Annotated in this window: 52 protein-coding genes (2 of these 52 cut by a window edge); 29 read left to right on the top strand and 23 right to left on the bottom strand. The window is 71.1% G+C overall.

Annotated elements, in window-relative coordinates; genetic code table 11:
- The 3 genes from G537_RS0110725 to G537_RS43605 form a co-directional block, all read right to left on the bottom strand.
- A protein-coding gene (locus G537_RS0110725) for a hypothetical protein (RefSeq protein ID WP_026870130.1) crosses the window boundary here: on the bottom strand, nt 1–318 show its 5' portion. The gene continues 54 nt to the left of window position 1, outside the view; only the first 318 of its 372 coding nucleotides appear in the window; its start codon is at nt 316–318; the stop codon falls past the left edge of the window.
- 27 nt (nt 319–345) lie between these two features.
- Complete coding sequence (locus G537_RS0110720; RefSeq protein ID WP_026870129.1) at nt 346–1326, bottom strand: SctD/MshK family protein; 981 nt, start codon at nt 1324–1326, stop codon at nt 346–348.
- 111 nt (nt 1327–1437) lie between these two features.
- Nucleotides 1438–1605, bottom strand: coding sequence for a hypothetical protein (locus G537_RS43605; protein WP_155888573.1), 168 nt, complete (start codon nt 1603–1605; stop codon nt 1438–1440).
- A gap of 558 nt (nt 1606–2163) precedes the next feature.
- Here G537_RS43605 and G537_RS41995 point away from each other — a divergent pair.
- The 12 genes from G537_RS41995 (at nt 2164) to G537_RS0110655 (ending at nt 11242) form a co-directional block, all read left to right on the top strand.
- Nucleotides 2164–2796: a secretin N-terminal domain-containing protein gene (locus tag G537_RS41995; protein ID WP_155888572.1), complete on the top strand. Its 633-nt coding sequence runs from the start codon at nt 2164–2166 to the stop codon at nt 2794–2796.
- Between the two features lie 57 nt (nt 2797–2853).
- On the top strand, nt 2854–3372 hold the full coding sequence (locus G537_RS0110705) for a hypothetical protein (RefSeq protein ID WP_026870128.1): 519 nt from the start codon (nt 2854–2856) through the stop codon (nt 3370–3372).
- Nucleotides 3373–3428: 56 nt separating this feature from the next.
- Nucleotides 3429–4178, top strand: coding sequence for a type III secretion system inner membrane ring lipoprotein SctJ (gene sctJ / locus G537_RS0110700; RefSeq protein WP_026870127.1), 750 nt, complete (start codon nt 3429–3431; stop codon nt 4176–4178).
- Nucleotides 4175–4804 carry a SctK family type III secretion system sorting platform protein gene (locus G537_RS0110695; protein WP_026870126.1) on the top strand — a complete coding sequence of 210 codons (630 nt, stop codon included), beginning with the start codon at nt 4175–4177 and terminating at the stop codon, nt 4802–4804. Before sctJ ends, G537_RS0110695 begins: the two co-directional genes overlap by 4 nt.
- Nucleotides 4797–5405, top strand: coding sequence for a type III secretion system stator protein SctL (gene sctL, locus G537_RS37335; protein WP_051248277.1), 609 nt, complete (start codon nt 4797–4799; stop codon nt 5403–5405). The genes G537_RS0110695 and sctL overlap by 8 nt, the downstream gene beginning before the upstream one ends.
- Nucleotides 5402–6763 carry a FliI/YscN family ATPase gene (locus G537_RS0110685; RefSeq protein ID WP_281171458.1) on the top strand — a complete coding sequence of 454 codons (1362 nt, stop codon included), beginning with the start codon at nt 5402–5404 and terminating at the stop codon, nt 6761–6763. Before sctL ends, G537_RS0110685 begins: the two co-directional genes overlap by 4 nt.
- The gene (sctO, locus tag G537_RS0110680) at nt 6760–7257 is read left to right on the top strand and encodes a type III secretion system stalk subunit SctO (protein WP_026870124.1); all 498 of its coding nucleotides are present in this window, start codon (nt 6760–6762) and stop codon (nt 7255–7257) included. The genes G537_RS0110685 and sctO overlap by 4 nt, the downstream gene beginning before the upstream one ends.
- Nucleotides 7254–8336: a type III secretion system cytoplasmic ring protein SctQ gene (gene sctQ, locus G537_RS0110675; protein ID WP_026870123.1), complete on the top strand. Its 1083-nt coding sequence runs from the start codon at nt 7254–7256 to the stop codon at nt 8334–8336. Before sctO ends, sctQ begins: the two co-directional genes overlap by 4 nt.
- Nucleotides 8329–8985, top strand: coding sequence for a type III secretion system export apparatus subunit SctR (gene sctR / locus G537_RS0110670; RefSeq protein ID WP_026870122.1), 657 nt, complete (start codon nt 8329–8331; stop codon nt 8983–8985). The genes sctQ and sctR overlap by 8 nt, the downstream gene beginning before the upstream one ends.
- 150 nt (nt 8986–9135) lie before the next feature.
- A complete protein-coding gene (sctS, locus tag G537_RS0110665) occupies nt 9136–9435 on the top strand; it encodes a type III secretion system export apparatus subunit SctS (protein WP_026870121.1) in 300 nt (99 codons plus the stop codon).
- Complete coding sequence (gene sctT / locus G537_RS0110660; protein ID WP_034851254.1) at nt 9435–10238, top strand: type III secretion system export apparatus subunit SctT; 804 nt, start codon at nt 9435–9437, stop codon at nt 10236–10238. The genes sctS and sctT overlap by 1 nt, the downstream gene beginning before the upstream one ends.
- Complete coding sequence (locus G537_RS0110655; protein WP_026870119.1) at nt 10235–11242, top strand: EscU/YscU/HrcU family type III secretion system export apparatus switch protein; 1008 nt, start codon at nt 10235–10237, stop codon at nt 11240–11242. The genes sctT and G537_RS0110655 overlap by 4 nt, the downstream gene beginning before the upstream one ends.
- 13 nt (nt 11243–11255) lie before the next feature.
- Here the strand turns inward: G537_RS0110655 and G537_RS0110650 are convergent, their stop codons facing one another.
- A complete protein-coding gene (locus G537_RS0110650) occupies nt 11256–11882 on the bottom strand; it encodes a TetR/AcrR family transcriptional regulator (protein WP_034851252.1) in 627 nt (208 codons plus the stop codon).
- Nucleotides 11883–12167: 285 nt separating this feature from the next.
- Here G537_RS0110650 and G537_RS37330 point away from each other — a divergent pair, with 285 nt between their 5' ends.
- Nucleotides 12168–15335 (top strand): efflux RND transporter permease subunit, encoded by a 3168-nt coding sequence (locus G537_RS37330; RefSeq protein ID WP_051248298.1) that lies wholly within the window; start codon nt 12168–12170, stop codon nt 15333–15335.
- Nucleotides 15336–15352: 17 nt separating this feature from the next.
- Nucleotides 15353–16510 (top strand): efflux RND transporter periplasmic adaptor subunit, encoded by a 1158-nt coding sequence (locus G537_RS0110640; RefSeq protein WP_026870117.1) that lies wholly within the window; start codon nt 15353–15355, stop codon nt 16508–16510.
- Between the two features lie 141 nt (nt 16511–16651).
- On the opposite strand, the gene G537_RS0110635 is transcribed toward G537_RS0110640, so the two are convergent.
- From G537_RS0110635 to G537_RS0110625, 3 genes are read right to left on the bottom strand one after another with little or no spacing between them, the layout of a single operon-like run.
- A complete protein-coding gene (locus tag G537_RS0110635; protein WP_026870116.1) occupies nt 16652–18148 on the bottom strand; it encodes an FGGY-family carbohydrate kinase in 1497 nt (498 codons plus the stop codon).
- Nucleotides 18145–19272, bottom strand: a complete 1128-nt coding sequence (locus tag G537_RS0110630) for a M42 family metallopeptidase (protein ID WP_034851250.1) — start codon at nt 19270–19272, stop codon at nt 18145–18147. The genes G537_RS0110635 and G537_RS0110630 overlap by 4 nt, the downstream gene beginning before the upstream one ends.
- A gap of 5 nt (nt 19273–19277) precedes the next feature.
- Nucleotides 19278–20096 carry a BtpA/SgcQ family protein gene (locus G537_RS0110625; RefSeq protein WP_026870114.1) on the bottom strand — a complete coding sequence of 273 codons (819 nt, stop codon included), beginning with the start codon at nt 20094–20096 and terminating at the stop codon, nt 19278–19280.
- A gap of 193 nt (nt 20097–20289) precedes the next feature.
- Between G537_RS0110625 and G537_RS0110620 the strand changes: the two genes are divergently transcribed.
- The 7 genes from G537_RS0110620 to G537_RS0110590 all read left to right on the top strand — a co-directional run bounded on the left by G537_RS0110620 (nt 20290) and on the right by G537_RS0110590 (nt 35404).
- Nucleotides 20290–21951 carry a twin-arginine translocation signal domain-containing protein gene (locus tag G537_RS0110620; protein WP_026870113.1) on the top strand — a complete coding sequence of 554 codons (1662 nt, stop codon included), beginning with the start codon at nt 20290–20292 and terminating at the stop codon, nt 21949–21951.
- Between the two features lie 220 nt (nt 21952–22171).
- Nucleotides 22172–23302: a carbohydrate ABC transporter permease gene (locus G537_RS0110615; RefSeq protein WP_081688731.1), complete on the top strand. Its 1131-nt coding sequence runs from the start codon at nt 22172–22174 to the stop codon at nt 23300–23302.
- Nucleotides 23299–24192 (top strand): carbohydrate ABC transporter permease, encoded by an 894-nt coding sequence (locus G537_RS0110610; protein ID WP_026870111.1) that lies wholly within the window; start codon nt 23299–23301, stop codon nt 24190–24192. The genes G537_RS0110615 and G537_RS0110610 overlap by 4 nt, the downstream gene beginning before the upstream one ends.
- 121 nt (nt 24193–24313) lie before the next feature.
- Nucleotides 24314–27526 carry an alpha-1,4-glucan--maltose-1-phosphate maltosyltransferase gene (locus G537_RS37325; RefSeq protein WP_081688730.1) on the top strand — a complete coding sequence of 1071 codons (3213 nt, stop codon included), beginning with the start codon at nt 24314–24316 and terminating at the stop codon, nt 27524–27526.
- 1 nt (nt 27527) lies between these two features.
- A complete protein-coding gene (gene treS, locus G537_RS0110600; protein ID WP_026870110.1) occupies nt 27528–30818 on the top strand; it encodes a maltose alpha-D-glucosyltransferase in 3291 nt (1096 codons plus the stop codon).
- On the top strand, nt 30811–33006 hold the full coding sequence (gene glgB / locus G537_RS0110595; RefSeq protein WP_034851248.1) for a 1,4-alpha-glucan branching protein GlgB: 2196 nt from the start codon (nt 30811–30813) through the stop codon (nt 33004–33006). The genes treS and glgB overlap by 8 nt, the downstream gene beginning before the upstream one ends.
- 181 nt (nt 33007–33187) lie before the next feature.
- Complete coding sequence (locus G537_RS0110590) at nt 33188–35404, top strand: amylo-alpha-1,6-glucosidase (RefSeq protein ID WP_026870108.1); 2217 nt, start codon at nt 33188–33190, stop codon at nt 35402–35404.
- A gap of 15 nt (nt 35405–35419) precedes the next feature.
- Here G537_RS0110590 and G537_RS0110585 read toward each other — a convergent pair whose 3' ends face one another.
- Nucleotides 35420–35644, bottom strand: a complete 225-nt coding sequence (locus G537_RS0110585; RefSeq protein ID WP_026870107.1) for a hypothetical protein — start codon at nt 35642–35644, stop codon at nt 35420–35422.
- 164 nt (nt 35645–35808) lie between these two features.
- Between G537_RS0110585 and G537_RS0110580 the strand changes: the two genes are divergently transcribed.
- The 3 genes from G537_RS0110580 to G537_RS0110570 all read left to right on the top strand — a co-directional run bounded on the left by G537_RS0110580 (nt 35809) and on the right by G537_RS0110570 (nt 37738).
- Nucleotides 35809–36285, top strand: a complete 477-nt coding sequence (locus G537_RS0110580; protein ID WP_026870106.1) for an Hsp20 family protein — start codon at nt 35809–35811, stop codon at nt 36283–36285.
- A gap of 94 nt (nt 36286–36379) precedes the next feature.
- Nucleotides 36380–37105, top strand: coding sequence for an NADH dehydrogenase ubiquinone Fe-S protein 4 (locus G537_RS37320; RefSeq protein ID WP_034851246.1), 726 nt, complete (start codon nt 36380–36382; stop codon nt 37103–37105).
- 264 nt (nt 37106–37369) lie between these two features.
- Nucleotides 37370–37738 (top strand): response regulator, encoded by a 369-nt coding sequence (locus G537_RS0110570; RefSeq protein ID WP_026870105.1) that lies wholly within the window; start codon nt 37370–37372, stop codon nt 37736–37738.
- A 46-nt stretch (nt 37739–37784) separates the two neighbouring features.
- Here the strand turns inward: G537_RS0110570 and G537_RS0110565 are convergent, their stop codons facing one another.
- The 4 genes from G537_RS0110565 to G537_RS0110550 form a co-directional block, all read right to left on the bottom strand.
- Nucleotides 37785–39311, bottom strand: coding sequence for a SulP family inorganic anion transporter (locus G537_RS0110565; protein WP_026870104.1), 1527 nt, complete (start codon nt 39309–39311; stop codon nt 37785–37787).
- A 5-nt stretch (nt 39312–39316) separates the two neighbouring features.
- Complete coding sequence (locus G537_RS0110560; RefSeq protein ID WP_026870103.1) at nt 39317–39991, bottom strand: carbonic anhydrase; 675 nt, start codon at nt 39989–39991, stop codon at nt 39317–39319.
- Nucleotides 39992–40081: 90 nt separating this feature from the next.
- Nucleotides 40082–41404, bottom strand: a complete 1323-nt coding sequence (locus tag G537_RS0110555; RefSeq protein WP_026870102.1) for an ATP-binding protein — start codon at nt 41402–41404, stop codon at nt 40082–40084.
- The gene (locus tag G537_RS0110550) at nt 41401–42153 is read right to left on the bottom strand and encodes a response regulator (RefSeq protein WP_051248275.1); all 753 of its coding nucleotides are present in this window, start codon (nt 42151–42153) and stop codon (nt 41401–41403) included. Before G537_RS0110550 ends, G537_RS0110555 begins: the two co-directional genes overlap by 4 nt.
- 89 nt (nt 42154–42242) lie before the next feature.
- On the opposite strand from G537_RS0110550, the gene G537_RS43600 reads away from it, so the two are divergent.
- Entirely contained in the window at nt 42243–42428 is a 186-nt protein-coding gene (locus G537_RS43600) for a hypothetical protein (RefSeq protein ID WP_155888571.1), read from the top strand.
- 157 nt (nt 42429–42585) lie between these two features.
- Nucleotides 42586–43227 (top strand): hypothetical protein, encoded by a 642-nt coding sequence (locus tag G537_RS0110545; RefSeq protein WP_155888570.1) that lies wholly within the window; start codon nt 42586–42588, stop codon nt 43225–43227.
- Between the two features lie 174 nt (nt 43228–43401).
- Here the strand turns inward: G537_RS0110545 and G537_RS0110540 are convergent, their stop codons facing one another.
- The 5 genes from G537_RS0110540 to G537_RS0110520 are packed head-to-tail and all read right to left on the bottom strand — an operon-like array spanning nt 43402 to nt 48042.
- Nucleotides 43402–44169: a TerC family protein gene (locus tag G537_RS0110540; RefSeq protein ID WP_026870099.1), complete on the bottom strand. Its 768-nt coding sequence runs from the start codon at nt 44167–44169 to the stop codon at nt 43402–43404.
- Between the two features lie 55 nt (nt 44170–44224).
- A complete protein-coding gene (locus G537_RS0110535; RefSeq protein WP_026870098.1) occupies nt 44225–44689 on the bottom strand; it encodes a response regulator in 465 nt (154 codons plus the stop codon).
- A 10-nt stretch (nt 44690–44699) separates the two neighbouring features.
- Nucleotides 44700–46262, bottom strand: a complete 1563-nt coding sequence (locus tag G537_RS0110530; protein ID WP_026870097.1) for a sensor histidine kinase — start codon at nt 46260–46262, stop codon at nt 44700–44702.
- Nucleotides 46259–46918: a response regulator gene (locus G537_RS0110525; RefSeq protein WP_026870096.1), complete on the bottom strand. Its 660-nt coding sequence runs from the start codon at nt 46916–46918 to the stop codon at nt 46259–46261. The genes G537_RS0110530 and G537_RS0110525 overlap by 4 nt, the downstream gene beginning before the upstream one ends.
- A complete protein-coding gene (locus tag G537_RS0110520) occupies nt 46915–48042 on the bottom strand; it encodes a sensor histidine kinase (RefSeq protein WP_026870095.1) in 1128 nt (375 codons plus the stop codon). The genes G537_RS0110525 and G537_RS0110520 overlap by 4 nt, the downstream gene beginning before the upstream one ends.
- Nucleotides 48043–48210: 168 nt before the next feature.
- On the opposite strand from G537_RS0110520, the gene G537_RS0110515 reads away from it, so the two are divergent.
- Entirely contained in the window at nt 48211–48699 is a 489-nt protein-coding gene (locus tag G537_RS0110515) for an SgcJ/EcaC family oxidoreductase (protein WP_026870094.1), read from the top strand.
- Nucleotides 48700–48732: 33 nt separating this feature from the next.
- Here G537_RS0110515 and G537_RS0110510 read toward each other — a convergent pair whose 3' ends face one another.
- Nucleotides 48733–49635, bottom strand: a complete 903-nt coding sequence (locus tag G537_RS0110510) for a LysR family transcriptional regulator (protein WP_026870093.1) — start codon at nt 49633–49635, stop codon at nt 48733–48735.
- 104 nt (nt 49636–49739) lie between these two features.
- Here G537_RS0110510 and G537_RS0110505 point away from each other — a divergent pair, with 104 nt between their 5' ends.
- The gene (locus tag G537_RS0110505) at nt 49740–50609 is read left to right on the top strand and encodes an SDR family NAD(P)-dependent oxidoreductase (RefSeq protein ID WP_051248274.1); all 870 of its coding nucleotides are present in this window, start codon (nt 49740–49742) and stop codon (nt 50607–50609) included.
- A 3-nt stretch (nt 50610–50612) separates the two neighbouring features.
- Here G537_RS0110505 and G537_RS0110500 read toward each other — a convergent pair whose 3' ends face one another.
- Genes G537_RS0110500 through G537_RS0110485 form a run of 4 tightly spaced genes read right to left on the bottom strand, consistent with a single transcriptional unit; the run spans nt 50613 to nt 54700 of the window.
- A complete protein-coding gene (locus G537_RS0110500; protein WP_026870091.1) occupies nt 50613–51377 on the bottom strand; it encodes an SDR family oxidoreductase in 765 nt (254 codons plus the stop codon).
- Nucleotides 51377–52660: an aspartate aminotransferase family protein gene (locus G537_RS0110495; RefSeq protein WP_026870090.1), complete on the bottom strand. Its 1284-nt coding sequence runs from the start codon at nt 52658–52660 to the stop codon at nt 51377–51379. The genes G537_RS0110500 and G537_RS0110495 overlap by 1 nt, the downstream gene beginning before the upstream one ends.
- Nucleotides 52653–53669, bottom strand: coding sequence for a phosphotransferase (locus tag G537_RS37315; protein WP_051248273.1), 1017 nt, complete (start codon nt 53667–53669; stop codon nt 52653–52655). Before G537_RS37315 ends, G537_RS0110495 begins: the two co-directional genes overlap by 8 nt.
- Entirely contained in the window at nt 53669–54700 is a 1032-nt protein-coding gene (locus G537_RS0110485) for a histone deacetylase family protein (RefSeq protein WP_026870089.1), read from the bottom strand. The genes G537_RS37315 and G537_RS0110485 overlap by 1 nt, the downstream gene beginning before the upstream one ends.
- Before the next feature lie 108 nt (nt 54701–54808).
- Here G537_RS0110485 and G537_RS0110480 point away from each other — a divergent pair, with 108 nt between their 5' ends.
- Nucleotides 54809–55525 carry a GntR family transcriptional regulator gene (locus G537_RS0110480; protein ID WP_051248272.1) on the top strand — a complete coding sequence of 239 codons (717 nt, stop codon included), beginning with the start codon at nt 54809–54811 and terminating at the stop codon, nt 55523–55525.
- Here G537_RS0110480 and G537_RS0110475 read toward each other — a convergent pair.
- Nucleotides 55513–55746, bottom strand: partial view of a class II aldolase/adducin family protein gene (locus G537_RS0110475; protein WP_155888569.1) — the final stretch only. It continues 543 nt past the right edge of the window; only the last 234 of its 777 coding nucleotides appear in the window; its start codon lies beyond the right edge, outside the window — the gene reads right to left on this strand; it ends in the stop codon at nt 55513–55515. The two genes, G537_RS0110480 and G537_RS0110475, sit on opposite strands and share 13 nt — an antisense overlap.

Raw genomic sequence — 55746 nt, 5'->3', positions numbered from 1 at the left:
CTCCTGCAGCAGCACGGCGCTGCCCCAGCGGGCCAGCCGGTCCTCCGGCGCCTCCGCCTGCAGCAGGTCCAGGATATCGGCCAGGGTCTCGGCCTGGCCGCCGGGGGTGGCATGGATCCCGCCGGCCGTGGCCGGGCGGATGTAGTCCAGCATCTCCTCGCGCAGCCGCGAGGTCCGGTCGCGCCGGCCGCGCACGGCCCCGGCCCGGCGCGGCGCCGGCGGACCGGCGGCGGTGACCGGGCGCCCCGCGACGCCGTCCGGCTGCTGGCCGGCCCGGACGCCGTCGAGCGGCTCGGTGCGTGGCTGGATCGTCGTCATCTCGGCTCCCCCTTCCCCGACATCGCTTCAAGGCTTGGCGGGGTCGGTCAGGACCATCACGAAGGTCTGCCCAGCCCGGCTGCGCAGGGTGACGGCGTCGGCCCGGATCTTGTCGACCGACCAGCCGCCGCCGAGATCGGCACCCTCGAAGTATTTCGAGCCGGTATGGGTGATCAGATAGGGGTTGTCGCCGGTCCACACCGCCTGGATTACGAGTTCGGGGGCGCCGCTGCCCGCCCCGGTCGCCACCTCGGACGCCAGCAGGGCGGAGGAGGCGAAGGTACGGTCGAACCAGGCCTGGATCTCGCGCCACTGCGCCATGTCGGCCGGCGACAGCCGGCCCGAGGCGACGATGCGGCTGCCCTTCACGGCCAGGGTGACGCCGTCGAGATGGGCGGCGTCGATCCGCGCCTGCAGCGCCTCCTGCGGGGTCTGCTGCCGCGGCACGACCGGCGCCAGCGCGGCGGTCTGCACCGCCGGCTTCCCGGCCTCGGGCGCCTCGGCCTGTCCGGCTGTCGGCCCGTCGGAGCCGCCGCCGGATGACAGCGCGATCCCGGACAGGCCGCCGAGGATCACCAGCAGCGCGATGGTCACGGTGACGGCGCGGAGGCGCGAGCCCCCGATGGTCGCCTCGACGGGGCTGCGCACCACGATGCGCGAGGATCCCAGGGTCAGCTCGGCCGGCAGCGGCAGGGTCAGAGCCCCGCCGGGCTCCGTCACCTCGGCCCGGCCCGGCACGGCGACGGCGCCGGCCAGTGGTTCGATCCGCACGCGATGGCGGCCGATGTCGATCAGGGCATGGACCGGGGCCAGAGTCTCGTCCGCCAGGACGATGTCGGAGTCGAGCCCGCTGCCGACCCGGTAAGCGGCCGGCGCCAGCTTCTGAACGGTGCCGGCGTTCGGTCCCTCGAGCACGAACAGGGTGACCGAGGCCGGCTGAGGGAAAAGTCGCTGGATCGGCCCCTGAAGGGGGCTGTCAGACAGGAACGCCTTGAATTTCGAGAGCATGGCCCACCCCACGAGGCGCCTCGATCAGTGGCGAAAGCGAGCGCGACCGGGGCCGGCCGCGCTCGCGATACTGACAGCGATGAAACTCAGGAGCCGGAACGACGTCCGGCCTCAGCCCTTGCGGGCCGCGTCCTGGAGCGCCTGGGCCCACTTGTCCTGCTGCTGGTTCTTCTGGGTTTCCCAGGCAGTGGCGATCGTGTCCTGCTTGTTCTGCTCGCGGATCTTGGCCATCTCCTGCTGGAGATCGGAGACATTGCCGGAGCCGGAAGTCGAAGCCATAATCCATTCCTCCTTGTGCGATGCTCAAGATGTACAAAGCCGAAAACAGAGAGGGAGGCGCAGGCCCGAAGCCTGACCCGGCACGCCAATTCGCCGACCCGCTCCGGCGCCTGGGGCCAAACAATCCTAAGCTTTGCCTCGCCCCGTAACCTTGGCCAACACGACCCGAATGCCGGTTCGATACCAAGGCTTGCCCCACCACTCGAAACTACTATCCGACTATGCTGCAAACGGCCGTCAGGTCAAGCACTTCAATGTCTCAGTGCATTGAGATTTCGACTACAGGCACGTTCAACAAAACTTTAACAAAAAGCGGGGAACCCCGCCGACAGTCTAAGCGTTTAGGCCTGCCCGATGTCTGGGCGATCCGCAGCCCGTTTCAAGCAGGCCGGGCGTTTGGATTGGCTTTTGCACGTCGGGCTATGCAGCGTTATAATGACGAAGGCGGGTCGACGATCTCGGACATTTCGGCGGGAAGTCTTGATGCGGGCGGGGATGGCGATCAGGACCGGAGGGCTGACAGGAGTATTGTCCGACAAGACTCGGCGGGGCACCGCCGTGCTCGCGCTTGCCGCCCTGATTTCCCTTCCGGCCGGACCGGCGGCGGCACAGGAGCCCGCCCCTCCGGCCGTCGAGACCGCGCCAGCCGCTCCCATTGTTGCCGCGACGCCCGCCCCGGCCGATCTCGCCGCCCAGGGCAGTCGCGCCCTGCCCTGGCCCGACAAGCCCTACCCCTATGTCGTCCTGGACCAGGACGTGCGCGACGTGCTGTTGGCCTTCGGCAGCAACCTCGATATCCCGGTGAAGATCAGCGACAAGGTCTCCGGCCGGGTGCGCGGCCGGCTGCCGGAGCTGACGCCGCAGAAGCTGCTCGACCAGCTCGCCGCCAGCTTCGGCCTGCAATGGTACTATGACGGCCAGGTGCTGTACGTGACCACGGTCGAGGAGGCGGTGTCGGAGATGCTGCCGCTCGGCGCGATCCGATTCGAGGAGCTGCAGGCGTCGCTGGCCAGCCTGAAGCTCGACGACCCCCGTTTCCCGCCGCGGCCGCTGGCCAGCGCCAATGTGGCGCTGGTGTCGGGCCCGCCCCGCTACGTCGCCCTGGTCAAGGAGACCATGCAGGCGCTGCAGCAGGCCTATCAGTTCCAGACCACGATCGTGCGTGGCCGCACCGCGAAGCCCGGATCATGATCCGGCCGCGAGGTTGCCCCGTAGCCTACACCCGTTTCATGAGCCAAGGCTGATCCCATGGTTGTCATCTCGCCCTCCGTTCTCCAGACGCCGGCGCTGATCGAACCGAAGGCTGCGGTCACGCCCGTCGCCCTGCCGCTGGATCAGAAGGCGGCCAACGTCTTCGACTATGCCCTGCCGCTGCAGCCGGCGCACAAGTCGGTCGCCGACTATGCGCCCAGCCTGAAGGCCAAGCTGCTGGCGAACCCGGCGGCGATGGGCGACCAGCTGCTGAACTCGCTGCAACAGTTCCACAAGGACACGATGTCCCTGGGCGCCAAGCTCCGCGAACCGCAGCCCGCTGCGGCGACACTGGCGTCGGCAACGGCCCCGGGCACGACCAAGCCGGGCCTGCAGCCGGGGCCCGCCGCGGCGCAGCCGGGGCAGCGGCCCGCGGCGGAGGTCGACTTCCGGGCGGAGATGCGCGAGATGCGGGCGGCGTCGCGGGAGTTCAGCAACGGCGTGCTGCGGACCACGTTGGTCACCACCGCCTCCAAGCAGCTGGGCAACGTTCCGGAAACCCTGCTGCGAGGCTGATTTGCGGCTGCCGTCCCGGCGGGTGTCGGACAGGATCTCAGAAAGGTCGACCGGAATTGCTGAAGCCCTTCGCGTTCGCCGCGCTGCTGCTGCTGGCCGCCTGCAAGGTCGAACTCTACAGCGGCCTCCAGGAGCGCGAGGCCAACGAAATGGTCGCGATCCTGCTCCATCAGGGCATCCCGGCCGAGCGCGAGGTGACCAAGGACCGCGGCCTCGTCGTCTCGGTCGAGGAGGACCGTTTCGCCGACGCGGTCGACGTGCTGCGCCGCAACGGCTACCCGCGCGAGCGCTACGACACGATCCCCAACGTCTTCAAGGGCGAGGGCCTGGTGTCGTCGCCGGTCGAGGAGCAGGCGCGGCTGATCTACGCGCTGAGCCAGGAGCTGTCGCGCACCATCTCCGAGATCGACGGCGTCTACTCCGCCCGCGTCCATGTGGTGCTGCCCGACAGCGAGGGGCTGAAGGCGGCCAGCCTGCCCTCCTCCGCCTCGGTGGTCATCCGCCACCGCGCCGATGTCGACCTGTCGAAACTGACGCCCGAGATCAAGATGCTGGTGGCGAACGGCATCAAGGGCCTGCTCTACGAGAACGTCTCGGTGGTGTTCCTGCCGACCGCCCCGGAGGCGGCGACGCCGTCGATCACCGATCCCCTGACCAATGTCGCCGGCTTCTGGGTGCACCGCTCCAGCGCGCCCTGGCTCGAGGGGCTGCTGGCCCTGGTCGCCGTGGCCGTGGTCGCCGCCGCCGGCACCGCCGGCTGGAGGATCTGGCGCCGCCGCGGCGCGGCCCCCCAGGCGGCTGAATGACGATGCGTCCCGAGATGGCGGACCGGCTGGCCCTCCGGCGCTTCGACCGGGCGGTGGCGCTGCATGCCCATCCGGCGCAGCTCGGCCGAGCCTTCCCCGGCCTGCCGGAGGCGGCCGCCCGGCGGCTGCTCGACACCAAGCGGATCCAGCCACGCCTGTCGGCCCTGCTGCGCCGGCGGCTCGGCCTCGCCCCCTGCGATGCCGCGGCCTGGCGGGGCGACGTCGCCCGCATCGCCGGCCTGGCACCGGCCGATCTCGACCGCGCCCTCCGCCACGCCGGCGCCGCGGTCCTGGCGGCACGGCTGCGCACCATCGTCCTCGGCGCCGAGATCCGCCGCGTCACCGGCCAGATCGGCGCCGATGCCTACAGCTTCGGCCTCGGCCACAAGGGCCCCGCTCCGGCGATCGGCGGGCTGGACGGGCTGCCGGTCGAGGAGGCGGTCGACCGCGCCGGGCTGCTGTGCCTCGTGGCGTGGTGCGGCGAAGCCGGTCCGGCGATCGGCGAAAGACTGAGGCTGCGGTTGGCGCCGGAGCGATGGCCGGAGGACGGCCCGACGCCGGCCGAGCGGCCCCGTGCGGCAACCTTGTTCGCAGCCGCGGCCCGGGCGGTGGCGGGCCATGGCTGAAACGGCCCCGGCCTTCCGCCGCGGCAGCCCGGTCCTGAAGGCCGAGGCGCTCGGCCAGTGGCAGGACGCGCGGCGGTTCCTGGCGGAAGCCCAGGCGCATGCCGGGCGGCTGCGCGCCGAGGCCGACGCCGCCTTCGCCGCCGAGCGCGAGCGCGGCCACGCCGAAGGGCTGGCCGCCGCGCGGGAAGAAGCCGCGGCCCTCCTGGCCGCGACCTCGCTGCAGATCGACCGTTACCTCGCCGGGCTGGACCAGACCTTGGCCGACCTGGTGCAGGAGACGATCGAGCGCATCCTCGGCCGCTTCGACCGGCGCGAGCTGCTGCTGCAGGCGGTCGACCATGCCCTGCGCCAGGCCCGGCTGGACCATGCGGCGACGCTGCGGGTGGCGCCGGACATGGTCGAGGCGCTGCGCGGCCGGCTGGCCGATCCGGCGCTGGCCGATATCGGCCGCCGGGTGACGGTCGAGTCCGATCCGGGCCTCGCCGCCGACACCTGCGTGATGGTGACCCGATACGGCCATGTCGAGCTGGGCATCGACGCCCAGCTGCGCGCCCTGCGCGACGCGCTGCGCCGCGCCGGCCCGGGCGAGGCCGCGCCGTGAGCCCGGACGCCCTGCCCCGGCCTGTGCCCGGCCTGCAGCTGCGGATCGATCCGCTGCAGGCGCTGCGCCGCCGCCTGGAGGAGGCCGATCCCCGCCCGGTCAAGGGCCGGGTGGTGAAGGCGATCGGCGTCACCGTCCATGCCGAGATCAACGACGCGCGCCTGGGCGAGATCTGCGAGCTGCGCGACCCGCAGACCGGCCACAGCATCCTGGCGGAGGTGGTCGGGCTGGTCGACGGCGCCGCGGTGCTGACCCCGATCGGCAGCCTGCAGGGCCTGTCGACCCGGACGGAGGCGATCCCGACCGGCCGCTCCCTGCGGCTCGGCGTCGGCCCCGCCCTGCTCGGCCGGGTGCTGGACAGCCTGGGCCGGCCGCTCGACACCGCGGAGCGCGGGCCGCTCGACACCGACGGCACCTACCCCCTGCACGCCGAGGCGCCGCCGGCGCTGCTGCGGCCGCTGATCAGCCGGCCCCTGCCGCTCGGCATCCGCGCCATCGACGGTCTGCTGACCTGCGGCGAGGGCCAGCGCATCGGCATCTACGGCTCGCCAGGCACCGGCAAGTCCTCGCTGCTGGCCCAGATCGTCAAGGGCGCCGAGGCCGACGCCATCGTCATCGGCCTGATCGGCGAGCGCGGCCGCGAGGTACGCGAATTCATCGACCGGCATCTGGGGCCGCAGGCGCTGCGCCGGGCGGTGATCGTCACCGCCACCTCCGACCGGCCGGCGATCGAGCGCGTCAAGGCCGCCTTCGTCGCCACCGCCATCGCCGAGTATTTCCGCGACCAGGGGATGCGCGTCGCCCTCCTGATGGACAGCATCACCCGCTTCGCCCGCGCCGTGCGCGAGATCGGCCTAGCCGCCGGCGAGCCGCCGACCCGGCGCGGCTTCCCGCCCTCCTTCTTCGCCATGCTGCCGCGCCTGCTGGAGCGGGCCGGACCGGCGGCGACCGGCTCGATCACCGGCTTCTACACCGTGCTGGTCGAGGGCGACGCCGAGACCGACCCGATCGCCGACGAGACCCGCGGCCTCCTGGACGGGCACATCGTGCTGTCGCAGGCCCTGGCCAGCGCCGGCCATTTCCCGGCGATCGACGTGCTGGCCAGCCGCAGCCGGGTGATGGAGGCGGTGATCGACGGTTCGCATCGCCGCGCCGCGGTGCAGCTTCGCCGGCTGATGGCCAAGCACGCCGATATCGAGCTGCTGCTGCAGGTCGGCGAATACCGGGCCGGCGCCGACGCCCTGGCCGACGAGGCGGTGGCCAAGATCGGCGACATCCGGCGCTTCCTGCAGCAGGATTTCGAGGAGGCGTCGCCCTTCCCCCAGACCCGCGAGCAGCTGGAGCGGCTGAGCCGATGAGCCCACGCTCGAAAAGCGATGCCCTGGACAAGCTGCGGCGCCTGCGGCACGACCGGGAGAAGCTGGCGGCCGAAACGCTGGGCCGCGAGCGTGCGGTCCTCGACGCGGCCGAGGCGCGGGAGCGCCAGGCCGAAGCCGACCGCGCCGCCTATGAGCAGCACCGGGCGTCGCAGGAGGCCCGGCTCTACGCCGCGGCGCTGGAGCGGCCGGCCCACGTCGATGCGCTGGAGCGGCTGGGCGATCGGGTGTCGGAGCTCGCCGCCGGATCCCGGCGCCAGGAGGCCGCGGTGCGGGAGCGCCGGGCCGAGACCGGCCGGGCCGAGGCCGAGACCGATGCGGCGCGCGAGACGTGGCGGCAGCGGCGGCGGGACGCGGACCGGCTGGACCGGCTGGCCGAGCGACGTGGCCTCGCCCGGCGCAAGGCCGCGGAGGTCCGCGACGACCTCGCCGCCGAGGACGAGGCCAGCCTGATGCCGACGAGGGGCCGGTCATGACCGCCGCCGCGCCGCCGGCGCGGATCCGCGCCGATTCCCCGGCTTCCGATCCCGCCGCCGCCCCCTATGACCCGCCGCGCCTGACCCTTGAGCAGGCGGGCGACGCCAACGCCGCCGCCCGGCGCTGCACGCCCGTGCCGATCCGGATCGGCGGGCTGGAGATCGAGGCGCCGCTCGCCGTCACCCCGGCCCTGGCTCCACTCGCCTCCGATGGTGCCGCGATCGCCCTCGGCCTCGGCCCCGGCCGGGTCGTTCTCCAGCTGCCGCCGCTGCTGGTCGAGCAGGCTCTGGCGGAGACGGCCGGGCTGCCGGTGGCGGAGCTGGAGCCCGAGCTGGCGGCGCTGCTGCTCGAAGCCGCCGCGGCCGAGCTGCTGCCGGCGCTGGAAGCCGCGGCCGGAGTGCCGATCGCGATCGAGAGCGTCGGGCCGGCCGAAACGCCGGCGTTCGAGCCGGCCTTCCGCTGCACCGTCGCGATCCGCCACGCCTTCGCCGAGGTGGCGCTGCACCTCGCCGCCGATGCCGCCGCCCGCCCTGCCCTGCGGCGCCTGATCGAGGCCGCGCCGAAGCTGCCCGCACCCTGCGCCGGCCTGCCGGTGCCGCTGGCCGTGCGCATCGGCGCGGTGCGGCTGGCGCTGGCCGAGCTCGCGGGGCTTGCGCCCGGCGACGTCGTCTTCCCCGATGTCGCCTGCCCGGCCGGCGAGGCGCTGGTGGTCTACGGCAATGGCTGGTCGCACACGGCGAAGCGCGGCGGCGCCGCGGTCACGGTCACTGGGCCGCGGCGCCCCCTGGCCCTGTTGGATGGAGGAGGATGGATGGCGGATCCCGACAGCGGCGCCGCGCCGCCGCCGGCGGAGCGGCTGGACGAGCTTCCGGTGACGCTGGTGTTCGAGCTGGGGCGCGGCGAGCTGCCGCTGGCCGCGGTGCAGGGTCTGGCCCCAGGCGCGGTCATCCCGCTCGGCCGCGATCCGGGCGAGGCGGTCGACATCGTCGCCAATGGCCGGCGCATCGGCCGCGGCGAGATCGTGCGGATCGAGGGCGAACTGGGCGTGCGCGTGGTGCGGCTGTTCGGCGATGAATGAGGCGCCGCCGGATGTCCTGCCGCTTCTCGGCATCGTCACGCTGGTCGGGCTGGTCCCGTTCCTGGTCGTCACCCTGACCGCCTTCCTGAAGATCGCGGTCGTCATGCTGCTGCTGCGCAACGCGCTCGGCATCCAGCAGACGCCGCCGAACATGGTGCTGTACGGCATCGCCCTGATGCTGACGATCTACATCACCGGCCCGGTGATCGCAGAGGTCTACGCCCGGGTCAGCGACCCGGCGCTCAGGCTGCGCAGCATCCAGGACTGGCAGGCGGTGATCCAGTCGGCGATCGAGCCGGTGCGCGCCTATCTGATCCGCTTCACCGACCCGGCGGAGCGCGAGTTCCTGCTGTCCGCCACCGCCCGGGTGTGGCCGCAGGAGGCCAGCGCGGCGGCCACGCCGAACGACATGGTGATCCTGATCCCGTCCTTCGTGATCTCGGAGCTGACCCGGGCCTTCGAGATCGGCTTCCTGCTCTACCTGCCCTTCATCGTCATCGACCTGATCGTCTCCGCGATCCTGATGGCGATGGGCATGATGATGGTGTCGCCGCTGGCCATCTCGGTGCCGTTCAAGCTGTTCCTGTTCGTCATGGTCGACGGCTGGTCGCGCCTGCTGCACGGCCTGATCCTGAGCTACAGCAGCTGAGGCGGCGATGGGCTCGGTTCCGCACAGGCTTCCCTACTTGTCATTGCCGGGCTTGACCCGGCAATCCAGAGGGTGTCGAGGCCTTCTGGACGCCCGGGTCAAGCCCGGGCATGACAGATGGGGTTTCCCGCTGCCGGGGAAGAGCCGCCCATGAACCAGGCGGTGATCTCGCATCTGCTGCAGGAGGCGCTGACCCTGACTCTCCTCCTGTCGCTGCCGGCGCTCGCCATCGCCGCGGCGGTCGGCCTGCTGGTCGGCCTGTTCCAGGCGGTGACGCAGATCCAGGACCAGACCCTGCCGATGGCGGTCAAGGTCATCGCCGTGGTGCTGGCGCTGGTGCTGCTCGGCCCGATGCTGGCCAGCCCGCTGGTCCGCTACACCGACCGGATCTTCGCCGACTTCGCCTCGATCACCCGCGGCGCGGTGCCGGCCGACGCCGGGCCGCCCTGATGATCGAATCCTTCCGGCTCCTGGCCGAGCTGATCGGGCCGTATGTCACCGCCATCTCGGTGGCCGTCGCCCGCTCGGTCGCCCTGGCCGCGGTGCTGCCGATCTTCTCCTGGCTCGGTCTCACCGGCATCCTGCGCAGCGCGGTGATGATCGCCATCGCCTTGCCGATGGTGTCGCAGGTCACCTCCGAGCTGGCGGTGCTGACGCCGCTGCAGCCCGGCCAGGTGCTGCTGCTGGTGGCCAAGGAGGCGGTGATCGGCGTCCTGCTCGGCCTGCTGTTCGGCCTGCCCTTCTGGGCGGTCGAGGCGGCCGGTGAGCTGATCGACATGCAGCGCGGCGTCATGGGCGCCTATCTGCTCGACCCCAACGCCTCGGGCCAAGCCTCGCCGGTCGGCACGCTGTTCGTGCTCGTGCTGCTGGCCTTGTTCTTCGCCGGCAACGGCTTCGGGTTGGTGGCCGAGGCCCTCTACACCAGCTACGCCCTGTGGCCGGTGACCGAGCTGCTGCCGCCCTTCACCGGCGAGACGCCGACCCTGCTGCTCGGCCTGCTCGACCACGTGGTCCGGCTCGGCCTCTTGCTCGCCGTGCCGCTGGTGATCGTGATGCTGCTGGCCGACATCGCGCTGGCCGTGATCGGCCGGATGGCGCCCCAGCTCAACGTCTTCGACCTGTCGCTGTCGGTGAAGTCGGCGGCGCTGGTGCTGGTGCTGCCGATCTACGCGATCTTCCTGGTGCCGTATTTCGACGACAGCCTCGGCTCGCTCCGCAGCGTGCTCGACCTCGCCCGGACGGTGCTGCCGTGAGCCAGACCAGTGAGGAGAAGAGCCTTCCCGCCAGCGCCAAGAAGCTGACGGATGCGAGGCGCAAGGGGCAGGTGGCGCACAGCCGCGACCTGGTCACGGTGGTCGGCCTCATCGCCGGCTTCGTCTATCTCGGGGTCGAGGGGCCGGAGATCATGGAGGCGTTCCGCGCCATCCTGACCGAGCCGATCGCCCTGACCGCCAAGCCGTTCCACGAGAGCTACACCATCCTGCCGACGCTCCTGGCGCTGGCGACCCGGATCGTGGCGCCGCTGGTGCTGGTCGTCGTCGTCGCCAGCATCCTCGCCAATGTCGGCTTCCTGCGCGGCATTCCGTTCTCGCTCGACCCGCTGGTGCCGCGCGGCGAGAAGATCAACCCGGTCAGCGGCTTCCAGCGGCTGTTCAGCCTGCGCAACCTGCTGGAGTTCGTGAAGTCGGTGGTGAAGGCCTGCACTCTGCTCGGGGTGATCGGGCTGCTGGCCCTCGGGGCGCTGCGGGCGGTGCTGGTGGCGCCGCAATGCGGCCGCGACTGCATCGGCCTGGTGCTGGTGGCGACGCTGAAGCCGGTGCTGATCGGCATCATCGCGGTGCTGCTGGTCTTCGCGCTCGCCGACATGGCGCTGCAGCGCTGGCTGTTCCTGCGCGACCAGCGGATGACCCGCACCGAGATGAAGCGCGAGCGCAAGGAGCAGGAGGGCGATCCGCAGATCCGCAGCACCCGGCGGCAGCTGCATCGCGGCCTGGCCCGCGGCGAGGGCCGGTCCTCCGCGCCGACGCTGTTCGTCACCGACGGCGAGGTCACCGTCGGCATCCGCTTCGTCGCCGGCGAGACGACAGTGCCGATGCTGGTCGGCAAGTCGTTCAAGGGCGGAATGGCCGGCGTGCCGGTGGAGACGGCGCCCCTGCTGGCGCGGCAGCTGCACGCCGACGGCAAGATCGGCGAGCCGATCCCGACCGAGCATTTCGACGCCCTGGCCCGGATCCTGCTGCGGCTCGGAGTCGTGTAGCGAGAGGCGAGGATCAGGGCGAGGCGGGGCCGCGCGGCAGGAAGGCGGCGATGATCGCCTCGGCCATGCGGATGAAGCGCGCGCTGGGCCCTTCGGCGCCGACGCTCTGCCGGCTCACCCGGGCGCCTTCCAGCAGCAGCCACAGCGTATCGGCCAGAAGCTCCGCCTGAGTGGCGCCGGCAGCGCGGCACAGCCGCACCAGGCGGTCGCGCTGGGCCGTCTTGAATTCCTCGATCACCCGCCGGGCCGGATGGTCCGGCTCGGTCAGCTCGACCGCGGCATTGACCATGTCGCAGCCGCGCGCATCCGCGATGGCGCATTCGGCCCCGGCCCGGACCCATGCGTGCAGCTGGGCCACCGGATCGCCCGGGTGCCTCTCCTCCAGGCCGGCCCAGAGCGCGCCGGCCTCCTCCGCGAATCGCTGCAGGCATTCGACGATCAGGTCGTCCTTCGACCCGAAATGCCGGTACAGCGTCATCTTGTTGGTGCCGGCCGCCTCGGCGATGGTGTCGACGCCGACGCCCTTGTACCCGTATCTGTGGAACAGCTCCCGGGCGGTGCCGAGGATCCGGTCCCGCGGCCGAAGCCCGCAGCAGGATCCCGACAGGCCCTCCGCCCTTGGGGGTGTGATCGTCGTCATAGCTGCTGGTTTGCCCTTGACGCTATGATCGGTCTAGACCAATACTGTTACTTACCGGTAACACCCTAGTGAGGTCAGGTCAAGATCCGACCCAGCCGGGGGGTGTTGCGGGACGAAGCTCCGCTTGACGACGTCCCGCCGGAACGATAATCAACCATAAGGTTAACTAACCAAGAGGTTTACCATGGCCTACGGGTCGGCCTCGGCATTTCCCTGCGGCGCGCGTCACGGCAGCGCGGACCGGCGCCGTCGGCTCGGCCGGACCGCAGAGTGGGCGTCCCGGTCATGGTAGGATTCTTCATCCAGCGCCCGATCTTCGCCTCGGCGATCGCGGTGATCATGGTGCTGGCGGGCGGCATCTGCTACTTCCTGCTGCCGGTCTCGCAGTTCCCCGACATCACCCCGCCACAGGTCGTCGTCACCGCCAACTACCCGGGCGCCAGCGCCCAGGTCGTGGCCGACACGGTGACCACGCCGCTGGAGCAGCAGATCAACGGCGTCGAGGGCATGACCTACATGTCCTCGACCAGCTCCAATGACGGCAGCTCGAACATCACCGTCACCTTCGAGGTCGGCTATCCGCTGGCGATCGGCGCGGTCGACGTCCAGAACCGGGTGTCCCAGGCGGCCTCGTCGCTGCCGGCGATCGTCAACCAGGGCGGCGTCACGATCAAGAAGCAGAACCCGAACTTCGTCCTGATCGTCGACCTGACCTCGCCGGACGGGTCGGTCGACCCGGTGTCGCTCAGCAACTACGCCTATCTGCAGATCGTCGACCCGATCAAGCGCCTGCCCGGCGTCGGCGACGTCCAGATCTTCGGCGAGCGGCGCTATTCGATGCGCATCTGGCTGGATCCGGACAAGCTGGCCAATCTCGGCATCACCGCGGTCGATGTGCAGAACGCGATCGCGGAGCAGAACCTGCAGGTGGCGGCCGGCAAGATCGGCCAGTCGCCGGCGCCGGCCGGCACGCCGTTCGAGATGCAGATCAACGCCACCGGCCGCCTGAGCGATCCGGGCCAGTTCGGCGACATCGTCGTCCGCACCGACACCCAGACCGGATCGGTGGTGCGGCTGCGCGACGTCGCCCGGATCGAGCTCGGCGCCCTGCAATACTCCTCCTCCGGCGATTTCGGCGGCCGGCCGGCGGTGGTGATCGGCGTGTTCCAGGCTCCGGGCTCGAATGCGCTGGCGCTGCAGCAGGCGGTCAAGGACACGATGGAGGGCCTGTCGAAGCGCTTCCCCAAGGGCATCGAATACGGGATGCGCTACGACACCACCCGCTTCGTCTCGGCGGCGATGGAAGACGTGCTGGTCACGCTGATCGAGGCGCTGATCCTGGTCGTGCTGGTGGTGTTCATCTTCCTGCAGAACTGGCGCACCACCATCATTCCGACCATCGCCATCCCGGTATCGCTGGTGGCGACGCTGGCGATCATGGAGATGATGGGCTTCTCGCTGAACATGCTGAGCCTGCTCGGCATGGTGCTGGCGATCGGCCTGGTCGTCGACGACGCCATCGTCGTGGTCGAGAACGTCGAGCGGCAGCTCGAGGCCGGCCTGCCGCCGCTGGCGGCCACACGCAAGGCGATGGGCGAGGTCACCGGGCCGATCATCGCCACCACCGCCGTGCTGATGGCGGTGTTCATCCCGGTCGCCTTCATCCCCGGCGTCTCCGGCCGGCTGTACAACCAATTCGCCCTCACCGTCGCCATCTCGGTCGGGCTCTCGGCGTTCAACTCGCTGACGCTGAGCCCGTCGCTGAGCGCCGCCTTCCTGCGCCACCGGCCGCCCGGCAGCTTCATCCTGTTCCGCTGGTTCAACGCCGGCTTCACCTGGCTGTCGCACGCCTATGCCGCGTCGGTGCGCTGGCTGATCCGCTTCCGCTGGCCGGTGCTGGCCCTGTTCGTGGCCGGGCTGGGCGCGACATACTGGGTCTCCACCCGGCTGGCCTCGACCTTCCTGCCGGTCGAGGACCAGGGCTATTTCTTCGTCGTCATCCAGCTGCCGGACGGCGCGTCGCTGGAGCGCACCGACGCGGTGGCGAAGCAGGTGCGCGAGATCCTGCAGGCGACGCCGGGCGTCGAGACCGTCGGTTCGATCAGCGGCTTCAACTTCCTGACCAGCGCCGCCCAGTCGAACTCCGCCGTCGAATTCGCCATCCTGACGCCCTGGGCCGAGCGCGGCGCGGATCTGAGCGCCACGGCCATCGTCAACCGGGTGCGCGGCCAGCTGCTGCAGATCCCGGAGGCCTTCGCGCTCAGCTTCGACCCGCCCTCGATCCCCGGCATCAGCACCACCGGCGGCTTCGAGTTCCAGGTCGAGGACCTGACCGGCCAGGGCGTCGAGGCCCTGAACGCCGCCACCCAGGCGGTGATGGCCGAGGCGCGCAAGCAGCCGGAGCTCGACCCGCACCAGCTGTTCACCACCTTCAGCACCTCGACGCCGCAGTTCAACTACGACCTCGACCGCAACAAGGCGAAGCTGCTGGGCCTCAGCCTGCCGGACGTGTTCAACACGCTGCAGATCTATCTCGGCTCGCTCTACGTCAACGACTTCAACCTGTTCGGCCGCACCTTCCGCGTCACCCTGCAGGCCGACAAGGACGCCCGCGGCTCGGCCGCCGACATCTCCCGCCTCTATGTCCGCAACGCCTCGGGCGGCATGGTGCCGCTGAGCACGCTCGGCGAGCTGAAGCCGACCGTGGGGCCGGAGACGGTGCCGCGCTACAACAACTACAACTCGGCCAAGATCAACGGCGCCCCGGCGCCGGGCTACAGCTCGGGCCAGGCGATCGCGGCGATGGAGCGGGCGGCGGCCGCGGCCCTGCCGCGCGACTTCGGCTACGAGTGGACCGGCATCACCTTCCAGGAGCTGAAGGCGGGCTCGATCGCTGTGATCGTCTTCGGCCTCGCCATCGTCTTCGTCTTCCTGATCCTGGCGGCGCAGTACGAGAGCTGGTCGATGCCGTTCATGGTGCTGCTGGCGGTGCCGCTGGCGCTGTTCGGCGCCTTCGCGGCGCTGTGGATCCGGGAGATGCAGATCGACGTTTACTCCCAGATCGGCTTCGTCATGCTGATCGGCCTCGCCGCCAAGAACGCCATCCTGATCGTGGAGTTCGCCAAGCGGCTGCGCGAGCAGGGCTACAGCATCGTCGAGGCGGCGGCGGAGGCGGGGCGCCTGCGCCTCCGCCCGATCCTGATGACGGCCTTCGCCTTCATCCTGGGCGTCGTGCCGCTGATGTTCGCGACCGGGGCGGGCGCCGCCAGCCGCCAATCGATCGGCACCACGGTGTTCGGCGGCATGGTCGCCGCCACCCTCCTGACGCTGATCTTCGTCCCGGTGTTCTACGCGGTGATCGAGTCGCTGCGCGAGCGCCGCACCCACACGCAACCCGCCCCCTCCCCTGCCGGCCATCCGATCGGATCGCAGGTCGAGGGTGCTGCTGAATAGGATTGGAGAGCCGCTCCATGCGCGCCTTGGGCATCATTCTCGGAACGGCCGTGGTCACGGGTGCGGTGCTGTCCGCCGGCCTCTATGTGGTCAAGCGCGAGATGCCGTCGCTGGGCGGCGAGACCGCGAACGCGGCCGCGCCCGAAGCCTTCGTCATGCCGGTGCCGGTGGCCCCGGTGGTCAAGAAGACGATCCCGGTCGATCTCGAATATTCGGCGCGCACGGAATCGATCCGCAACGTCGCGCTCCTGGCCAAGGTCTCCGGCTACATCGAGTCGCAACCGGCGGCCGACGGCAGCGACGTGAAGCAGGGCGATCTGCTCTACAAGATCGACTCGCGCGACTATCAGGCCGCGCTGGACCAGGCGAATGCCCAGGTGCAGCGGGACCGGGCCCAGATCGAGTATCTGCGCTCCAACTTCGACCGCGGCAGCGAGCTGAGCAAGAACGGCTGGCTGGACAAGGACGCGTTCGACCAGCGCTCCAGCAATCTGCGCCAGGCCGAGGCGACGCTGGCCAGCGACCAGGCGGCGCTGCGCCAGGCCGAGCTGAACCTGGGCTACACCGAGATCCGGGCGCCCTTCGCCGGTCGGCTCGGCCGCAACCAGGCGCCGGAGGGAACGCTGGTCAGCGTCGGCAACACCGTGCTGAACACGCTGGTCCAGCTCGACCCGATCTACGTCACCTTCAACCCCAGCGAGACCGAGCTGGCGAAGATCCTGGAGGCCAAGGCCGACGGCAAGGTCGAGGCCGACATCCTGCTGTCGGGCGAGACCGAGCCGCGCTACAAGGGCGAGCTGACCTTCCTCGACAACGCGGTCGACCACGCCACCGGCACGATCGTGGCCCGCGCCACCGTGGCCAATCCCGACCGGACGCTGCTGCCCGGCCAGTATGTCCGCATCCGCCTGCACCTGAAGCAGCAGCCGAACGCGCTGATGGTGCCGCAGGTCGCGGTCGGGTCGGGCCAGTTCGGCAAATACGTCTATGTGATCGGCAAGGACAATACCGTCGACCAGCGCCTGGTCTCGCTCGGCCCCACGCTGGGCGAGCTGGTGACGGTCGAGAAGGGTCTGGCCGAGAGCGACCGCGTCATCACCGGCAACCTGCAGAAGATCGGCCCCGGCATGCCGGTGCAGCCGCTGCCGCAGCAGCAGGCCAACGCCGGGTCGTGAGGATCCGGCGCCTCTTCCAAGACCGTCATTGCGAGGAGGCGAAGCCGACGAAGCAATCCAGGGGCCACGCCAAATGGCCCTGGATTGCTTCGCTGCGCTCGCAATGACGGATAGGACAGGCGGGCTTGGTGCCGAACCCCCTTACCCGTCCAGACGCCGCATCAGCTCCCGCGTCGCCGGATACAGGTCCTTGAACACGCCGAACTGCCGCCGGTAGACCTCGGCATGGGCCGGGTCGGGCGTCACCTCCGAGTCGGTCGGGTTCCAGTCGCGGATGTCGCCCGGCCGGGCGTCGCCGACCGCGAGCGCGGCCAGGAAGGCGTCGCCGTAGCTGGCACCGACGGTCTTCTGCCGCAGGATCTGCGGATGGCCCGAGATGTCGGAGGTCGCCTGCGACCACACCCGGTTCTTGGTGCCGCCGCCGACCGCGAACACCGCGCGCGGCACCTGCCCCGCCTCGCGATAGGTCTCGACGATATGGGCGGTGCCGCAGGCGATGCCCTCGAACAGCGCCCGGCAGATGTCGCCGCGGGTGTGGGTCAGGTTGAGGCCGAACAGCACGCCCTTGGCCTGCGGGTCGTGGATCGGCGTGCGCTCGCCGGAGAAATAAGGCAGCAGCACAAGCCCCTTCGCCCCGGGCGGAGACTGCTCCGCCTCCGCCACCAGCGCCGGGATCGCCGAGGCCGGGTCGAGGTCGCGGCCGAACTGGTCGCGGAACCAGTGGCTGAGCGTGCCGCTGGTGGCGAGGCCCGCCAGCGCCGCGTGCTGGCCGGGCATCAGCCAGGGCGCCCACCACAGGCGCGGATCGCGCAGCCGGGTGTCCGCCAGCAGGATGGTGAAGATGGTCGAGCCGTACATCACCATCATGTCGCCGCTGTCGAGCACGCCGACGCTGACCGCCTCCGCCGCCGCGTCGATGGTGCCGGCGATCACCGGCGTGCCCTCGACCAGCCCGGTCTCCTCCGCCGCCTGCCGGGTCACGGTGCCGACGATATCCGTGCTCCAGGCCAGATCCGGCATCCTGTCGAGGTCGACGATGCCGGGGGCCAGCTCATCGCTCCAGGCCAGCGCGTCGGCCAGGTAGAAGGGGCTGGAATTCGCCGCCGTGTAGTGGTCGATGACGAAGCGCCCGGTCAGCTTGTGCAGCAGGAACGAGGTCGAGGTCAGGATCTTCGCCGTGCGGGCGAAGATTTCCGGCCGGTTGCGCTTGAGCCAGAGGATCTTCGGCCCGACCGATTGCGAGGTCAGGGCGTTGCCGCAGCGGTCGACCAGAACGTCCTCGCCGATCTGCGCCGTCAGATCCGCGATTTCCTGGTGGGCGCGGGTGTCGACGCCGTAGAGCACGCCGTTCATCAGCGGCTCGCCGGCGGCGTCGACCGGCAGCATGCACGGCCCGATGGCGCTGGTGCCGACCGCGCGGATCGAGGCGGCGGGCACGCCGCTCTCAGCCAGAAGCTTGCGGCAGAGAAAGGTGACGTCGTCCCACCAATCCTCTTTCGGCCGGTGCTCCGCCCAGCCCGGCTGCGGCACGATCAGCTTGTGCGGCTTCGCCGCCATCGCGACGATCCGGCCGTCCGCGGCGACCAGCACGCCCTTGGACTCGAAGGTTCCGATGTCGATGCCGAGATAATGGGTCATGTCACGTACCGATCGCGGTCGAGGCTGAAGCTGTCGTCGATGCGGCCGATGCCGGCGGCCAGCAGGCGCGCCAGCCCGGCGAGGTCGGAGAGGTCGCAGATCTCGAGCGAGGAATGGGTGCCGCGGGCCGGGAAGCCGAGATCGATCGCGGCGACGCCGGCATGCACCAGCTGCACGTAGGAGGAATCGGTCAGCAGGCCGACATGGGCGCTCTTCTGCAGCGGGATGCCCTCGCCGCGAGCGGTCTCGCCGAACAGGGCGACCAGCGCCGGATGCGGGATGGTGCCGTTCAGCGTGCCACGGCCGTGGAAGCTGTACAGGCTCATCGCCGGCCCGCCGCCGAGGCGGATATCGCCGCGCTGCGCCATGTCCGGCGTGTCGGTGGCGAGGACGATGTCGAGCTGGATGGCGATGTCGGGCGCCAGCACCTGCGCCGCCGTCACCGCGCCGCGCAGGTTGAACTCCTCCTGCACCGAGAACACCAGATGCACGGTCGGCCGCCGCGGCGCCGCCAGCAGGGCGCGGGCGACCTCGATGATCACGGCGCAGCCGGCGCGGTCGTCGACCGCGGTGCCGGCGATGCGGTCGCCGGCCAGCTCCACCACCTTCGGCGCGTAGACCACCGGCGTGCCGATGTCGATGCCGGCGGCCAGCGCCTCGGCGGCGCTGTCGAAACCGGCATCGATATAGATCTCGGGGTAAGGCAGGACCCGGTACTTCTCCTCTTGCGAGGTGGCGTGGTGGCTCTTGTTGGCGATCACGCCCGGCACGTCGCGGCCGCCGGTGCAGAACACCACGGGCTGGGACGGCAGCGCCTTCTCCGGCACCCCGCCCAGCCGCTCCACCCGCACCAAGCCGCCCGGCTCGATCTTGCGGACGATGAGGCCGAGCTGGTCCATATGGGCGAACAGCATCACGCTGGGCCCGGCGACCGTGCCCTCGACCGTCGCGATCAGGTTGCCCAGCCGGTCGGTGCGGGAGGCGATGCCGAGCCCTGACAGCAACCCGGCGAGATGCCGCCGCACCCGCCCTTCATGGCCGCTGAGGCCCGGGATCAGCATCAGCTCCGACACCAGCCCGCGCAGGCGCCGCTTGGCCGGATGGTCCGGCAGCTCCGTCGCCATCGCCGTCAGCCCTGCCGGGCCGCCCGCGCCAGCCGCATGAACTCGGCCGCGCGGTCGGGATCGACCGGGTTCCAGGTGTTGCCGTCGACCTTGAGCGAGGAGCCGACGATGCAGCCATCCGCCACCCGCAGCACGTCGGCCACCGTCTCGTGCCTGACGCCCGTGTTGGCCAGGACCGGGGTGTGCGGCAAGGCCTGCTTGACCGCTTCGAGGTCCGACATCGCCGCGGCCTCGCCGGTGATCGCGCCGGAGACCAGGACCGCGTCGGGGATGCTGGAGAACACGGCGCTGCGCGCCCGGTCGGCCAGGCTGCGCCGGTCCAGCGACCAGGCGAACTCGGCGGAGATGTTGTACAGCATCGCGAGGTCCCGGCGGCCGAGCCGGTCGCGATAGCGCATGGCGGCGCCGGCATCGGGATTCCACGGGCCCATGTCGGAGGCGTAGGTGCCGGTCATGATCTCGCGCACGAATGCGGCGCCGGTGGCGGCCGCCAGCGCGACCGTGCTGGCCGGATCCCACAGCACGTTGACGCCGAACGGCACCGTGATCTCCGGCCGCAGCCGGCCGATGAGATAGGCCATGGTCGCGGTCGAGGCCGGGTCGACCTTGAACTCGTAGGGCCGGTCGTTCTCGTTGCCGAACATCACGGCGTCGAAGCCGGCCGCCTGCAGCGCCAGGAGGTCGCGGCGCGCGCCTTCGAGCAGCCCGTCGAGTCCCGCTGCCGAGTCGTGGAGCGGTGCACCGGGCAAGGCGCCGAAATGCACCATCGCAATGACCGGCTTTCGGTCGCCGAACACCCTCTGAAAATTGCCAACCCTGCCCATCCGGATGTCTCTCCCTAATTCGGGTTGCGGCTTCCGGCCGTTCCCTTGCGCCCCCATCGAGGCCGCATCATACTCAGCTTCGCCTTCGTCACCCGCCGAAATCGCAGCCGGAGGCCGGGCCGCATGAAACGTTTCACAAGAAACGGCTGCCGAGCCCGGACGACACAAGACGAAGAACACAGGGAGGTTCGCGGTGAAGCAACAGGATTATGATCGTTTTGTCGGGATGCAGGCCAGCCGGCGCTCGGTTCTGAAGGGTGCGGCCGGGCTCGGCGCGGCCCTGGGGACGACGGGCCTGCTCGGCCCCTTGTCGTCGACGGCGCTGGCGCAGAGTGACCTGCGCGCCCAGATCCTGCAGATCCCGGGCGTCGGCAAGGGGTCGCCGACCGATGCCGACTGGCAGAAGGTGGGCGAGCTGTGCCTCGGCCCGACCAAGGCGATGATCAAGGAGGGCGAGTTCAACGGCGTCCAGCTCACCTTCATGGGGCTGAACAACCAGAACCTGCACAACCTGCTGTTCCGCGGCTTCCTGAAGCCGTGGGAGGCCTATACCGGCGCCCGGATCACCTGGATCGACCTGGCCCAGGCCGACTACAACCCGCGGCTGCAACAGGCGATCGCCACCGGCACGGTGGATTTCGACATTGTCGAGATGGGCGCCCCGTTCGAAGGCGACGTGTGCGGCAAGGGCCTGGCCTCGGAGATGCCGGATTGGGTCAAGGCCCAGATCGAGATGGACGACTATGTCGGCTACCTGAAGGCCCCGGTCGGCACCTGGGAGGGCAAGACCTACCGGATCTCGATCGACGGCGACTGCCACACCTTCAACTACCGCACCGACGTCTTCTCCGACGCCGATCTGGCGGCGGCCTGGAAGGAATCCGGCGGCCAGGGCGAATGGGGCGTGCCGAAGACCTGGCAGCAGGTCCAGGCGGTGACCAAGTTCCTCAAGGGCAGGCAGGTCGCCGGCCAGGACGCCTACGGCTATCTCGACGCGCCCAAGGCCTGGGGCGGCTTCGGCTTCTATTTCCTGGGCAGCCGGGCCTCGGCCTATGCCAAGCACCCGGACGACAAGGCCTGGCTGTTCGACGTCGACACGATGAAGCCGCGGATCAACAACCCGGCCTGGGTGCGGGCGATCCAGGACGTGATCGACGCCCTGCCCTCCGAGCCGCCGGACCAGCTGGGCGCCGACCCCAACACCACCGCCTTCCAGCAGTTCCTGGCCGGAACCGGATCGATGGTGGCGTGGTGGGGCGATGTCGGCTCGAACGCCAAGACCAGCGACTCTTCGGTGATCGGCGACGTCTGCGGCTTCAGCATCCTGCCGGGGTCGGACGACGTCTACAACGCCAAGACCGGGGCGTGGGACAAGCTGCCGGGCGGCCCGAACCACGCGCCGAACATGGCCTATATCGGCTGGGGCGTCTATGTCATGGCCCGGGTCGACAACGACCCGGCCAAGCACAAGGCGGCCTGGAGCGCCGCGGCCCATCTCGGCGGCAAGGACCTGTCGCTGTGGATGGCGGCCTATCCCTCCGGCTTCCAGCCCTATCGGAACAGCCACTTCCAGATCCCGGAATGGGTGGCGGCCGGCTACGACGAAGCCTTCATCAGCTCCTATCTGAGGGCCAACGCGGACTCCTACAACCACCCGAATGCGGCGATCGAGCCGCGGATTCCCGGCATCTTCCAGTACTACAGCGTGGCGGAGGACGAGCTGGCCAAGGTCTTCGCCGGCCAGAGCACCGCCCAGCAAGGCGCCGACGCCATCGCCGCAGCCTGGGAGAAGATCACCGACCAGATCGGCCGGGACAAGCAGATCGCGCTCTACAAGGCGTCGCTCGGGCTGTGAGGGCCGGAGACAATCGGGTGACAGCGTCCGGGCAGTCGTCCGACCTCTCCCGCGTGGCGGGAGAGGTCGGACGTCCGCCAGGACGTCCGGGTGAGGGCTGGCACAGGCCTCGACGAACGCCCTCACCCGGAACCGCTGACGCGGTTCCGACCTATCCCGCAAGCGGGAGAGGCAACGCGGAGGTCGCCCTCGACAGCACGCAACTGCGGTCCCGACCGGCATGAGCGAAGCGGAGATCAGCGCCGGCGCCCTCGCCGGCGATCACAGCATCAAGCCAGTCTCGTCGCACATTCCCGCCGGCCGCAAGGTCGCGGGCCGATGGCTGATCGGGCTCGCCACCCTCGGCCTCGCGGCGGTGCTGCTGCTGCAGGTGCTGGACTCGGCGGGGGTCGTCGCGATCGGCTTCGAGAGCTGGCGCCCCCTGCTCTACGCCTATCTGGCCTGGGCGGTGGCGCTCGGCGCCGGGCAGGTGATGATCCGGGGCGAGGCCGGGCACCGGGCGCTGTTCCTGCTGCCCGCGGTGCTGTTCACCGTGTCGATGGTGATCTTCCCGACCGTCTTCGGCCTCTACATCGCTTTCACCGACTGGAACCTCAGTTCCTTCGCCGGCCGGCAGCTCAACGGCCTCGACAACCTCCGCACCCTCTGGGCCGATCCCTATTACTGGAACGCGCTCGGCAACATGGTCTGGTACGTGCTGGCGGTGCTGGTGCAATACGCCATCGCCTTCGGCCTGGCCCTGCTGCTGAACGCGGAGATCCGCGCCCGCAAGTTCTTCCGCGTCGCCTTCCTGATGCCGTTCATGCTGAGCCCGGTCGCGGTCAGCTGGATGATCGGCAAGTCGATCATGGAGTACCGCTTCGGCCCGGCGGCGTCGCTGGCCCGGTATCTCGGCTGGGAGAATCCGGCCTTCTTCGCCTCGCCCTGGATGGCGCGGCTCAGTATCATGGCGATGGACGCCTGGGTCTCGATCCCCTTCGTCATGATCTTGCTGCTGGCCGGGCTGCAGGCGCTGCCGAACGACATCCTGGAGGCGGCGCGGATCGACGGCGCCAAGGCCTGGCAGTCCTTCTGGAAGATCACCTTCCCGCTGATGCTGCCGGTCAGCGTCACCGCCGTGATCCTGCGGATCATCTTCGAGCTGAAGCTGGCCGACATCGTCATCAACGTGACCGCGGGCGGCCCCGGCGGCGCCACGGACACGGTGTCGAGCTTCATCTATCGCGAGTACCGGGACCGATCGAATGTCGGCTACGGCACCATGCTGGCGCAGGTCTATTTCGTGATGATCATCGTCTTCGTGACCGCGCTGCTCAGCCTGGTCAGCCGCTGGATGCGGCGGCTGACATGACCGGCGCGGCGCCCCTGCGCCTCCGGCGCCTGTCCGGCCGCACGCTGCTCTACGCCGCGGCGCTGCTGTGGGCCTTCATCTCGCTGTTCCCGATCTACTGGACCGTCACCACCTCGTTCAAGACCGCGGTCGACGTCACCCGGGGGCATCTGATCCCCTGGATCGACTTCCAGCCGGACTGGCGCGGCTGGCGCTCGCTCGGCCTGTCGCCGGATACGATCGGCGCCACCTCGACGGTGCGGGAGGAGTTCCTGCTGCGCTTCGAGAACAGCGTCGTCGCCTCGATCGGCGCCTCGCTGCTGGCGGTCGCCATCGGCTCGCTCGCCGCCTACGGCCTCAGCCGCTTCCGCTACCGGTTCGGGCCGTGGCGCAACAAGGACATCTCCTTCTGGTTCCTGTCGCAGCTGATCCTGCCGCCTGTGGTCCTGGCGATGCCGTTCCTGGTGCTCTACAAGGAGCTGGCGCTGCTGGACACCCGGATCGGGCTGATCCTGGTCTACACGCTGATGGTGCTGCCGATCGTGATCTGGATCATGCGCGACCAGTTCGCCTCGATTCCCATCGAGCTGGAGGAGGCGGCGCGGGTCGACGGCGCGACGGTGTGGCAGGCCTTCCTGCGCATCGTGGTGCCGCTGGCCCTGCCCGGCATGGTGGCGGCCTTCATCCTGTCGGTCGTGCTGTGCTGGAACGAGTATTTCTTCGCCGCGCTGCTGACCAGCACCGACGCCAAGACCCTGCCGGTGATGGTGGCCAGCCAGACCGGCTCGCAAGGCATCAACTGGTGGTCGATGGCGGCCTTGTCGACCGCGGCGATCGCGCCGCTCGCGATCATCGGCGTGTTCCTCGAGCGCTACATCATCCGGGGCCTGACCGCGGGCGCGGTCAAATAGGGCAGGCCGGCCGGCGGCCTCGCTTCGCCTGAATTCCATCGATCGGCGCGGTCAGGAACCGCGGCGATGCGGCTCCCGTTCTCGGAAGAAGAACCTAGCCGCAACTGCCGCGAGACCGGACATGCCCGGACAGACTCTCCAGTTGCGCCGGAAGTCCGGCCGCCCCGCAGCCGCCCCGCTCCGGGATCCCCGAATCCTCTACAGCCTCACCGGCGACCTCGGGTCGCTGTCGGGGGCCTTCCTCGCCGAGCGCGTGCCGCAGGTCGCGCGGATGGGGTTCGACCATCTGGTCGTCGCGGCGCCGCCGGACCCATCCGCGCTGTCGCAATCCCGCGCGGCCATCGACCTGGCGGTCGAAGCCTGCCGCCGGCACGGGCTGGGCCTCGTCCTCCAGCTCGCCCCGGCGGAGGGCGAGGCGGCGGCGGGACCGGCCGCCGACGACGCGCCGCCGGATCCGCGCCGCCTCCCATCCCGGACGCCGAAGGCGGCGCTCGACGAGGCGGCCGCCGCCCGGCTGCCGGCCCCGCTCGTAGCCGCCTGCCAGGCCGGCGTCGACGGCTTCATCTGCCGGGTCGCGAGCCCGGACGAGGCGCGGCGTTGGGCGGAGGTCATCGCCCGGGCGCGGGCCGAGACGGACCGGATCTGGTTCGCTGCCTGGACCGACCGGGAGCCGGACCAGATCCTGCTGCGGGACTGCGGCTTCGATGCCCATGTCTCGGCCGCCGGGCTGCTGGAGGCGTGGCAACGGTCGCCGCTGTGCCCGGCATCGCCGGTGCTGCCGGCGATCACCTATCCCGAGCCGCCGTCGGGACCGCGCCTGGCGGCCCGCATCCGCCGCACCCCACTGCTGCGCCGCGCCTATCTGCGGTCGCTGCGGCTGGCCGCCGCGGCGGGGGACGGGCTGCTGCTGCCGATGGGCTTCGAATTCGCCGCCCGCGAGCCCGCCGCCGGCACCGCCGAGGCCGAGCTTCGCTGGGCGCGGGAGACCTCGGCCTTCGACCTGAGCGAGGAGATCGCGGCCACCATCGCGGCGCTGACCCGGCCGGACGGCAAGGCCGCCAGGCTGCGCAGCCTCAGCGGCCCGGGGGCCACGGTCGTCGCCCTCCTCCGCACCGAGGCCGGCGCGGCGCCCGAAAGGGCCGAGCTGATCCTGGCCAACACCGATCTGCAGCGCCCGGCCGCCGTGCGGCCCGTCGACATGCTGCGCGGCATCGGCGGCGAGTTCGGCCCGTTCTCGCCCAAGCTGGGCGATGCGCCGGCCTGGCTGGACGGCAGCAGCCCGATCACACTCGACGCCGGCGAGACCCGGGTGCTGGAGGCGCCGCGCGCGACACCGGTCGCCGCCGCCCCGTCGCGCACCGCCGAGCTGGATCTGGCCCGCGCGATCCGCGCGCCGCGGGTGGCGATCGAGGCGGTCTCCCCTTCCCCCGGCCATCCCCGCTTCCCGGTCAAGCGCATCGCCGGCGAGAGCCTGCGGGTCGAGGCCGACGTGGTCACCGACGGGCACGAGATCACCGCCGTCGCCCTGCTCTGGCGGCCGGAGGACGAGCGGGGCTGGCGCGAGCGGCGCATGGCGCCGATCGGCAACGACCGCTGGGCCGGGGAGTTCCCGCTGGAGCGGATGGGCCGCTACCTCTTCGCCGTCGAGGCCTGGCGCGACGACTTCGCCACCTTCCTGTCCGACCTGCGCAAGAAGCAGCTGGCAGGGCTGGACCTCACGGTCGAGATCGAGGAGGGCAGGCTGCTGGTCGAACGGGCGCGCGACGCCTGCCGCGGCCGGATCCGGGCCGAGCTGGAGACGTTGCTGGCCGGTTTCGCCGAGGCCGCGCCGGCGGACCGGCTCAAGCGGCTGCAGGCGCCGGAGACGGCGGCGCTGATGACCAGGGCCGACCGCCGGCCCTTCGCCGTCCGCCAGGACCCGCCGCAGGCGGTGGACGCCGAGCGCCGCGCCGCCGGCTTCGCCAGCTGGTACGAACTGTTCCCGCGGTCGGCCAGCGGCGACCCGCACCGGCACGGCACCTTCGACGACGTGATCCGGCGGCTGCCGGTGATCCGCGCCATGGGGTTCGACGTGCTGTACTTCCCGCCGATCCACCCGATCGGCCGGAAGAACCGCAAGGGCCGCAACAACACCCTCACCCCCGGGCCGGACGATCCCGGCAGCCCCTACGCCATCGGCGCGGCCGAGGGCGGCCACGACGCGATCCATCCGCAGCTCGGCACGATCGAGGATTTCCGCCGGCTGCGCGACGCGGCGGCCGAGCACGGGCTGGAGCTGGCCCTCGACTTCGCCATCCAATGCGCCCCCGACCATCCCTGGCTGCGCGAGCACCCCGGCTGGTTCGGCTGGCGGCCGGACGGGTCGATCCGCTACGCCGAGAACCCGCCGAAGAAGTACGAGGACATCGTCAATGTCGAGTTCTACGCCGAGGCGGCGCTGCCGGAGCTGTGGCGGACCCTGCGCGACATCGTCGCCTTCTGGGTCGGCGAGGGCGTGCGGCTGTTCCGGGTCGACAACCCGCACACCAAGCCCTTCCCCTTCTGGGAGTGGCTGATCGCCGACATCCGCAGCCGCGACCCCGGCGTCGTCTTCCTGGCCGAGGCCTTCACCCGGCCCAAGGTGATGTACCGGCTGGCGAAGATCGGCTTCTCGCAGTCCTACACCTACTTCACCTGGCGCAACACCAAGGCGGAGCTGACCGGCTACCTGACCGAGCTGACGACGACCGCGCCGAAGGACTACTTCCGGCCGCACTTCTTCGTCAACACGCCGGACATCAACCCGCAGTTCCTGCAGACCAGCGGCCGCCCGGGCTTCCTGATCCGCGCCGCGCTGGCGACCACGCTGTCCGGCCTGTGGGGCATGTACAACGGCTTCGAGCTGTGCGAGGCGCAGGCGGTCCCGGGCAAGGAGGAGTATCTCGACAGCGAAAAGTACCAGCTGCGCGCCTGGGACTGGGACCGGCCCGGCAACATCATCGCCGAGATCACCCGGCTGAACCGGATCCGCCACGCCAACCCGGCGCTGCAGACCCATCTCGGCCTGACCTTCTACAACGCCTTCAACGACAGCATCCTCTATTACGGCAAGGCGACGCCCGACCGCGGCAACGTCCTGCTGGTCGCGGTCAACCTCGACCCGCACCGGCCGCAGGAGGCGGACATCGAGATCCCGCTGTGGGAATGGGGCCTGCCCGACCACGGCGCCCTGGCGGCCGAGAACCTGATGACCGGCGAAGCGTTCACCTGGCACGGCAAGATCCAGCACATCCGCCTCGACCCCGCCGTGCAGCCCTTCGCGATCTGGCGCATCCGACCGGCGCAGGAGGTGTGACATGGCCCCCCGTTCCCCCGCCCCCGGCTTCGACGACCCGGTCTGGTACAAGGACGCCGTCGTCTACCAGATCCACGTGAAGTCGTTCTTCGACAGCAACGACGACGGGATCGGCGACTTCAAGGGGCTGATCACCAGGCTCGACTACATCGCCAGCCTGGGCGTCGACACACTGTGGCTGCTGCCCTTCTACCCCTCGCCCCGGCGCGACGACGGCTACGACATCGCCGCCTACACCGAGGTGCACCCGGACTACGGCACCCTGGCCGATGTGCGCCGCTTCATCGCCGAGGCGCATCGCCGGGGCCTGCGCGTGATCACCGAGCTGGTGATCAACCACACCTCGGACCAGCACCCTTGGTTCCAGCGGGCGCGGCGGGCCAGGCCCGGCACCGCCGCCCGGAACTTCTACGTCTGGTCCGACACCGACCAGGCTTATGCCGGCACCCGGATCATCTTCTGCGACACCGAGAAGTCGAACTGGACTTGGGACCCGGTGGCCGGCGCCTATTTCTGGCACCGCTTCTACTCGCACCAGCCGGACCTGAACTTCGACAATCCTCGGGTGCTGAAGTCGGTGCTGCGCGTCATGCGGTTCTGGCTCGACCTCGGCGTCGACGGCCTCCGGCTCGACGCCATCCCCTACCTGATCGAGCGCGAGGGCACCTCGAACGAGAACCTGCCCGAGACCCATGCCGTGCTGAAGCAGATCCGGGCCTATCTCGACGAGCACTATCCCGGCCGGATGCTGCTGGCCGAGGCCAATCAGTGGCCGGAGGATACGCAGGAGTATTTCGGCCGCGGCGACGAATGCCACATGGCGTTCCACTTCCCGCTGATGCCACGGATGTACATGGCGATCGCGCGCGAGGACCGGTTTCCGATCACCGACATCATGCGCCAGACGCCGGAGATCCCGGAAACCTGCCAATGGGCGATCTTCCTGCGCAACCATGACGAGCTGACGCTCGAGATGGTGACCGACAGCGAGCGCGACTATCTGTGGGAGGTCTATGCCGCCGACCGGCGCGCCCGGATCAATCTCGGCATCCGCCGCCGCCTGTCGCCGCTGCTGGAGCGCGACCGCCGGCGCATGGAGCTGATGACCAGCCTGCTGCTGTCGATGCCGGGGACGCCCGTCCTCTACTACGGCGACGAGATCGGCATGGGCGACAACATCCATCTCGGCGACCGCGACGGCGTTCGCACGCCGATGCAGTGGTCGCCCGACCGCAACGGCGGCTTCTCCCGCGCCGATCCGGAGAAGCTGGTGCTGCCGGCGATCATGGACGCGCTCTACGGCTTTCCGGCCGTGAACGTCGAATCCCAGGCGCGCGATCCGCATTCGCTGCTGAACTGGACCCGGCGGATGCTGGCGCTGCGCCGCCAGCACCGCGCCTTCGGCCGCGGGGCCTTGCGCTTCCTCTATCCCGGCAACCGCAAGATCCTGGCCTATCTGCGCAGCTATGAGGACGAGACCATCCTCTGCGTCGCCAACCTGTCGCGCGCGCCGCAGGCGGTGGAGCTGGACCTCGCCGATTTCGAGGGCCGGTCACCGGTCGAGCTGACCGGGGACACGGTCTTCCCGCCGATCGGCCAGCTGACCTATCTGCTGACCCTGCCGCCCTACGGCTTCTACTGGTTCCAGCTGCGGGCCGACGCCGCGGCGCCGCGCTGGCACCACGAGCCGCCGGAGCAGATGCCGGAATTCGTCACCCTGGTGCTGCGCAACGGCGTGACCGACGTGCTGTCCCCGGCATCACGGCAGATCCTGGAGACCGAGAGCCTGCCGGCCTACCTGCCGAAGCGCCGCTGGTTCGCGGCCAAGGACCGGCACATCGACGGCATCCGCATCGCCACCGCCGTGCCGCTGCCCGGGACCGAGCTGATGCTGACCCAGGTGGAGGCGACCGCCGGCGGCACCACGGATTGCTACCAGCTGCCGCTCGGCATCGTCTGGGAGGACGGCAGCCTGCCGGCGCTGCAGCAGCAGCTCGCCATCGCCCGCGTCCGGCGCGGCCGCCGCGTCGGCTTCCTGACCGACGGCTTCTCCCTGCGCGACCTGCCGCTGGCCCTCGTCGACGGCCTGCGCACCGGCCGTCCGATCCCGACCGATGACGGCGAGATCCGGTTCCTGCCGACGACGCGGATGCAGGGCTTCGAGCTGCCGCCGGATGCGGAGATCCACTGGCTGGCGGCGGAGCAGTCGAACAGCTCCCTCGTCCTCGGCGATCAGCTGGTGCTGAAGCTGCTGCGCCGCATTCGCCCCGGCGTCCATCCGGAGGCCGAGATGGGGCGGTACCTGACCGAGCACGGCGCGGCCAACATCGCCCCGCTGTTCGGCGAGGCGGTGCGGATCGGTGCCGACGGCCAGCCGCGGACCCTCGCGATCGTCCAGGGCTATGTCCGCAACCAGGGCGACGGCTGGACCTGGAGCCTGGACAATCTGCGCCGGACCGTGGACGAGATGACCCTGACCGACGAGGCCACGGATGGCGAGGGCTTCGCCGACGAGGCCGGCTTCGCCGCGGCGATCGGCCGGCGGCTGGCCGAGATCCACGCCGTGCTGGCGCAGCCGTCCGACGATCCCGCCTTCGCCCCCGAGCCCGCCGATGCCGAGGCGGTCCGCGGCTGGATCGAGGAGACGCTGGTCGAGATCGACGGTGCCATCGCCACGCTCGCGGCGATGCGCGACTGGCCGGACGCCGCGACGGAGGAGGCGGCGAAGCGGCTGATGGCCGGACGCGACGAGCTGGCGCGGCTGGTGGAGCTTCTGGCCGACGCCGGGCGCGGCTCGCTGCAGACCCGGATCCATGGCGACTTCCATCTCGGCCAGGTTCTGGTCGCCCAGGGCGACGCCTATCTGATCGATTTCGAGGGCGAGCCGACCCGGCCGATCGCCGAGCGCCGGCGCAAGTCGAGCCCGCTGCGCGACGTCGCCGGCCTGCTGCGATCGATCGACTACGCCGCGGCCACGGCCGACGACGCCACCCGCGACGCCATCCCCGAGGCGATGCGGGAGCACCGGGCGGCGCTTCTGCAGCGCTATCGCACCGAGGCCACCAAGGCCTTCCTCGGCGCCTATCGCGATGTCGCCCGCGCCGCGCCGCGCCCCTGGGCGGAGCCGGAGGCGGAGGAGGCGCTGATCGCTCTGTTCTCGCTGGAGAAGGCGGCCTACGAGATCCGCTACGAGGCGGCCAACCGCCCCGCCTGGATCGGCCTGCCGATCCGTGGCCTCGCCGCCCTCCTGGACCAACTCTCTGCCGACGCGAAGGTTCTGGCCCATGCCTGATGTCGCGCTGCCGACCGGCCTCGATCCCGCCGCCCTCGACGCGATCGCCGCGGGACGCCATGGCGACCCCTTCGCGGTGCTCGGCCCCCATCCGACCGGGGACGGCATCGCGGTCCGCGCCTGCCTGCCCAATGCCGACCGGGTCGAGGCGGTGGCGCGGTCGGACGGGCGCCGCCTGGCGGTGCTGGAGCCGGTCCATCCGGCCGGGGTGTTCGCCGGCATGCTGAACGAAGACGAGCCCTATCTGCTGCGCATCGCCTGGCCCGGCGGCGCGGTGCAGGAGACCGAGGATCCCTACGCCTTCGGGGTGCTGCTGGACGAGCCGGACCTGCGCGCCCTCGTCGCGGGCGACCCGGAGGCGGTGCGGCGCTGCCTGGGCAGCCGGGTGGTCACGATCGACGGGGTCGAGGGCACACGCTTCGCCGTCTGGGCTCCGAACGCCAGCCGCGTCTCGGTGGTCGGCGAGTTCAACAGCTGGGACGGGCGGCGCCATCCGATGCGGCTGCGCCACCACGGCGGGGTATGGGAGATGTTCATCCCCCGCGTGGCGGACGGCGCGCTCTACAAGTTCGAGCTCTTGGACCGGCACGGCCATCTGCTGCCGCAGCGCGCCGACCCGCTGGCCCGCGAGACCGAGGCGCCGCCCCGCACCGCCTCAGTGGTACCGCTGCCCCTGCCCTTCCGCTGGACCGACGAAGATTGGATGAAGGGCCGCGCCGCCCGGCAGGCCGCCTCCGCCCCGGTCTCGATCTACGAGCTGCACGCCGGCTCCTGGCTGCGCGGCGAGGACGGCCGGCCGCTCGACTGGGACGGGCTGCGGGAGCGGATGGTCCCCTATGTCGCCGGCATGGGCTTCACCCATCTCGAGCTGCTGCCGATCGCCGAGCATCCGTTCACCGGCAGCTGGGGCTACCAGCCGCTCGGCCTGTTCGCGCCGACCGCCCGCTTCGGGCCGCCGGAAGCCTTCGCCCGCTTCGTCGACGCCTGCCACCGCGCCGGCATCGGCGTGCTGGTCGACTGGGTGCCGGCGCATTTCCCCAACGACGCCCACGGCCTGCACCGCTTCGACGGCACTGCGCTCTACGAGCACGAGGACCCGCGCGAGGGCTTCCACCGCGACTGGAACACCTGGATCTACAATCTCGGCCGCGCCGAGGTCGCCGCCTTCCTGCTGGCCAGCGCGCTGGAATGGCTCGACCGCTACCATGTCGACGGGCTGCGCGTGGACGCCGTCGCCTCCCTGCTCTACCGCGACTACAGTCGCGGCCCGGGCGAATGGACCCCCAACATCCATGGCGGGCGCGAGAATCTGGAGGCCATCGCCTTCCTGCGCGCCCTGAACACGCTGGTGGCCGAGCGGCATCCCGGCGCCGTGGTGATCGCCGAGGAATCGACCGCCTGGCCCGGCGTCACCGCCCCGCCGGCGGCGGGCGGCCTGGGCTTTTCCTACAAATGGAACATGGGCTGGATGCACGACACGCTCGGCTACATGGCGCACGACCCGATCCACCGCAAATACCATCACAACGCGATGACCTTCGGGCTGCTCTACGCCTTCACCGAACGCTTCGTGCTGCCGCTGTCGCATGACGAGGTCGTCTACGGCAAGCGATCGCTGCTCGGCCGCATGCCGGGCGACACGGCCCAGCGCTTCGCCAATCTCCGCGCCTATTTCGGCTTCATGTGGAGCTCGCCGGGCAAGAAGTTGCTGTTCATGGGCGGGGAGTTCGGCCAGGAGCGGGAATGGAACCACGACGCCCAGCTCGACTGGCACCTGCTCGACGACCCGCTGCATCGCGGGGTGCAGCGCCTGGTCCGCGACCTCAACCGCATCTACCGCGCCGAGCCGGCCCTGCACCGCCGCGACGCCGAGCCGTCCGGCTTCACCTGGACCGTGGTCGACGATGCCGAGGCCAGCGTCTTCGCCTATCTGCGCCGGGGCGCGGATGGCGACCGGCCGGTCCTGGCGGTGTGCAACTTCACCCCGGTGCCCCGGCCGGAATACCGCATGGTCGTGCCGCATCCGGGGCCGTGGCGCGAGATCCTGAACACCGATGCCCGGGTCTATGGCGGCGGCGGGATCGTCGCCCCCGATCCCGTGGTCCTCGGCGATGCCCGCGATGGCAGCGAGATCATGCTGTCGCTGCCGCCCCTGTCCACCGTGATGCTGCGGGCCGAGGCGGCCTGATTGGCCGCTGTTGCTGGCGGGCGACAATTTGCCCCGGACGAGGATTTCCGTCCCGACGAGCCCTTGACCAAAGGACGAGGCTGCTTAGTTGGCTTTTCGTGGCGCCGGGGCGCGCGCCCCGGCAGGCTGCCGCGACCGACGCTGACCGCCTGATTCTGGAAACGACGGAGAGAGTTCGGCGATGCACAGGGTGAGCGCCGAGACCATCCCCCATACTCCAGCCCCCAGCTCCCACCGCACCCCGATCGCCCAGTTCTTCATCCCGGCCGCCGCCTCCCTGCAGGAACGGCGGCCCCGGACGCTGAAGCACGGCGACACCTTCGCGGTGTTCGACCACAATGGCGATGCGCTGTCCGGCCCGGGCAGCCCCGAAGGGATCTTCCATCGCGACACGCGGCACCTGTCGCATCTCTACCTCACGATCGACGGCGCGCGGCCGATGCTGCTCAGCTCGACGCTGCGCGACGACAACGCCGCCCTCACCTGCGACCTCACCAACCCCGACCTGTTCGACCCGGCCGGCCGGCTGCTGCTCGGCCACGACCTGATCCATCTGCGCCGGTCGCGCTTTCTGTGGAACGCCACCTGCTTCGAGCGGCTGGCGGTCCGGAACTTCGACGACCGACCGCAGCGCGTCTCGATCGAGATCGTCTTCGAGGCCGATTTCGCCGACCTGTTCGAGGTGCGCGGCGCGCAGCGGGAGGTCCGGGGCCGGCTGCACGAGCCGGAGATCGGCGCCGACCGCGTCGTGCTCCGCTACACCGGGCTGGACCGGCGGACCCGGACCACGGCCCTGGCCTTCGACCCGGCGCCGGCCGAGCTCACCGGCGGCAGCGCCCGCTTCACCTTCGAGCTCGGCCCGAAGGAGACGCGGCCGCTGTTCCTCGAGATCCGCTGCGGCGAGGACCAGCCCCGCCGCCATCCGTCGAGCCGGGCGTTCTTCGCCGGCCTGCGCGACGCCCGCCGCGCCCTTCGCGCCTCCTCCTCGCGGGCCGCGTCGATCGCCGGCTCGAACGAGATCTTCAACGAGGCCGTGCGCCGCAGCGTCTCCGACCTCTACATGCTGATCACGGACACGCCGGAAGGGCCGTACCCCTATGCCGGCATTCCCTGGTTCAGCACCGTCTTCGGCCGCGACGCCCTGATCACGGCGCTGGAGACCCTGTGGCTCGACCCCGCCATCGCCCGCGGCGTGCTGGGCCATCTCGCCGCGAACCAGGCGACGGCGCTGGATGACGCCGCGGACGCCGAGCCCGGCAAGATCCTGCACGAGGTCCGGCGCGGCGAGATGGCCGAGCTCGGCGAGGTGCCGTTCCGCCGCTATTACGGCAGCATCGATTCCACCCCGCTCTTCGTCATGCTGGCCGGGGCCTATCTGCGGCGCACCGGCGACGTGGTCACGCTGCGGCGGCTGTGGCCCAGCATCGAGGCGGCGCTCGGCTGGATCGAGACCTATGGCGACCGCGACGGCGACGGCTTCGTCGAATACGGCCGCCGCACCGCCGAAGGCTTGGCCAACCAGGGCTGGAAGGACAGCCACGATTCCGTCTTCCATCGCGACGGCACGCTGGCGCGCGGCCCGATCGCCCTGGCCGAGGTCCAGGCCTATGTCTACGGTGCCTGGCAGGCGGCGGCGGAGGTCGCCCGCCGGCTGGGCCGTCCGGACCGCGCGGCGGATTATGACGGGCGGGCCGTGGCGCTGCGGACGGCGTTCGACGCGCGGTTCTTCGACGATGCCCTCGGCACCTATGTGCTGGCGCTCGACGGCGACAAGCGGCCCTGCCGGGTGCGCAGCTCGAACGCCGGCCATGCCCTCCTGACCGGCATCGCCTATCCCGAGCGGGCGGCCGTCGTGGCCCGGACACTGATGGACGCCTCGTCCTTCTGCGGCTGGGGCGTGCGCACCATCGCCTCGAGCGAGGCCCGCTACAACCCGATGAGCTATCACAACGGCTCGGTCTGGCCGCACGACAACGCGCTGATTGCCGCGGGCTTGGCGCGCTACGGCTTCCGGGCCGAGGCGGCGCGGATCTTCGAGGGGCTGTTCGCCGCCTCGACCTATATCGACCTGCGCCGCCTGCCGGAGCTGTTCTGCGGCTTCCCGCGGCAGCGGACCCGCGGGCCGACCTTCTACCCCGTCGCCTGCATGCCGCAGGCCTGGGCCGCGGCCGCGCCGCTGTTCATGCTGCAGGCCTGCCTCGGTCTCGGCTTCGATCCGGACGAGTTCAGCGTGACCTTCGACCAGCCGGTCCTGCCGGCCTTCCTCGACGAGGTCCTGCTGCGCAACCTGGCGATCGACGGGGCGGCGGTCGACGTCGCCCTGCGCCGGTCCGGCCCGCATGTGGTGGTCGATGCGCTGGACCGCAGCGGGCCGATCCGGGTCCTGTCGCGGAGCTGAGCCGGGAGGCCGCCATCAGGCCTCCGGCTCCTCCTCCTCGGGCGCGAGCAGCTCGACCAGGGCGGCGACCCTGCCGCTCGGCAGCGGCCGGCCGTCGCCGATCATCGCCTCGTCGCTGCTGACCCACGCCCAGGCCTGGACCAACTCCTCCCGGCTCGCGCCGGTGCGGATGATGTCGGCCACCAGCGTCTCTTCGACCGGCCCCAGGACCGTCGCGACATCCTCTGCGGTCAGGCTCATCGCTGTGCTCCCAATGGTCGCCCTCTTGAACTCACAACCCGTTGTTCTACATCAACAATCACCGGTCGCCCATTCGGGGACCGGCGGTCCAGGAGGCGCCGGGCCGCTCCATCGCGATCCTGGCGCCCTCTCGTATCCATGTTGCTCATGCGGAGGATATGGCTATGAGGACAACCCTCGACTTCTCCCCCCTGTTCCGGTCGGGCATCGGCTTCGATCGCATCTTCGACCTGCTCGAATCCGCCGGCCGGGTCGAGCCGATCGACAACTGGCCGTCCTATGACATCGTCAAGACCGGCGACGACGACTACCGCATCGCCATGGCGGTGGCCGGCTTCACCCAGGACGAGCTGACCGTCACGCAGCAGCAGAACGTGCTGGTCGTGCGCGGCGCCAAGTCGGGCGAGGACGGCGCGCAGTATCTGTACCGCGGCATCGCCGGCCGGGCGTTCCAGCGCCGCTTCGAGCTGGCCGATCACGTCAAGGTCGTCGGCGCCAACCTGGTGAACGGCCTGCTGACGATCGACCTCAAGCGCGAGCTGCCGGAGGAGATGCGGCCGCGCCGGATCGAGATCTCGCGCGGCACCGCCCTGCCGAAGGCCGAGACGCCGCAGATCGAAGCCGGCAAGAAGGTGGCCTGACGCCGCCGCACCCGAAAGACACGGCGCCGGGACTGGCCCGGCGCCGCTGCTCCGTCGTTTCCGACATCCGTCACAGACCAGGGGAGAGCCTGCGATGGACACGCTCCAAGCGTATGAGATCCAGCCCGAGCTTCCGGCCGCGGTGACCGATCTCCGGCCGGACAACGACAACCGCCGGGTTCGGCAGGCCGACGGCCGCACGAGATTCCCGCGGGACGCCGTCGCCCACATTGTCCGCCCGGCCCGGTCGGCAACGACCTCGGGCCGCGCCGGCACGCGGGAGTGGCGGCTCGTCTTCGACCGGCGGACGCCCGGCCGGGTCGAGCCGCTGATGGGCTGGACCGCGGGGGACGACCCGCTGCCGCAGATCGAGCTCCGCTTCCCGAGCCTGCAATCCGCCGTCGCCTATGCCGAACGGCAGGGCCTGTCCTATGTCGTCCATGACGAGCGCCGGCCGAAGGCGGCCGCCGACACCCGGCCGGCGGCCGGACCCGGGGCGATCCGCTTCGACCCGATCCCGAACCAGGCCTGGCTCGTCTGGCTGCACAGCGGCTACGGCGCAGCCGAGAGCGTTTCCGCGGCGAACGACACTTGGTGGGAGTCCCTCCGGCCGCCGTCGCTGCCGGCGGCTGCATCACCTCGCTCCTCCAAGACGGCGCCCGAAGACCTGGCGGACGCGGTCTGGACCGAATACCTGGCCGATGTCGCGACCGACGAAGGCATGCCTGAGAACGGCCGCCCCTCGCGGCTGCAGGAGATCAGGTTGGCGCTTCTCGCGGCCGCCGGATCGCGGCACCAGTCGGGCCAGCAAGCGGCATGAAACAACAGTCGCAGATCGGCGATCCGGAAGGCTCGGCTCAATTGTGAGCCGGCCATTGGGACAAATGCCGACATCGTCAGGTTAATATCAATAGCACCGTATGTAGAGACAGAGACGGGCTGATTGAGGTGTCTTGCCCCCGATGGGAGGGATCGGCGGGAACTTGGCCGGGCGGGCTCGACACGACTTTCTGTCTTCGTCGATTCTGGTCCCAAGGCCCATGTCGGCGCGGCGCGCCGGAAGGCCGCAGGGCAAGGAGGTGAGATGGAAGGCCATGTGCCGCCGCCCCGGGTTCTCATCGTCGAGGACGACACCTGGATCGCCGCCATGCTGGAAGATATCGTCCGGTCCGCCGGGCTCGAGGTGGTCGGGCCCGTCGGCACGCTGCGCGAGGCGGTCCGGATCGCCAGCTCGGAGCAGTTGGACGCGGCGCTCCTGGATATCGGCCTCGGCCGCACCGAGGTCTACGCCGCCGCCGATGTGCTCGATGAGCGCAACATCCCCTTCGCCTTCGTCACCGCCAAATCGGAAGCGGAGATCGAGCTGCTGCACCGGGGCCGCCCGGTATGGACCAAGCCGATCCTGCAGCAGCAGATCACGCGCGGCCTGAAGGACCTGATCGAGCGGCGGTGACGCCGCAAAGGCGCCGCGGGATCCTGCCGCGGCGCCTTCGCATCCGTCACGGGGTTCCCAGCGCCGCGGCCAGCCGCTGGCCGTGCGGCTGGGCCGACGGCTCGTGCAGTTCGACCCGCGCGCCCGAGGCCGTCCAGCGTTCCGCCCAGTCGGCGATGGTCTCCATGCTGGTGTGGTCGATATGGGCCAGCCGGCCGGCATCGACCCGCACGGTCGCGCCCGCCGGCAGCGCCTCCAGCGTGCGCAGCAGCACCGGAAGCTGCAGGAAGGTGGCGGCGCCCTCCAGCCGCAGCTCGGTCTCGCCGGACGGCAGGTCCCGGCGCCCGATGCGCAGCGGCAGGCGCCGGAGATGCGGCACCACCTCAAGCAGCGACAGGCCCAGCCCGACCAGGACGCCGGTCAGGAGATCGGTCGCCACCACCATCACGACCGTCGCGGCCCAGATCGCCGCCGGCAGCACGCCGTGCCGGTGCAGGAGCTCGCGGACATGCTTGAGGCTGACCAGCCGCCAGCCGGTGACCACCAGCACGCCGGCGAGCGACGCCATCGGCACCTCGCGCAGCAGCCAGGGCATCAGGGCCACGGCGGCGAGCAGCCAAAAGCCATGCAGGATGGTCGACCAGCGCGTCCGCGCCCCGGCCTGGACATTGGCCGAGCTGCGCACGATCACGCCGGTCATCGGCAGGGCGCCGGCCAGGCCGCAGAGCAGGTTGCCGACGCCCTGGGCGGAGAGCTCACGGTCGTAGTTGGTGCGAGCGCCGTCATGCATCCGGTCGACCGCCGCGGCCGACAGCAGCGTCTCGGCGCTGGCGATCACGGCGATGACCAGCGCGGCGAGCAGGATCCCGGTCTCCCCCAGCCGCGACAGGTCGGCCATGGTGGGGACCGAGATGCTGGCGAGGATCGCGTCCGGCACCTCCACGCGCTGGACCGGCAGCGCCAGGGCCACGGCCAGGATCGTCCCGGCGGCGACGCCGACCAGCGCGCCCGGGACGAGGCGCATCGACCGGGGCCGCAGCTTCTCCCACAGCACCATCGCCAGGATGGTCGCGCCGCCGGCCAGCACCGCGGCCGAGCCGGACGACCATTGCAGCGGCACGAGGCCGGCGAGGGCCGCCGGGATTGCCGCCAGATTCTGCAGCCCGTCCGGCAGCGGCGACCGGCCGAACAGGACGTGGACCTGCGCCGCCACGATCAGCACGCCGATGCCGGCCAGCATGCCGTGCACCACCGCGGGCGAGATGGCGCGGAACCACCGGCCCAGGCGCAGCAGCCCGGCGCCGAGCTGCAGCAGCCCGGCCAGAACCAGGATCGGGCCCAGCATCGCGAGGCCGAAATCCTGCACCAGCTGGAAGACGATCACGGCGAGGCCGGCGGCCGGGCCGCTGACCTGGAGCGGCGAGCCGGCCAGCAGGCCGACGACGATGCCGCCGATGATGCCGGTCATCAGCCCCTTCTCCGCCGGCACGCCGGAGGCGACGGCGATGCCCATGCACAGCGGCAGGGCGACCAGGAACACGACGATGGAGGCCGGCAGGTCGCGCGCCAGCGCGGTCGGGAGGAAGCGCGTCATGGCGGCTACTCCGCGGCCAGGCGCGGCATCGACGGCAGGGCGACCGGCAGGCTGCCGGCGCCGTCGACCCGGCCGAAGCGGCCGGCGGCGCCGTCATAGGCGAGGACGTCGCCGGATTCGAGCTCGAAGAACCAGCCGTGCAGGCGCAGCTGGCCGCGGGCGATCTTCGCCGCGACCGAAGGATGCGTGCGCAGGTGGTTCAGCTGCGCCACCACGTTCTCGAGCGAGACCGAGCGCAGCACCTCGCGCTCGCTGCGGCCCGGCGGATAGGCCTCGCACACCACCCGGTGGGCGGCGTGGCTGTGCCGCAGCCAGGCGGCGACGTTCGGCATGTCCTGCAGCGCCTCGGGGTGCAGCAACCCCTTCATCGCGCCGCAGTCGGAATGGCCGCAGACCACGATGTCGCGGACGCCGAGCGCCACCACCGCGTATTCGATCGCCGAGGACACGCCGCCATTGGCCTGGGAGAAGGGCGGCACGATGTTGCCGGCGTTGCGGCAGACGAAGATCTGACCTGGGCCGCTCTGCGTGATCAGCTCCGGCACCACCCGGGAATCGGCGCAGGAGATCACCAGCGCCTGGGGCTGCTGGCCGTCGGTCGCGAGCTTCTGGTAGAGCGGCTGCTGGCTCGGGAAGACTTCGGCGCGGAACCGCGCCATCCCGTGGAAGAGGTCGTCCATCCTTGGCCTCCTGTGCGTGAGCGAGACGTCACGCCGGAGAGGATGGGAATCCTACCTTTCGCATGTGCGAATGGATTGTGACAAAGTGTTTCAGCGCCGGGGCAGGATCACTTCGGCCGTCAAGCCTCCTCCCGGTCGATTGATCAGGGACAGGCGGCCGCCCTCGCGCTCCACGGCCTGGACCGCAATCGCCAGGCCGAGTCCGACGCCGCCGGTGGCGCGGTTGCGCGATCCTTCGACCCGGCGGAAGGGCTCGCGCACCCGGTCCAGCTCGGCCTCGGGGATGCCCGGCCCGTCATCGGCGATGGCGACCGTCACCGCGGTCTCGCTGCACTGCAGCGAGACCCGGGCCGAGCCGCCGTATGTCACCGCATTGTCGATCAGGTTGGCGAAGGCGCGCTTCAGCATCAGCGGCCGGGCGTGGACCACGGCCCGCGGCGGGCCGTCATAGGCGACATCCTGCCCGGCATCGGCCGCGGCGTCGGTCAGCGTGGTCAGCAGCGCGACGAGGTCGACGGGGCGCGGCGGCTCCGGGTCGACGTCGCCCTTGAGATAGGCCAGCACCGAGCCGACCATCGCCTCCATCTCGTCGAGATCGGCCTGCATCTCGGCCTGGAGCGGACGGTCCTCCAGCAGGTCGGTGCGCAGGCGCAGCCGGCCGATCGGCGTGCGCAGGTCGTGCGACACGGCGGCGAGGGCCTGGGTCTGGTCGGCGATCAGTCGGGCCAGCCGGCCCTGCATGGCGTTGAGGGCGCGCGCCAGCCGGCGGACCTCCATCGGTCCTTCCACCGCGACCGGCACCGGCCGGCCGCGGCCGATCGCATCCGCCGCCCGAACCAGGTCGCGCAGCGGCGCCCCCAGCGCGCGGACCAGGAGCGGCGCCGCGATCAGCAGGCAGCCGGCCAGCAGCGCGGTGGACAGAAGGTTGCGCAGGAGATCGGGCAGGCCGTGCCGCAGCCGGGTCACGTCGAAGCCGAGCACGGAGCCGTCGGCGAGGCGCAGTTCTCCTCGCACGCGACGCGGCTCCCTCTCCCCGTCTCCGAGAGCTGCGGTGAGCTCCCGCCCCACCAGGCCCGGATTCCACTTCGCCAGGCGCGCTTCGAGATCCCGCAGCCAGGGCGATGCGGTCCCGCCTCCAGCACCGCCCGGCCGGTCCGACCAGCTCAGGGTGAGGTCATCGGTGGAGAGGGCCTGCGCCAGCCGCGGCCGCTGGTCCGGCGGCACGCTGGCCAGCGCCCGGTCGGCGATGGCCAGCCGCTCGGCCAGATGGTCGGCGTGGACGTTGCCGGCCTTGTAGCGCTCCGCCAGCTCCTGCAGCACCGAGGTGCCGATGAACTGCAGCAGCACCGCGGACAGGACCACCAGGGTGACGCGGCCCAGCAGGCCGCGCGGCCAGACGACGCGGCGGATCACCGATGCTCCACATCCGCGGTGAACATGTAGCCGACGCCGCGGATCGTGCGGATCAGGCCGCCTTCCGATCCGCCCGATCCCAGCTTGCGGCGCAGCCGGCTGACCAGCACGTCGACGCTGCGGTCGGACGCGCTGCCGAGGCGGGAGCGCGACAATTCCAGCAGCCGCTCGCGCCCGATCACGCGCTGCGGATGCTCGAGGAAGCTGACCAGCAGGTCGTGCTCCGCGCCGGACAGTTCGACCTCGGCCCCGCCGGGATCGGTCAGCCGGCGCCGTCGGCGATCGAGGACCCATCCGGCGAAGCGCAGCACCTCGCGGGCGGAGCGCCCGGGGAACGGGTCCAGCGCCGCGCCCCGCCGCAGGGCCGCGCGCACCCGCGCCAGCAGCTCGCGCCGGCCGAAGGGCTTGCTGATGTAGTCGTCCGCCCCGACCTCGAGCCCGACCACCCGGTCCATCTCCTCGCCGCGGGCGCTGACCATGATGATCGGCACCGGGCTCCGGGCCCTGAACGCGCGGCAGAGGTCGAGCCCGTCCACGCCCGGCAGCATCACGTCGAGGATCAGCAGGTCGACCGGCGCCGTCTCGATCGATGCCCACATCTCACGGCCGTTGCCGACCCCGGTGGCGTGCAGGCCGTTCTCGCGCAGGATCCGCACGATCAGGGACCGGGTCCCGGGGTCGTCCTCGACCACGAGCACCCGGTCGGAACGCAACGGGCTGGCGGAGTGCAGGGGGCTGGCATCGATCATCACGGGACCGGGGATCCTTTGGCGGAAACGGACAGAGATCGCGTCCTCCCCACGGCCCGGCAGGCGCCGGGCTCCGCCGATCGGGCAACATGCCCGAGATCGACGATGTTTTCGTTAAAATCATCGCTAATGATTTACACGCGACGACAATCATAACGGGACCTGCAATAGAAGATCTTCGCATCGATCTCAACCGCAAGAAGGTCGCATCTGTCGCACGTACAAAGGAACGTTCGAACTGTTCAGATTATTCCGGTCCGGATGCGGAACGATGACCACGAAGCGAAGCGGCACGACAGTCCCAAGGAGCGTCTCGCCGCATAGTCGCTGGACAGGAGCGGATTCGACCGCTCTCCCCGCCCGCTAGCAGGGTGAGCTGCACAGGCACGAGTGAACACGATGTGCACTATCGTTAACTGGCGATCTTTGTTCATGATATGTTCCATAAAGAAGGCGCAGACCAATCAGGGCATGGACCCGGCCGCCGCTTCCGCGGAGGAGCGGGCGGCACGGCATCTGCGCATGCTGGCCCGGCTGGCCGAAATGGGCGTGGAGGTGGCCGAGGCCACCCGCACGGAAGCGGTCGAGGCGCCGCAGCCGGGCGTCGACTACTGCCAGAGATTCGCCACCGCCGCCCGCGCGGTGCGGCTGACCGTGCTCTTGGAGGACAGCTTCGCCCGGCAGGCCGAGGAGCAGCGCCGGGCCGCGGCCATGGTGCAGGTCGGGACCTGGCACCGGCAGCGGTTGCGGCAGGCCGTGGTCGCGGCGGTCGATGAGGCGGCCGAGAGCACCGAGGAGGCCTGCCGCCGCAGCGCCGAGGCGGTCGAGCGGCTGGAGCGGCCGGAGCTGGCGGAGATCGTCGAGCTGTACCCGGCGGAGGTGGCCGTGGCCCGGCTGTGCCGGACGTTCGGGCTGCCGGCGGAGGCGGGGCGCTGGCTCGAGCTGGCGGATGAGGTGCTGGAGGATTTCGAGATCCGGCCGCCGGACGGCGCGGCACTCGCCGATCCGCCTGCGGATCCGTCCCGATCCCATCCCGCCCGCAGCCGCCGGCCCAGGGCACCGGACACCGGATGACGTAGGTTGGGTTCGCCGTGGCGAACCCAACATCCCGCCGCTCTTGCGGCTCCGATCCTGTTGGGTTCGCGTGCCGCGAACCCAACCTACGAACCGACGCCGACGCAGCCTTCCCTCCCTTGCCGGAAGGGGAAGGGATCTGCGCGCCCGCGCGTGGCGGGCGTCCCCGGCCGGCTACTCCGACCGCGTCTGCGAGGCGGCCTCCGCCGGCTTCGCGCGGCGCCGCGCGGCCCGGCGGGAGAACATGTTCAGCAGCTCGATCAGGGCCGAGAACGCCATGGCGGCGTAGACATAGCCCTTCGGCACATGCGCGCCGAAGCCCTCGGCGATCAGCGTCATGCCGATCATCAGGAGGAAGCCGAGCGCCAGCATCACCACCGTCGGGTTGGCGTGGATGAAGCGCGCCAGCGGGTTCGCGGCCAGCAGCATCACCGACACCGCGGCGATCACCGCGATCACCATGATCGCGATATGGTCGGTCATGCCGACCGCCGTGATGATGCTGTCGAGCGAGAAGACGAGGTCGAGCATCAGGATCTGCCCGATGGCGGCCCCGAAGCCGAGCGTCGCCTTGGTGGTGCCGAAGACGTCGTCGGCCGGGGTCGGATCGACGTTGTGGTGGATCTCCTTGGTCGCCTTCCACACCAGGAACAGGCCGCCGCCGATCAGGATCAGGTCGCGCCAGGAGAACGGGTGGCCGAGGACCTCGAACACCGGCTCGGTGAGCTGGACGATGATCGACACGGTGCCCAGCAGGGCCAGCCGGAGGAACAGCGCCAGCCCGATGCCGATCCGCCTCGCGCTGTTCTGCTGATGCTCCGGCAGCTTGTTGGTCAGGATCGAGATGAAGATCAGGTTGTCGATGCCCAGAACGATCTCCATGACGACGAGGGTCGCCAGGGCGGCCAGGGCAGTCGGGTCGGAGATCCAGGAGAAGTCCACGGGAGGTCCTTCGGATTGTGGTGGATGGAGGTTTTCGGTTGATCGGCCGGCCGTCTCACTCGAACAGCGGCCGCTCTGTCTCCGGGCGCGGCAGGCCGTGCCGCGCCAGCTCGAGCGTCAGGATCCTGGTCTCGAGCAGGTTGAAGATCCGCAGCACCGCCTCGACCGCGTCGAAAGGCTTGGTCAGGAAGTCCTTGGCCCCGAGCGAGAGGGCGCGGCGCCGCGCGGCCAGGGTGGCGTCCGCGGTCAGCACCAGGATCGGCAGATAGGTCCGGGCCGGGATCAGGCGGGAGAAGGTCTCGAGCAGGGCGTAGCCGTCGAGCTCCGGCATCATCAGGTCGAGCAGCACCAGATCGACCGGGTGCTCCTGGAACAGCGGCAGGGCCCGGCGCGGATCGGTGGTGGCCAGCAGCCGGGTGAAGCCCTCGCGCTTCAACAGCCGCTCCAGCAGCACGACATTGGCCGGCTCGTCGTCCACGATCAGGATGGTCGACTGGCGCATCAGGTCGGTGGATGGCATGGCCCCCTCGTCATCGGCCCCCCTGACTCGTCGGCACTGCCTCCAACTGGCCGTCCGGCCGCGGCAAATCAAGATGGAAGGCCGAGCCGCCTTCCGCCAGGTTCTCGTGGGTCAGCCGGCCTCCCATCGCCTCGGCGAGCTGCCGCGACAGGGCGAGGCCCAGCCCCGAGCCTTCGGCCGCCGACCTGTCGGCGCCCAGCCGGTCGAACGCCGCGAACAGGCGCGCCGCGCGGTCCGGCGGGATGCCGGGCCCGGTGTCGCGGATGGTGATTCGGATCCGCCCCGCATCCGCCGGCCGATGCTCCAGAACGACGTGTCCGCCGTCGCGGTTGTACTTGACCGCGTTGGACAGGAGGTTGAGCAGCACCTGCAGCAGCCGGCGCCGGTCCGCCAGGACCGGGAGACCGCTGTCCTCCGGCGCCGCGGCCTCGATCGCGATGCCGCGCGGCTGGCCCAGCGGCGCGGCCAGCGCCGCCGCCTCGGCCAGGACCTCCGCGGCCGGCAGCGGCTCGGCCGCCAGGTCCATGCGTCCCGCCTCGATCCGGGCCAGGTCCAGCACGTCGCCGATCAGGCTCAGGAGGTGCCGCCCGGCGCGCAGGATCTGCGCCACGTTCTCGCGCGCCTCCTCGTCCTTCAGGTCCAGCTCCAGCAGCTGGGCGAAGCCGAGGATGGAGTTCAGCGGCGTGCGCAGCTCGTGGCTCATGCGCGACAGGAACTCGCTCTTGGCCCGGCTGGCCTGCAGCGCCTCCTCGCGGGCGGCGACCAGGTTGCGCTCGCTCTCGCGCAGCTCGGCCTCGCGCTGCCGCAGCAGGATGCTCGCCTCGTGCAGCGTCTGTTCGAGATGGCCGATCTCGTCCCCCGCCGGGTCCGGCGCCTCGACCTTCTCGCCGCGCGCCAAGCGATGGGCCATGCCTTCCAGGGCCTGGACGCGGCGGACGATGCCGGTCGAGAACAGGCCGACGGCGGCGATGGCGCCGCTGAGGCCCAGCAGCCCCGCCACGACCAGGAGCGCGCGGGACAGCGCGCGGATCCGCTCCGCCGCCTCGGTGCGCGAGGCCAGCAGCCCCGCCTCGCGCCTCGACATCGCGTCGATCTCGGCCCGCAGCACGTCGAGATCCTGCTTGCTCTCGGTCAGCGCCACCGTCAGCGCCTGCGGGTTCGCGGGATCGGCCGCCGCGGCCCGCCGCAGCTCCGCCAGGCTGGCCAGCTTGGTCGCGACCATCGCCCGGATGCGCTGCATCCGGTCCCTCTGCTCGGGGTCGGCGAGGCGTTGCCCCATCCGCTCGATCACCACCGGCAGCCCGGCCTGTGCTCGGTCATAGGGCGCCAGGAAGGACTCCTGCCCGGTCAGCAGATAGCCGCGCACGCCGGTCGCCGCCTCGGCGATCTGGGCGTGGATCTCCTGGATGTCGGACTGGATCGCGAGCGTCAGCCGCACCTGGTCCTCGGCGACGGTGCTCTGCCGGTCGGCCAGGAAGACGAAGGCCAGCGCGCCGAGCAGCAGCGCCAGCGGCACGGCGACGACGACGATGCCCTTCGCCTTCAGCGGCCAGTCGACGAAGCGCCCGGTCATGATGATGCGGCCGATCCCGGCAGCAGGCCGCCGCGCGCGGCCAGGACCGCGGCCTGGGTCCGGTCGCCGACGCCGAGCTTGGCGATGATCCGCTCAACATGGATCTTCACCGTGCCTGGGGCGATCGACAGGCTGCGCGCGATCTCCTTGTTGGTCAGGCCCTCGGCGACCTTGGCCAGCACCTCGCGCTCGCGCCCGGTCAGGCCGTCGAGGGCGCCCACCGGCGGGGCGGGACGGGCCGAAACGCGGCGCAGCAGCCGGGCCACCAGATCGGCGTTGAAGAAGGCGTCGCCCTCCAGCACCCGCCGCATCGTCGCCAGGATGTCCGCCCGGCTGGCGTCCTTCAGCAGATAGCCCGACGCGCCCGCCTCGATCGCGGCTTCGAGATAGTCGAGGCTGTCGTGCATGGTCAGGATCAGCACCCGGGTCCTCGGGGCCACGCGCCGGATCTCCCGGGTCGCGGCGAGGCCGTCCAGCTCCGGCATGCGGATGTCGAGGATGGCGAGGTCGGGCGCCTGCGCCCGGCAGGCGGCCACGGCCTCGGCCCCGTTCGTGGCCTCCGCGACGATGCGGAAATCGGCCTCGCGCCCGATCATGGCGGCAATGCCGGCCCGGGCCAGATCGTGGTCGTCGGCGATCAGCACCGATGCGGTCATCGGGCCTCCGCCCCGGCCGGCAGCGGAACGGCGGCGCGAACGGCCGTCCCCTGCCCCGCCGCACCCTCCAGCTCCAGCCGGCCGCCGAGCACCGCCAGCCGCTCGCGCATGCCGGCGATGCCCAGGCGTTCGCCGGCGGCGCCCGGCACCCCGGCGGCGGAGATGCCCTTGCCGTCGTCGATCACGTGTAGATGGGCGTGGCCGTCGTCCTCGAGCAGACGCACGGTGACGCGCCCGGCCCCGGCATGCTTGACCACATTGGCCAGCGCCTCCTGGGCGACGCGGTAGAGCACCAGGCCGACCGCGGCCGGCCAGCGATCCGCCGCCGGCGACAGCTCGGCGGACACGTCGACGCCGTTGAGCATGTCCAGCCGCGCCCGCAGCGCCGCCGTGAGGCCGAGGCCATCGAGCTCCGGCGGGCGCAGATCGGCGATGGCGGCGCGGATCTCGGCCACCGATCGCCGCGCCAGATCGGCGATCTCCTCCAGCTCCTGCCGCAGGGCCGCGTCTTCGGGCAGACCCGCCGTCACCGTCTGCAGCCGGTAGCCGAGCGCCGCCAGGGTCTGGGCCGAGCCGTCGTGCAGGTCGTGCGCCACCCGTCGCCGCTCCTGCTCCTGCGCCTCGATCAGGCGGCGCACCAGCGCCGCCAGCTCGGCGCGCTTGCCGGCGAGATCGTCGAGCAGCCGCTGCCGCTCCGCTGCCTGGCGCTGCAGCCCCACGGCCGTGGCGACGCCGCGGAGGGCGACGTCCAGCGCATCCCGGTCCTCCGCCGCCAGGCCGTGCCGTCCCGGCAGCAGGCGCAGCGCCAGCCGGACCGTCGCCCCGCCGTCACGGGAGCACAGATCGACCGTGCCGCCGGAGCCGCGATCGGTCTGCCCGACCGCCGACCGCCAGGCCGGCAGCCCGTGCGACGCCTCGATCTCCAGCACGGCCGAACCGGCCCCGGCGAAAGCCGCGATCCGCGCCAGCACCGCCCCGGCCGCCTCCTCGAACCGGCCGGGCTCCAGCCCGGCATGGACATCGACGATGAAGCGCAGACGCGCCGCACGCGCCTCGGCGTCGCGGTAGAGACGGCGCAACTCGATGACGGAGGAAGCCTCGGCGGCTTCCGGCGACAAGGGCATCGTTTCGGTCTCGCTCCGGTCCGGACGGTCTCAGCCCAGCATAGCGCAGCGGCGGTCATAGCGCCCTATGCCGTTCGGCAGATCCGCCCGGCAGACGCGCGACCGGCCTCCGTCCCCCAGATCCAGGCCATGCGGCGCCGGTGCGCCGCCCGACAAAGGAGATCGATCATGCGTGTCGCCCTGGCCACTGTCCTCGCCCTGTCCGCCCTGTCGCTGCCGGCCTTCGCCGCCGATAAGACCCCCGCCGTCCAGACGGCCGCCGCAGCCGCGCCGGCCCGCTGCGAGCCGATCACGGAAGACGGGGTCGCGAAGCTGTTCGACCGCTGGAACGCCGCCCTCGCCACGCTCAAGGCCGAGGCAGTGGCCGCCAACTATGCCGAGGACGCGATCCTGCTGCCGACCCTGTCGAACACGCCGCGCCTGACGCAGGAGGAGCGGATCGACTACTTCAAGCACTTCCTCAAGAAGCGGCCGCAGGGGCAGATCGACAGCCGGGTGATCCGGATCGGCTGCAACAAGGCGATCGACAGCGGCACCTACACCTTCACGCTGGATGACGGCAGCAAGGTTCCGGCCCGCTACACCTACGCCTATGCGTTCATCGACGGCGCCTGGCTGATCACCTCGCACCACTCCTCGGCCATGCCCGAGAAGTAAGGCCGGAGGGCGCGCCGGATGGCGGCGCGCCCGTCACGGCTTCAGCACCGAACGGGCGACGTCGATGAAGGCGCGCAGCTTCGGCTGGTCCTGGGCCCGCCGCGGGAAGTACAGGAACAGGCCGGGCGTCTGCGGCAGGAACGGCTCCAGCACCTTGTGCAGCAGCCCGGCCGCGAGATCCGCCTCGACCGCGATATCGGGCAGATAGGTGAGGCCGAGCCCGGCGCGGGCGAAGGAGGACAACAGCCCGCCGTCATTGACGATGAGGCTGCCCGGCGGATCGACCGTCAGGGCGCGGCCGTCGCGCTCGAACTCCCAGCGATAGATCACGCCGGAGGTCGGGAAACGGTAGCGGATCGCCTCGTGCCGCGTCAGGTCCTCCGGCCGCTCCGGCCGGCCGCGGGCGTCGAGATAGGCGGGGCTGCCGACCACGGTCCAAGCGATGTCGCGGGTCAGCCGCACCGCCACCATGTCGAGTTCGACATATTCGCCGATGCGGATGCCGGCGTCGTAGCCGCGCGCCGCCAGGTCGACGGTCGCGTCCTCGACCGCGATCTCGATCGCGATCCGGGGATGGCTGCGCCGCAGCGCCGCCACCACCGGCTCGACGATCAGCGGAACCGCCATGCGCGGCACCGTCAGGCGCAGCAGCCCGGCCGGCACCGACCCCATCGCGCCCACCTCTTCGATCGCCGAGACGATCTCCGTCGCCGCCGGCCCGACCCGCGCCAGCAGCGCGGCGCCGGCCTCGGTCAGCCCCACCCGGCGCGTGGTCCGCACGAACAGCAGCGCCCCGATCCTGGCTTCCAGCGCCTTGACCGCCTGGCTCACCGCCGCCGGCGAGACGCCCAGCCTCGCCGCCGCACCGGTGAACCCGCCCGCCTCCGCGACGGCCAGGAAGGCGGAGAGGCCGGTGAAGGGATCGGGCGCGTTCATGCCCGGATTATAAATCGGATCTTAAAGGCTCAGGAAGGCAGCCCCGATTTTTCGGGGCAATCGCAGCCGCTAGGCTCTCCCGCATCGCCAACAGGGAGGACACCATGGCCCAGGAAGAGACCTTCGATCCGGCCGCGGCCGGGCTGCCGCGCCGCGTCGTCCTGGCGGGCGCGATCGCCGCCGGCGGGGCCGTCCTTCCAGCCGCGGCCGCGGTCGCCCAGACGCCCGGCCTGCTGGCCGGGAAGGTGGCGATCGTCACCGGCGCGACCTCGGGGATCGGGGCGGCGACCGCGGCCGCCCTGGCGCGGGCCGGCGCCAAGGTCGCGTTCAACGGCCGGCGCGAGGCGCTGGGCCGCGAGGTCGAGGCGCGCATCCGCCGGGACGGCGGCGACGTCGTCTACACTCGGACCGATGTCCGCGACGCGGCGCAGATGGAGCGGTTCGTCGCCGACACGGTTGAACGCTGGGGCCGGCTCGACATCGCCTTCAACAATGCCGGGATCGATCTGCCGCCGGCGCCGATCGCCGACACCGACATCGCCGGCTTCGACGACCAGGTCGCGACCAATCTCCGCGGCGTCTTCGTCTCGATGAAATACGAGCTGCCGCATCTGGTGCGGGCCAAGGGCGCCATGATCAACACGGCGTCGATCGGCGGCCGCCACGCCTTCCCGAACATCGTCGCCTACGGCGCCACCAAGGCCGCGGTGATCCACATGACCCGCGCCGCGGCCCAGGAATACGGCCGCGACGTGCGCATCAACGCGATCGCCCCGGGCCCGATCGAGACGCCGATGCTGGAGCGGGTGCGGCGCGACTGGAAGGTGACGACCGAGCAGCTGGTCGCGCCCTATCCGATGCGCCGGGCCGGCACACCCGAGGAGGTGGCGGCGGTGGTGGTCTTCCTCGCCAGCGACGCCGCCTCCTATGTCAGCGGCCACGTCATCGGCATCGACGGCGGCGATCTGGCGTGATCCCTAGACCGAAGCCAGCAGGCCGCCATCGACATAGATGATCTGGCCGTTGACGAAGTCGGAGGCGGCGGAGGCCAGGAACACGGCGGCGCCACCCAGCTCGTCCGGCTTGCCCCAGCGCGCCGCCGGGGTGCGGCGCTTGACGAAGGCGTCGAACTCCGGGTCGTCCATCAGCGCGCGATTCAGCTCGGTCGCGAAATAGCCGGGGCCGATGCCGTTTACCTGGACGTTGTGGCGGGCGAACTCGACCGCCAGGTTGCGGGTCAGCATCCTCAGCGCACCCTTGGCCGAGGCGTAGGGGGCGATGGTCGGCCGGCCCAGCTCGCTCATCAGCGAGCAGATGTTGATGATCTTGCCGGCCTGGCGCTCGACCATCCCCGGCAGCACGGCGCGGGCGGCGACGACGCTGCCGATCAGATGCACGTCGAGGATCATCCGCCAGTCCTCGATCGCGAAGTCCAGGAACGGCTTGCGCAGCTGGATGCCGGCATTGTTGACCAGGATGTCGATCGCCCCGACCGTCTGCACCGCCTGCCCGATCGCGGCGGAAGCGGCCTCGGCGTCGGTCAGGTCGAAGCGGGCCGGATGGGCGTCGATGCCCTCGTCGCGCAGCTTGGCGACCGCCTCGGCCAGGAGGCCGTCGTCGCGGCCGTTCAGGATCACCGTCGCACCGTGGCGGCCGAGCGCGGCGGCGACCGAGAAGCCCAGCCCCCGGGAAGAGCCGGTGACCAGCGCCCGCTTGCCGGTCAGGTCGAACAAGGTACTCATCACGACGTCTCCTGATCGTGGAGGGTGCGGTCCAGCGCGTCGACCAGCATCTCGGCATGCTCGCGGCCGAAGACCAGCGGCGGGCGCAGCTTCAGCACGTTGCCGTGCCGGCCGCAACTGCTGACCAGCACCCGCCGCCGGCGCAGCCCGTTCACCACGCGCGCCGCCAGTGTGCCGTCGGGCTCGCGCGTCGCCCGGTCCCGCACCAACTCGACCCCGACGAACAGCCCAGCGCCGCGCACGTCGCCGATGGCCGCGTGCCGGTTGGCCAGGGCCCGCAGCGCCTCCTGCAGGAAGGCGCCGGTGTCCCGGGCGTTGGCGATCAGCCCCTCCTCCTCGATCACATCCAGCACCGCCATGCCGACCGCGGCCGAGACCGGGTTGCCGCCGAAGGTGTTGAAATAGCGGGTGCGGCGGCCGAACTCCGCCAGGATCTCCGGCCGCGCCGCCATGCCCGCGATCGGATGGCCGTCGCCCATCGGCTTGCCCATGGTCACCATGTCCGGGACGATGCCGTGCCGGGCGAAGCCCCACATGCCGTCGCCGGTGCGGCCGAAGCCGGGCTGCACCTCGTCGGCGATGACCAGCCCGCCCGCCGCCCGCATCGCCGCCGCGGCCGGGGCCAGGAAGCCGGGCGGGTCGGCGAAGACGCCGTCGCTGGAGAAGATGGTGTCGACCAGCAGCGCCGCCGGCGTGATGCCGTGTCTTCGCATATCCTCGATCGCGGCCGTCACCCGGGCGGCGAAGGCCCGGCCGACATCGCTTTCGCCGCGGTAGCCGTCCGGCGCCGCGACCAGGCGGACATGGTCGCCGATGCGGACCGCGCTGCCGAGCGAGGGCGACATCTCCGCCAACGCCACGGTGACGCCGTGATAGGCCCAGTCGGTGACGATCACGCCGGTGCTGCCGGTGACGGCGCGGGCGACCCGGAGGGCCAGGTCGTTCGCCTCGCTGCCGGTGCAGGTGAACATCACATGCCCGATCTCCGGCGGGAAGGTCGCCAGCAGCCGCTCGGCATAGTCGAGCACGCCTTCGCCGAGATATCGGGTGTGAGTGTTCAACACCGCCGCCTGCCGCGCCAGGGCGGCGACGACATGCGGATGGCAGTGCCCGACCGAGGCGACGTTGTTGTAGGCGTCGAGATAGCGCCCGCCGTCGGGGTCGTAGAGCCAGACGCCCTCGCCCCGCACGACATGCAGCGGCTCCTCGTAGAACAGGCGGTAGGCCGGACCCAGCAGCCGGTCACGGCGGGCGCGCAGGGCGGCGGTACGGGGATCAGACATGGGCGGCCTCTTCCCGGCAGATCCGGTGCAGGCGGTCGGCGGCCACCTGCCGGTCGAGGTCGGCCAGGCGCCGCAGCCGCGACCAGGCCGCCTCGTTGTTGCGCAGGATGTAGTCCCGGTTCTCCGGATGGCGGCGCGCGCGCCAGGCGCCGATGACCACGATCATCACCAGCCGGGTCGCCATCAGATCGCAGAGCAGGTCGATCTCCCCCGGCCGCAGCGGCAGCGCGGCGTGGTAGCCGGCGATCAGCTCGGCCGCCGGACCGAGCGGATCGTCGCCGTCCGAGAGGTGATAGGCGGCGGCGACGGCGACGTCGCTGGCCAGCACGGTCCGCACCGCATCGCCGAAATCGATCAGGCCGGCGATGGTGTCGGGGTCGGCCGGATCGATCAGGATGTTGCTGGGGTTCGCGTCGGCGTGGATCACCTGCCGGCGCAGCCCCGGCAGTGCCGGCACCACCACCCGCTCGAACCGGTCGAGGCCGGATGCGGCCAGGGCGCGGCGGTCCGCATCCGCGATCTCGCCCAAGAGATCGCGCAGCCGCGCCGCGCGGGCCATGTCCCAGATCAGCCCATGCGCCTCGGCCGGGTGGCGGAATTCGGCCAGCCCGGCGGCGACGCGGCCGACCAGCCCGCCGATCCGCCAGCGCTGCCGCGGCGACCGCGCGGCGACCGTCGCCAGCGGCGTTCCGTCCAGGAAGGACAGGAGCCGGGCGACTCCCGGCGTCCCGCAGCTGTCCGGCTCGATCTCGACCGTCCCATCCCATGCCGGCAGGATGCGCGGCACCGGCAGGGCCGGATCCGTCCGCTCCAGATGCAGCAGTAGCTCGGTCTGGAAGTTTGTGACCTGCCGGTCCTCGGCCGGGTCGGCGATCTTCAGCAGCACGCGCCGGCCGGCGGCGGTCTCGATCCGGAAGTTCTGGTCCCGCTCGCTGCTCAGGGGATAGGCGCGCCCTTCGATCCCGTAGCGGTCTCGCACCAGCCGCTCGGCGTCCTCCGGCGAGAGCATCAGCCGGAGAAGCCGTCGAAGAAGCGCGTCAGCAGCCGGCCGAGGACGTCGACGGCGTAGCCGCCCTCCTGGATGATCGCCGCCGGCTTGCCCAGCGCCGCGATCTTCTCGCCCGCCCGGGCGAAGCCGTCCTCGGTCACCTGAAGCGCCGCCAGCGGCTCGTCCTTCGAGGCGTCGAAGCCGAGGCTGACCACCACCGCGTCGACCCCGGCTTGGCTGATGGCCGCAAGCGCCTGGTCGACGGCGGCGAGCCAGCCCTCGTCGCCGGTGCCAAGGGCGAGCGGCAGGTTGAGGTTGCTGCCCTCCCCCGCCCCGGCCCCGGTCTCGCCGGCATGGCCGACATACCAGGGGTAATAGCGGTTCGGGTCGCCATGGATCGAGGCGGTGAAGACGTCCGCCCGCTCCCAGAAGATGCCCTGTGTGCCGTTGCCGTGATGGGCGTCGATGTCGAGCACGGCGACACGCGCGGCGCCGCGGTCGCGCAGCCGCTGCGCCGCCAGCGCCGCGTTGTTCAGATAGCAGTGGCCGCCGGCCCGGGCCGCGTAGGTGTGGTGCCCGGGCGGCCGCGCCAGCGCATAGGCGGCGCGCCTGGACGCTGCCTCGTCCGCCGCGGCGACGGCGCAGGCCGCGGCGGCGACGGACGCCGTCCAGGTCTGCGGCCCGATCGGGCAGGAGGTATCGGCAGTGTACCAGCCGAGCCGGCCGACGATGGTGCCGGACGGCCTGGCGCCCTGGGCCAGCATCTCCGGGCTCGGATGGATGTTCGGCACCAGCTCGGGCCCATGATCGGGCAGCGCCGCCCAGTCCGCCCAGGCGCCTTCCAGGAAGTCGAGATAATCCGCCGCGTGGACCGACTGCAGCACAGCGCGGTCGGCCTGCGGCGGCTCGACGACCTCGAGCCCCATCTCATGCACCGCGGCCAGCAGCGCCTCGGCCCGGGCCGGCACCTCGAAATTCCGGCGCAGCTGCCCCCGCTGCAGGAAGAACTGCGGCGCGTGGCTGCGCTGGATGTCGTTCCAGAAGACCTTCATCTCATCGTCCCATCATCGAAGCGCGTCGGGCCGCCGGGCCGGCCTCGACCAGCGCCGAGTCACTGATGTATGATGCATCATCGAGACCCTTCGCACCATCCCCGCGGCATGGACAGCACGACGCCCCCGACGACCGAAAAGACCCGCCCGGTACCTGGCCTGGCCGCAATCGACCACGAGAACCTGGGCGACATCGTCTACGGCAAGCTGAGCGCGGCGCTGATGGAAGGCGCCTTGCGCCCGGGGGAGCGGCTGCGGATCCGTGACCTGGCGCAGTTGATGGGCACCAGCGTCACCCCGGTGCGCGACGCCATCCTGCGGCTGGTGCAGGAGCAGGTGCTGACCCTGCGCAGCCTGCGCGACATCCGCGTGCCGTCCCTGACCCTGGAGCAGTATCTCGAGATCCGCGACATCCGGATCGAGCTGGAGGGGCTGGCGGCGGAGCGGGCGGCAGCGCGGGCCACGGCGAAGGACCTGAAGCTGCTGGAGCGGCTGATCCGCCAGAACGAGGCGGCCATCCGCAAGAGCGACACCCTCGGCGCCATCGCTTTGAACGAGCAGTTCCACCTGGCGCTGCCGGCGATCGCCGGGCTGCCGACCCTGGCCGGCATCCTGAAGCCGCTGTGGATGCGGATGGGGCCGCTGATCTCCGAGCTCTACGAGGCCGGCGGCCGGTCGATGATCGAGCATCACTACCCCGTCCTGGAGGCGATCCGCGCCGGCGACGGCCCGGCGGCGCGGCGGGCGATCGCGCAGGACATCCTGAAGGGCGGCGAGGTCATCCTGCAGCGCAAGCTGCTGGAGGCCTCGTCTCACGACCAGTAAGGCGGTTTCCCGTCCTCGACCAGGACCAGCGCGGCCTTCCACCCCTTTTCGCAATGCTCCAGCGTGGCGCCGCGGCGGAACTGCTCGGCGGTGTGCAGGCGCACCTCCTCCGGCGGCAGCACCAGCTCCGCCCCGCCGGCCAGGGCCTGGATCTGCGCCTGGCAGGCGCGCTCCAGATAGTAGATCTGGTTGAACGCCTCCGGAATCGTGCGCCCGGCGAC

This window comes from Inquilinus limosus DSM 16000, assembly GCF_000423185.1.
Lineage (GTDB): Bacteria > Pseudomonadota > Alphaproteobacteria > DSM-16000 > Inquilinaceae > Inquilinus > Inquilinus limosus.
This window is presented reverse-complemented; position numbering and strand designations above follow the sequence as displayed.

What these genes read in the sequence shown, in the direction of transcription:
- G537_RS0110530 (WP_026870097.1), bottom strand. Translation starts at nt 46,262, where the DNA reads ATGACCGGGCGCTTCGTCGACTGGCCGCTGAAGGCGAAGGGCATCGTC.
- sctS (WP_026870121.1), top strand. Translation starts at nt 9,136, where the DNA reads ATGAACCAGGCGGTGATCTCGCATCTGCTGCAGGAGGCGCTGACCCTG.
- G537_RS0110580 (WP_026870106.1), top strand. Translation starts at nt 35,809, where the DNA reads ATGAGGACAACCCTCGACTTCTCCCCCCTGTTCCGGTCGGGCATCGGC.
- G537_RS0110500 (WP_026870091.1), bottom strand. Translation starts at nt 51,377, where the DNA reads ATGAGTACCTTGTTCGACCTGACCGGCAAGCGGGCGCTGGTCACCGGC.
- glgB (WP_034851248.1), top strand. Translation starts at nt 30,811, where the DNA reads ATGCCTGATGTCGCGCTGCCGACCGGCCTCGATCCCGCCGCCCTCGAC.
- G537_RS0110625 (WP_026870114.1), bottom strand. Translation starts at nt 20,096, where the DNA reads ATGGGCAGGGTTGGCAATTTTCAGAGGGTGTTCGGCGACCGAAAGCCG.
- G537_RS0110610 (WP_026870111.1), top strand. Translation starts at nt 23,299, where the DNA reads ATGACCGGCGCGGCGCCCCTGCGCCTCCGGCGCCTGTCCGGCCGCACG.
- sctO (WP_026870124.1), top strand. Translation starts at nt 6,760, where the DNA reads ATGAGCCCACGCTCGAAAAGCGATGCCCTGGACAAGCTGCGGCGCCTG.
- G537_RS0110510 (WP_026870093.1), bottom strand. Translation starts at nt 49,635, where the DNA reads ATGAACGCGCCCGATCCCTTCACCGGCCTCTCCGCCTTCCTGGCCGTC.
- sctR (WP_026870122.1), top strand. Translation starts at nt 8,329, where the DNA reads ATGAATGAGGCGCCGCCGGATGTCCTGCCGCTTCTCGGCATCGTCACG.
- G537_RS0110615 (WP_081688731.1), top strand. Translation starts at nt 22,172, where the DNA reads ATGAGCGAAGCGGAGATCAGCGCCGGCGCCCTCGCCGGCGATCACAGC.
- sctL (WP_051248277.1), top strand. Translation starts at nt 4,797, where the DNA reads ATGGCTGAAACGGCCCCGGCCTTCCGCCGCGGCAGCCCGGTCCTGAAG.
- G537_RS0110560 (WP_026870103.1), bottom strand. Translation starts at nt 39,991, where the DNA reads ATGGACGACCTCTTCCACGGGATGGCGCGGTTCCGCGCCGAAGTCTTC.
- G537_RS0110505 (WP_051248274.1), top strand. Translation starts at nt 49,740, where the DNA reads ATGGCCCAGGAAGAGACCTTCGATCCGGCCGCGGCCGGGCTGCCGCGC.
- G537_RS0110515 (WP_026870094.1), top strand. Translation starts at nt 48,211, where the DNA reads ATGCGTGTCGCCCTGGCCACTGTCCTCGCCCTGTCCGCCCTGTCGCTG.
- G537_RS43600 (WP_155888571.1), top strand. Translation starts at nt 42,243, where the DNA reads ATGCCCGAGATCGACGATGTTTTCGTTAAAATCATCGCTAATGATTTA.
- treS (WP_026870110.1), top strand. Translation starts at nt 27,528, where the DNA reads ATGGCCCCCCGTTCCCCCGCCCCCGGCTTCGACGACCCGGTCTGGTAC.
- G537_RS0110545 (WP_155888570.1), top strand. Translation starts at nt 42,586, where the DNA reads ATGATATGTTCCATAAAGAAGGCGCAGACCAATCAGGGCATGGACCCG.
- G537_RS0110485 (WP_026870089.1), bottom strand. Translation starts at nt 54,700, where the DNA reads ATGAAGGTCTTCTGGAACGACATCCAGCGCAGCCACGCGCCGCAGTTC.
- G537_RS0110630 (WP_034851250.1), bottom strand. Translation starts at nt 19,272, where the DNA reads ATGGCGACGGAGCTGCCGGACCATCCGGCCAAGCGGCGCCTGCGCGGG.
- G537_RS0110525 (WP_026870096.1), bottom strand. Translation starts at nt 46,918, where the DNA reads ATGACCGCATCGGTGCTGATCGCCGACGACCACGATCTGGCCCGGGCC.
- G537_RS0110480 (WP_051248272.1), top strand. Translation starts at nt 54,809, where the DNA reads ATGGACAGCACGACGCCCCCGACGACCGAAAAGACCCGCCCGGTACCT.
- G537_RS0110720 (WP_026870129.1), bottom strand. Translation starts at nt 1,326, where the DNA reads ATGCTCTCGAAATTCAAGGCGTTCCTGTCTGACAGCCCCCTTCAGGGG.
- G537_RS37325 (WP_081688730.1), top strand. Translation starts at nt 24,314, where the DNA reads ATGCCCGGACAGACTCTCCAGTTGCGCCGGAAGTCCGGCCGCCCCGCA.
- sctT (WP_034851254.1), top strand. Translation starts at nt 9,435, where the DNA reads ATGATCGAATCCTTCCGGCTCCTGGCCGAGCTGATCGGGCCGTATGTC.
- sctQ (WP_026870123.1), top strand. Translation starts at nt 7,254, where the DNA reads ATGACCGCCGCCGCGCCGCCGGCGCGGATCCGCGCCGATTCCCCGGCT.
- G537_RS0110570 (WP_026870105.1), top strand. Translation starts at nt 37,370, where the DNA reads ATGGAAGGCCATGTGCCGCCGCCCCGGGTTCTCATCGTCGAGGACGAC.
- G537_RS0110495 (WP_026870090.1), bottom strand. Translation starts at nt 52,660, where the DNA reads ATGTCTGATCCCCGTACCGCCGCCCTGCGCGCCCGCCGTGACCGGCTG.
- G537_RS37320 (WP_034851246.1), top strand. Translation starts at nt 36,380, where the DNA reads ATGGACACGCTCCAAGCGTATGAGATCCAGCCCGAGCTTCCGGCCGCG.
- G537_RS0110535 (WP_026870098.1), bottom strand. Translation starts at nt 44,689, where the DNA reads ATGCCATCCACCGACCTGATGCGCCAGTCGACCATCCTGATCGTGGAC.
- G537_RS37330 (WP_051248298.1), top strand. Translation starts at nt 12,168, where the DNA reads ATGGTAGGATTCTTCATCCAGCGCCCGATCTTCGCCTCGGCGATCGCG.
- G537_RS0110695 (WP_026870126.1), top strand. Translation starts at nt 4,175, where the DNA reads ATGACGATGCGTCCCGAGATGGCGGACCGGCTGGCCCTCCGGCGCTTC.
- G537_RS43605 (WP_155888573.1), bottom strand. Translation starts at nt 1,605, where the DNA reads ATGGCTTCGACTTCCGGCTCCGGCAATGTCTCCGATCTCCAGCAGGAG.
- G537_RS0110585 (WP_026870107.1), bottom strand. Translation starts at nt 35,644, where the DNA reads ATGAGCCTGACCGCAGAGGATGTCGCGACGGTCCTGGGGCCGGTCGAA.
- G537_RS0110565 (WP_026870104.1), bottom strand. Translation starts at nt 39,311, where the DNA reads ATGACGCGCTTCCTCCCGACCGCGCTGGCGCGCGACCTGCCGGCCTCC.
- G537_RS0110520 (WP_026870095.1), bottom strand. Translation starts at nt 48,042, where the DNA reads ATGCCCTTGTCGCCGGAAGCCGCCGAGGCTTCCTCCGTCATCGAGTTG.
- G537_RS0110705 (WP_026870128.1), top strand. Translation starts at nt 2,854, where the DNA reads ATGGTTGTCATCTCGCCCTCCGTTCTCCAGACGCCGGCGCTGATCGAA.
- G537_RS0110640 (WP_026870117.1), top strand. Translation starts at nt 15,353, where the DNA reads ATGCGCGCCTTGGGCATCATTCTCGGAACGGCCGTGGTCACGGGTGCG.
- G537_RS0110635 (WP_026870116.1), bottom strand. Translation starts at nt 18,148, where the DNA reads ATGACCCATTATCTCGGCATCGACATCGGAACCTTCGAGTCCAAGGGC.
- G537_RS0110590 (WP_026870108.1), top strand. Translation starts at nt 33,188, where the DNA reads ATGCACAGGGTGAGCGCCGAGACCATCCCCCATACTCCAGCCCCCAGC.
- G537_RS0110550 (WP_051248275.1), bottom strand. Translation starts at nt 42,153, where the DNA reads ATGATCGATGCCAGCCCCCTGCACTCCGCCAGCCCGTTGCGTTCCGAC.
- G537_RS37315 (WP_051248273.1), bottom strand. Translation starts at nt 53,669, where the DNA reads ATGCTCTCGCCGGAGGACGCCGAGCGGCTGGTGCGAGACCGCTACGGG.
- G537_RS0110650 (WP_034851252.1), bottom strand. Translation starts at nt 11,882, where the DNA reads ATGACGACGATCACACCCCCAAGGGCGGAGGGCCTGTCGGGATCCTGC.